Genomic DNA, 57671 nt, shown 5'->3' on the forward strand with positions numbered 1-57671 from the left:
ACAGCGGGCTGGCAGTCAGCGAAGCCGACGGGCCGGGTTGGCACAGCGGGCTGGCAGTCAGCGAAGCCGACGGGCCGGGTTGGCACAGCGGGCTGGCAGTCAGCGAAGCCGACGGGCCGGGTTGGCACAGCGGGCTGACGGTCAGCGAAGCCGACGGGCCGGGTTGGCACAGCGGGCTGACGGTCAGCGAAGCCGACGGGCCGAGTAAGTACAGCGACGGAGCGGTCGGCGAAGTCGACGTGGCCGACTATCGAGGAACCGACCCTCGAATGGTTTTCTACGACCACCGTGGCCACGGCGAGTCCGGCGTTGCCCACCCCTCGACCTACACCATCGAACAGCTCGGCCACGACCTCGACGCCGTACTGCGCACGGTCGTGCCGACCGGACCGATCATCCTGGTCGGACATTCGATGGGCGCGATGGTGACCCTGGCCTACTCCCGGCTGTTCCCGGCGGCGATCGGCACCCGAGTGGTCGGCATCGGCCTGATCGCGGGCGCGGCCAACGGGCTCACCGAGGTGGGACTCGGTCGGTTGCTGAATCGGCGCGCGGTGAACTCGCTACAGACTGCGGTGCTGCGCGCACCGCGGCTCATGCATGCCTCCAAGCGGCTGTCCCGCCGGATCTTTGAACCGATCGCCCGCGAGGCAAATATGGGCACCAAGACGACGAACCGTCGCATGGTCGCGATCGCCGCGGCGATGATGAACGACACCCCGCTGCTCACCATGTCGAGCTTCCTCGCCTCGCTGATCACCTTCGACGAGAGCGCGGCGCTGCCGGTCCTCGGCGACATTCCGGCGTTGGTGCTGGCCGGTTCGGCCGACATTGTCGTGCCGTTCACGCATTCGGTGGTGCTGGCCTCGCAACTGGCGGGCTCACAGCTGGTCCGGCTCGAGGGAGCGGGACACAGCGTGCACCTGGAACGCGCCGAAGAGGTGGCCTCCTACATAGTCGACCTGGTCGATCGGGTCTTCATCGCCATGCGCGGTCAGGGTCCCGGATACGCCACGGCCAGCTGAGCTCGCGTTCGTCGAAGCGCACGGATGACTTGCCACGCCCATTGGCAATGTTTGGGCAAACATCCGAAAAGTTGGTCCGACGAGCCAGATCGCAATTCCTCACGTACTGTGTTGTAGATCACGTTGTGTGGTGAGTCACACGACTTGGTGCGGGGCGCTCCCAGGCAGACCATGGAGGCATCCGCTACCCACCGAGTTCGTCTGCCCGCCAAGGAACACAGGAGGTATCGATGACACGCAGCGAAATAGCTGAACTCCGCTACGCGGTCGGGCAGCTCCGGCAATCCATCGGCGCACTGCGCACGCACTACGGCGACGCCAATTCGGTGCGCCGCCTGGAAAACGACCTCGAGCGGCTCGTGATCGATGCCGATGAACTCGAGCAGTCACCGCCGCAGCAGCTCACGCGTCGCCCGCAGGAGACCATCTACGTCCCGGACAGCAAGTCCGACGAGGCGGCGTGGATGGGCGCGCAGGACGAGGGCCTCGGCTTCCACTCCCGCCCGCGTACGAAGTAGCTCCCCCGGTTCCGCGCGCCGTCCGTACCGGTCGGCGCGGAAGCCGACATACGCGCTTTGGTCACCGCACACGCGCAATCGCACGTGTGCGGTGAACAACCCATATGTGTGGCGGCCCCGCAGCTCGGGATGTACTGCGCCCCTGGCATATTCGCTCGCGCTCTCTCCCCGCGATACTGCTGCCGCGGTCCGTCCGGATTGCTCAGCGGCCGCTAGAACAGCGCGTGCGCGGCCTCGATCTGATCCTCCGACTCAGGAGGCGCGGTGCCGACCGGACCTGCGGGACGGGCGGACGCCGTGAAAGCGGGCGCCGCGGGGAGTCTCGGGGATCGGGGCGGCGCCCGCCGATTCGAAGAGAGCCGCGATGCCGTGGTCGGGGCCGAGTGCGATCGCCTCCAGACCGTAATTGCCGTTGGTGCGGGCCAGCTCGTGCAGCATCGTGGTCATGATCCGCAGGCCGGTCGCGCCGACCGGATGACCGAGCGCGATCGCCGAACCGTTGACGTTGAGCCGCTCACGCGGATCCAGCTCCCATTCCCGTGCCAGCGCAAGCACTTCCACGGCAAAGCCCTCATTGACCTCGATCAGATCGAGGTCGTCGAGGGTGAATCCGGTGCGGCCGAGCAGTTTGGCGACGGCCGGGGCGGCGCCGAGAGTCGCGGTGTCCGAATCACATCCGGCCGCGGCCCAGCCGACCAGATAGGCCATCGGCACCAGGCCGAGTTCGTCGAGCCGGTCCTCGGCCACGACCAGGCAGGCCGACGCACCGTGCCGATATGAACTCATATTGCCCGCGGTGACCACACCGTCGGAAATCAGCGGGCGCAGCATTGCCAAGGTACGGGTGGAGACGTCCTCGCGCACACCTTCGTCGCGCATGATCCGATGGCGCACCGCGGTATCGAATTCGTTCCAGTCCGTGTCATCGTCGACGACCCCGACCGGGATCACCTCGGCGGAGAAGGTGCCCTGCCGCCACGCGCGGGCGGCCTTGCGATGGCTTGCGACGGCGAACTCGTCGGCCGCCTGCCGGCTGATGCCGTAATAGCGGGCCAGCTCTTCGACATTCGCCAACTCTTCGGCATTGGCCAGATCGCCGGTCCGGTACGGATCGGTCGACAGGCAATCGCTGGCGGCCGAACATTCGACCCCACCGGCGACCACCACATCGGCCGCACCGGTCTGCACCATCATCGCCGCGGTGATCACCGCCTGCAGACCACTGCCGCAGCGGCGGTCGGTCAGGAATCCGGGCACCGCGAACGGCAGTCCGGCGACCCGTGCGGCCAGCCGGCTCAGCTCGGGGGCGCTGGCCCGGTTGTCGACACTGGCCATCGCGACATCCTCGATGCGCAGCGGATCGATGCCCGCGCGGGCGATCACCGCCGAAAGGACGGTCGAGGCCAGCCATTCCGGCGGCATACCGGACAGTGCACCACCCTCGATCCCGCTCGGGGTCCGGACCGGCGCCACGATCGCGGCTCTCCTCATCTGGGTCACTCCTTCCCCCGGGCGGGCTGTCCGCAAGCAGCGGTCGCATCAGCGCACGTCAGCGGTTGAATCTCCAGAAAGGTGACCACACGTTTGTTGCCGCCGCGTGACGTTCGTGCGGCCGAGAAATCGACCTGCGGTTTCCTTGCCGGTGGGCTCGCTCGAATCCTGTTCTGTTTTACGAGAGTTCGGCGGTTTCGCGGTCGGCTCGCCGCGGCCCGCGGGAGGCAGACCTCGATCGAATGTGGCGGAAATCACGGACCTGAGGGTGGGTCATGTTTGGCGGGACCTCGCTCACTCGATAGCCGGGTTGTCGTATGGTGCTCAGCATCACATTCGATTGCGGAGGTCACGGGGACCGTCCGCACAGCAGATCAGCGAGGCATCCACCTGTGAGTGCCGCACCGACCGCCACCCCGGAAACGGGCACCGGCGTCTTCAGCAAGACCAGGGCCGCCATCTCCGCGCGCACACTGCGCACCGACCGATGGTGGATCCCACCGCTAACGACGGCCGCAGGACTGGCCGCCTTCGTCATCTACGCGACGATCAGATCGTATGTGCGAACGGCATATTGGGTAGATGACTACCACTACCTGACGCCGTTCTACTCACCGTGTGTGAGCACCGACTGCGTCGAGGGCGCGCGTCACTTCGGCGCCTGGTTCGGCCATATCCCGGCGATCCTGCCGCTGGGCTTCCTGGTCCTGCCGTTCCTGCTCGGATTCCGGCTGACCTGCTACTACTACCGCAAGGCCTATTACCGCGCGGTGTGGTTCTCGCCGCCCGCCTGCGCGGTCGCCGAACCGCACGCCAAATACACCGGCGAGACCAAACTGCCGCTGATCATCCAGAACGCGCACCGCTATTTCTTCTATGTGGCCGTACTGGTTTCACTGGTCAACACCTGGGACGCGATCTACGCATTCCACGGCAAGACCGGCGGCTTCGGCTTCGGCCTCGGCAATATCGTGCTGCTCGGCAACGTGATCCTGCTCTGGGCCTACACCCTGTCGTGCCATTCCTGCAGGCACATCATGGGCGGCAAGCTCAAGCACTTCTCCGCGCACCCGGTGCGGTACTGGTTCTGGACCCAGGTCTCCAAGCTCAACACCCGCCATATGGCACTGGCCTGGACCACCCTCGGCACGCTGGTGCTGACCGACTTCTACGTGATGTTGGTTGCCAGCGACACGATTTCGGATCTGCGGTTCATCAACTAACCGCCCTCACAAACCAGGAGTTTCGCGGCCATGCCAGAAGTGGAACGGCACAAATACGACGTCGTCGTCATCGGTGCCGGTGGCGCCGGACTGCGCGCGGTGATCGAAGCACGCGAACACGGTCTGTCCGTCGCGGTGGTGTGCAAGTCATTGTTCGGCAAGGCGCACACCGTGATGGCCGAGGGCGGTTGCGCCGCCTCGATGGGCAATGCCAATGAAAAGGACAACTGGCAAACCCATTTCAAGGACACCATGCGCGGTGGCAAGTTCCTCAACAACTGGCGCATGGCCGAATTGCATGCCCAGGAGGCGCCCGACCGGGTATGGGAGCTGGAAACCTATGGGGCGCTGTTCGATCGGACCGCCGATGGTCGGATCAGCCAGCGCAACTTCGGTGGCCACACCTACCCGCGACTGGCGCATGTCGGCGACCGCACCGGACTCGAGATCATCCGGACCATGCAACAGAAGATCGTTTCGCTGCAGCAGGAGGATTTCGCGGAGACCGGCGACTACGAGTCGCGCATCAAGGTTTTCGCCGAATGCACCATTACCGAATTGCTGAAGGACGGCGACCGGATCTCGGGCGCGTTCGGCTATTGGCGCGAGTCCGGGCGCTTCGTCCTGTTCGAAACGCCCGCGGTGGTGCTGGCGACCGGTGGCATCGGCAAGTCCTACAAGGTCACCTCCAACTCGTGGGAGTACACCGGCGACGGACACGCGCTGGCGCTGCGGGCCGGGGCGACGCTGATCAATATGGAATTCCTGCAGTTCCATCCGACCGGCATGGTCTGGCCGCCCAGTGTGAAGGGCATTCTCGTCACCGAGGGTGTGCGCGGTGACGGTGGCGTGCTGAAGAACAGCGAAGGCAAGCGGTTCATGTTCGAGTACATCCCGCCGGTCTTCAAGGGGCAGTACGCCGAAACCGAGGAAGAAGCCGATCAGTGGTTGCGCGATAACGACTCCGCGCGCCGCACCCCGGATCTGCTGCCCCGCGATGAAGTGGCCCGCGCCATCAACTCGGAGGTGAAGGCGGGGCGCGGCACCGAACACGGTGGGGTGTACCTGGATATCGCCTCGCGGCTGCCCGCCGAGGAGATCCGGCGGCGACTGCCCTCGATGCACCATCAGTTCAAAGAGCTCGCGGATGTGGACATCACCAAGGAGCCGATGGAGGTCGGCCCCACCTGCCATTACGTCATGGGCGGCATCGAGGTCGATCCGGATACCGGCGCGGCCACCGTGCCCGGATTGTTCGCCGCGGGTGAGTGTTCCGGCGGTATGCACGGTTCGAACCGGCTCGGCGGCAATTCACTGTCGGACCTGCTGGTATTCGGTCGGCGGGCCGGACTCGGCGCCGCGACCTACGTCGAGGAACTGGCCGAGCGGCCAACGGTATCCGACACCGATATCAGTGCCGCCGCGAAAGCTGCGGTGGCGCCGTTCGATCCGCCTGTCGAAGGGACGGGGGAGAACCCGTACAGCCTGCACACCGATCTGCAGCAGGCGATGAACGATCTGGTCGGCATCATCCGCAAGGAACGCGAACTGCAGGAGGCCATCACGCGCCTGGCAGACCTGCGTAAACGCTTCGACAATGTCACGGTGGAGGGGCATCGGCAGTTCAACCCGGGCTGGCATCTCGCCCTCGACCTGCGCAATATGCTGCTGATCAGCGAATGTGTTTCGCAGGCAGCGCTTTTGCGCACCGAGAGCCGGGGCGGACACACCCGCGACGACTTCCCGACCATGGATGCCGCCTGGCGCAACAAGCTGCTGGTGTGCTCGATCGATCCCGCCGACGCGGACGGACCGGTGCCGGGCGTTCGGGTCGTTTCCGAGGACCAGATCCCGATGCGGGCCGACCTGCTCTCGCTCTTCGATCTCGGTGAGCTCGAAAAGTATTACAACCCAGCCGAACTCGCCTCCCATCCGGCAAGTTCGGTATCAGCCACGGAAGGCGAGGCGTAGGGAAAATGGGTTATGACGCCGAATTCCGCGTGTGGCGCGGCGATATCGACGGCGGTGAACTGCACGATTTCACCGTCGAGGTGAATGAGGGTGAGGTGGTGCTCGACATCATCCACCGCCTGCAGGCCACCCAGGCGCCCGATCTCGCGGTGCGGTGGAATTGCAAAGCGGGCAAATGTGGTTCGTGTTCGGCCGAGGTGAACGGTCGGCCGCGGCTGCTATGTATGACCCGGATGTCGACATTCCAGCCGGATGAACTGATCACCGTCACGCCGATGCGCACCTTCCCGGTGATCCGGGATCTGGTGACCGACGTGTCGTTCAACTACCAGAAGGCGAGGGAGATACCGTCTTTCACGCCTCCCGACGATCTCAAGCCCGGCGACTACCGGATGCAGCAGGTCGATGTGGAACGCTCCCAGGAGTTCCGCAAGTGCATCGAATGCTTCCTGTGCCAGAACACCTGTCACGTGGTCCGCGACCACGAGGAGAACAAGGAAGCCTTCGCCGGTCCGCGGTTCCTGATGCGGATCGCCGAGTTGGAGATGCATCCGCTCGATGTGGCCGACCGCCGCAATCTGGCGCAGGACGAGCAGGGACTCGGACTCTGCAATATCACCAAATGCTGCACCGAGGTCTGCCCGGAACACATCAAGATCACCGATAACGCCCTGATCCCGATGAAGGAACGGGTGGCGGACCAGAAGTACGATCCGCTGGTCTGGTTGGGCAACAAGCTCTTCCGGCGCTGACCCACCCTCGCGACCACCGGCCGGGATTCGATGCCCGGCCGGTCGGCGCACCCTTTATAACAACGCGACTACTCCGACGGCGACCATCCATACCAGCACGCCGACGAACAGCGACGATAGAAATGAGCCGGTGAGGACAAAGACACCCACCGCCGACACCGCGAAAAGCAGTGCCACGATCAGCCATTCCACCCAATCGCCCGGACGCAACTTCTTGTACCGGGGATGGGAACTCTTGAGCCCACGGTCCACAAGTTGTTGTCTACCCGTAATCGCCAGCGGCAAACACAGTTTCGTTGTCGAATCTGCACTGTTTCGTGATCTCCCCGATCACATCTGATCACCGGGCATCGCACGGCCGTCACGTGACTGGACCCGGCGGGCACTCCGCCGGGTCGGTCGCACTACTCGGGCCGGTCGAACTCACCATCGTGCACACCCGCGGTGAAGGCGGCCCATTCACCGGGCGTGAAGACCAGGACCGGGCCATCGGGATTCTTACCGTCGCGCAATGCGACGTGCCCCTCCGCTAGCAACGCCACCTCCACGCTGTCCTTTCCGGTGCCATCACCGGCCTTACGCCAGATAGCATCGGACAGATCAACATTCGCACCCTTGTTGATGCTCACGCCTCGCAACTCCCTCAGAACTCGCCACCCGCCACACCGGCGGTGCGGACATCCCATGCGCCCGGGGTGAAGACCAGGGCGGATCCACTCAGATTCTTGCTGTCGCGCACGCCGACCCGACCGCCTTCCAGGACGGCGACGCAGTCCTTACCCGCGCCACTGCGGGTGAGCTCGAACCACTGCGCGCCAACCAGATCCATACTCATGCCGCATACTCCTTCGCCACCTGCCGAAGCAGATGTCTGCTGGGTTGAATATCCAGCGCACTGCGCTGGAGGCACTCGTGCGCACGATCGTACCGCCGGACATCGGCTTGTCTTTCGAGATAGAGATCCCCGGTCAAGCCCTCGGCGTACACCACCGGCGGCTCGACCGGCTGGCCCTTGCTATCGGTTCCGAATGCCAGAACCGTGAACGGTCCGGTGGAAACTCCCAGTGGCACACCGGCCGCGAACGGCAGGATACGCAGGCAGATATTGGGTTGGGTACTGATATCGGCAAGATGACGTAGCTGCGCCGCCATCACTTTGGCGCCACCGACCACCCGGCGCAGGACCGATTCGTGCAACACCACATCCACCGTCGCCGGTACGGCCTTGCGGGTGATCAAAGCCTGGCGCTGCAACCGCAATTGGACACGCCGCTCGATTTCGGCATCCGAATCATCGGGATAGCCAAGGCGATTGAGGGCTCGGGCATAGTCGGCGATCTGGAACAGGCCGAGTACGAGTTCGGATTGGTAGCAGGCGAGTCGCCGGGCCGATGCCTCCAATCCGACGTAGACGTCGAAGTTCTCCGGGATGAGGTCGCCGTAGGCGTGCCACCAGCTCTTGACCGCGGCCTGCTGGGCCAGGCCCTTCAGGCCGTCGGACAGTTCGTCCGGGATGCCGTAGATGTGACACAGCTCTTGGATATCGATGGTGCGAATGCGGTCTGCCTGGCCTTTTTCCAAGCGCTGCAGGGTGCTTGCGCCCCACTCCATCAGCCTGGACGCTTCGGCGATGGTGAGGCCCGCCTGGGTGCGCCAGTCCCGAAGATATCGGCCGAGTTGACGTCTGGGTAGGGTAGAGGCGGTGCTGTCGGGGGATAGTCGGTCCGAAGGTTCGGTCCCGCGCGCGGCATCCCGGGAACTGTCTGACGCTCTTACCGAACTCGCTGACACAGCACGCTCCGTTCTGTATTCAATTGCGACGTTCGCGGGTCCCTACGTCAGCACGCAGGCTTCCGCCTCCGGACCCACGGCGCACACCGCGGGCTCGGATACAGACCCAAAGGTTTGCTCCGGGGCGACCCCACAAGCTCGGTTCCCCGTCACTTCGCTTGGGTAGCGGGTTGTTTCGTCCACTATGGAGAATCCTCCCTTCCCGGTTGGGTTTTGTGCTGGGAATTCGCGCCAAATCTTCGGATATCCCCCAAGGACGTCGTTCGTGACATGTCACGGTGGTGTGCTGGAAATGTGCCCGGAGTGAACAGGCGTCGTTCCCCTCGCTTGGTGAAAGCTCCGGGCACGCACAGTATTCGATGGCGACGCTCGCGGCGCCCTCCGTGGTCACGCAAGCTACCGCCGCCGGGCGCGTCGCGAGCGTCGCAGGATTCGATGGCGACACTCGCGGCGCCCTCCGTGGTCACGCAAGCTACCGCCTACGGGCGCGTCGCGAGCGTCGCAGGAATCGCACGTAGGAACGAGGAGTCATGGCTGTAAGTGTCATAGCGTCGTCGTTGATGACCAGCGATTTGACCCCGCATCGAGCCCGCAGCGTCGGGCAGGAGAGCTGGGTGGTTTCCTATTTGCCCGGGCGCACCCTGACCTGCCCCCAGGCGGTTGCCGCCCTGCAGGTTGCTGAGGTGGTGCCGGCACTGCTCGGCGCGGTCGGCAATCTCGCCGAAGGGATCGGACTCACCCCACTCGAGGCCCTGGGGATGGCGATTCAGCAGGCCCCGTGGGACGACGGGCCGGTCTCCCGATACAGCCGATATGTCCGCTCGGTCCGCCGCCGGGCGGAGGTGGTCTGATGCAACTCACCAACCTGAATATGCAGGTCGCATCGCTACTGGCCTGTGGCAGCGACCCCGGTGTGCTGACAACCGAACAAGCCCATGCCGCAATGCAATTGCATATCGACTGCACCGTCGACCGGTGCCGGGTCCGCCGCGCGGCACGCACGACACTGGTCGAGGCGGGCAAATGCGTGTTGGACGAGCGCGCGCTGCAGTTATGAGCGCCGCCGAGCCGACAGCCATTGTCTCGACCACCCGCCAGCACGGCGTCCCGGATGTGCTGCTGGACTGCCTTCGGGTCCTGCGGTGGGTGACTGCCGAATCGGTGGCCCATCGCCGGCATGCCGCCGCCCGACCGCCGGATGAGCTGCCGAAACATATTGTCCGGCAAGGGCTCCGGTCAGTGCCAGGTGTGATCGGTGAGCGGGGTGCGCGGGCCGAACTTCGGCTTGTGCGCGTACCCGCTGATCTCCAGCAGGCGGACGGCCCGATAGCGGTGTGGCCGTAGCGGTTCCAGATATTCGACCATCGCGGCATCGTCGATGGGCTCTCCGAGCAGGGTCCAGCCGACGATGGCCGCGAGGTGGTAGTCGCCGACCGATAGGGCATCGGCATCGCCGAAGGCGCGCTGGCCGATCTCCGCTGCGGTCCATACGCCGATACCGGACACCGTCCGCAGGCGCCGTGCGGCCACCGCGGGTTCCTCGGCGACCGCCCGCTCCAGCGCATCCGCCAGCCGGGCCGCGCGCACGATCGTCTGCGCGCGCTGCGGCCCGACATTGGCGCGATGCCAGGTCCAGGACGGGATCCGACGCCAGGTATCGGCATCCGGCGGCAGCAGCAATCCGGCGGGTGCCGGCCCCGGTGCGGGCGAGCCGAACTGCCGCACCAGCTTTCGCCAGGACGCGCGGGCGGAGACGGTATGCACCTTCTGTTCGAGTACCGCGGGCACCAATGCCTCGAAGACCAGGCCGGTGCGCAGCATGCGCAGTCCGGGGAAGCGGCGGTGCGCGTCGACGATCTTCGGATGTTCCGGGACGAAATCGGACAGATCCTCGTCCAGGCACAGCATATGGTCGAGACCGTCGAGGAATTCGGCGGCGCCGGGGCCCCAGGCGCGGGCGTCGACCGCATGACTACCGGCTTGGCTGAGGCGGTAGGTGACCGGGCCGGTCGGCATCCGGGAGGCATGCCAGTGCGCACCGTCGGTGGTGACCTGGTGACACGGGTCACCACGACCGCGGGAAAGCGGCGCGAGGGTTGGCGCGAGGTCGATCGGGCCCTCGGCGGTGACCGTCCTGGTCAGACCGGACCGGCTCTGGTCCGGTTCGGCCGTCTGATTGCGCACCGACCTATTGTGCCCGCCGGACCTGTGCGCGGACCTCTCGCCCACCGTTGCCGCGTGCGAATGTTGCGTGGCAAACCGGAGTTTCGGTCCGAGTGTGCGATTCTTGATAGAGATTCGACATAACCCCAGATACGCCGACATTTAGTAACGCGACAAATAACTGTGGCGATATTGTTGCGTTCGGCAAATAGCTGGCAGTCGCCAAAACGGAGGTTTCGAATGATCACCACTGTGCTCAACTGGTTGCTCAATGCCTGGGGTGCGGTTTCCGCGGGCAGCTCTGGCTACCAGATTCCGCCCGGCACCCTGCCGTTCGGCAGCTGACACTCACTCGCCGAGCAGGAATTGCGCAAGGTGTAGCCCGCGGCGGCCGCTCAGCTGCGCCGCCTGGGTGCGACATGAGAAACCGTCCGCGATCAAGATCGAATCGTCGTGCGCGTTTCGCAGCGCGGGGAGCAGGCCATTCTCGGCCACCGCGACCGAAATGTCGTAATGCCCGGACTGCATTCCGAAGTTTCCCGCGAGGCCGCAACATCCGGTGACCTCGGTCACATTTGTTCCCATGCTGGCTAACAGTTGGCGATCGGCATCGAAGCCGAGCACGGCATGGTGATGGCAATGCGGTTGGACCACCACGGATTGTCCGGTCCGCGGTGGCGGTCGCCAATTCGGCTGTTCGGCGAGGAACTCCGCGAGGGTGCGCACGGCCGCGGCGGTCGCGGTCGCACGGGGATCCTCCGGTAGCAGTTCCGGCAGGTCCGCGCGCAGCACGGCCGTGCACGACGGTTCGAGGCCGACGACAATGCCGCCGCCGCGCACATGCTCATCCAGGGCATCCAGGGTCGCCCGCAATCGGGCTCGGGCGCCGTCGAGTTGACCGGTGCTGATCCAGGTGAGTCCGCAGCACACGCGCCGCCGGGGGATGCGCACGCGATAGCCGAGCGACTCGATCAATGCCACTGCGGCCAAGCCTATTTCGGGGTCGAAGACGTCGGTGAACGTATCGACCCACAGCATGACCTGCCGCGCCGCAACACCCTGCCCGTGCGAGGCGTCCGCCGATGGCAGGCCCGCCGGCGCTCGGGCGATATCGGTCGACGCGATTGCCGGCGCTCGACCGGTCGCGGGCTCCGCTGCGCGCGGATGGTTCGACGAATCCGCCTGCTCGTTCAGCTCACGCCAGATCCGGCGGAAGCTGCGGTCCGCCAGCCTCGGAACCGCGCGGCGCGGATCCATTCCGGCGGCGCGTAAACCAATTCGGCGCAACCATCCGATATCCGCCGCTGCGTTCACCGCGCGCGGCATTCGGCTCATGGCAGCCAGCCAGCGCGGCAGCCAGCCCAGCGTGTAGTGATCGATCGGGCGCGGGCGGTGTCGGTACCGGCGGTAGAGCGCCTCGGACTTATAGGTCGCCACATCGACCCCGGCGGGGCAGTCGGAGCGACATGCCTTGCAGGACAGGCACAGCTCGAGCGATTCGGCGACCGCCTCGGACGACCAGGGGAGTGCGCCGCGCACTACCTCCTGGAGCACACGGGCCCGGCCGCGGGTGCTGTCCTTCTCGTCGGCGGTGGCCAGATAGGACGGGCACATGAAACCACCGGTCGCCCGGGTGTCGGCACGGCATTTGCCGACACCGACACAGCGATGTACGGCCGCGGCGAGATCACCGTTGTCCTGTGGAAACGCGAAACCACCGGCACGTTCGATCGGACGCACACCGACCAGCCGCAGATCCGCATCGATCGGACGCGGGGCGACCAGTACCCCCGGATTCAGTACCTCGTCCGGATCGAAAAGTGCCTTGTACCCAGCGAATACGTCGAGTGCATCCGGGGAGTACATGGCCGAGAGCAATTCCGAGCGGGCCCGGCCGTCGCCGTGCTCACCGGACAGTGATCCGCCGTAGCGGACCACCAGTTCGGTCGCGTCGTGCAGGAAGGTCCGAAAGCGTTGCGGCGCATCGGCAATGGGCAGATCGAGCCGGACGTGGATACAGCCGTCGCCGATATGGCCGTATAACAGACCGTCCACGCCATGGTCGCTGGTCAGCGCGGCGAAATCGCGCAGATACGCGCCGAGGTGCTCCGGCGGGACGGCCGCATCCTCCCAGCCCGGCCACGCCGGATGACCCGCCGGAGTGCGTCCGGCCAATCCGGCTCCTTCGGCTCGAATCCGCCAGAGTGCCGCGGCGACACCGGGATCGGTGACGATCTTGGCATCGAGCGCACCGACGCTCCGGCAGAGCTTTTCGGCCGCGGCATATGCCTCGGCGGCGGTGTCGGCGGCGGATTCGACGAACAGCCAGCCGCTGCCGCGCGGCAGTTCCGGTACGCCGCTGGTGGCGCCGCGGTGTACGCGCACGATATCGACCAGTCGCGCGTCGATGCCCTCGACCGCAATCGGATCACCTGCCATAACGGCCGCGATATCGTCCGCGGCGCTGGCGATATCGGGATAGCCGAGCACCGTGAGCACCGTGGCCCGTGGCAGCGGGACCAATGCCACCGTGGCCTCGAGCAATATCCCGCAGGTGCCCTCGCTGCCGACGAACGATTTGGCGACCGCGGAACCGCGTTCCGGCACTAGATGTTCGAGCCCATAGCCGGAGGCCTGCCGATCGAATCGGCCGAGTTCGGTGCGCAGCACGGCCAGACTCGCCCTGGTGAATTCGGTCAGCCCGGGGATTGCCGACGGATCGTCCGCGAGCGTCCGCGCCGCACCGGTGCCATCGAGAATCCGCAGTTCACGCACATTGTCCGAGGTGCGCCCCCACTCCACCGCATGCGGTCCGCACGCATTGTTGCCGATCATCCCGCCGAGCGTGCACCGATTCTGCGTCGACGGATCGGGCCCGAACCGCAGTCCGTACGCCCCCGCCCGACGCTGTAGTTCCGAAAGGACGACACCCGGCTGGACCCGCGCCACCCGCTGCTCCGGGTCCAAATCGAGGACGGCATTCATATGTCGGCTGAAGTCGAGCACGATCCCAGGGCCGACGGCATTGCCCGCCACCGAGGTTCCCGCGCCCCGCGCGGTAATCGACAGCCCGTGGTCTCTGGCGAACTCGAGAGTGCGCGCCACATCCGCGTCCGCGCGTGGGAACACGACGGCGGTGGGGAGGACGCGATAGTTCGACGCATCGGAGGAGTACTCCGCGCGCCTGCGTGCGGACGCGTCGACCGCACCGGCGATCGTGCGCCGCAACCCCTCGACCACCCGCTCCGCATCCACCCCGCCAGCCTATGCACCACCGCGCCACCACCGCGAGATTCGCGCGCTTTATCGGGGTTCGCACTGTCACTCGACTTTCGCGGTGCTCGACGAACGGATGTTCGGTGCACATCGCGCCCTTCGCGGCATTACGGGGCATCGACGCCATCGTGATGGTGCTCGATCGCGTGGCCGTCGAAGGCCTGTGTCACGGCGAGGCTGTCCTCGTAGACATGGTGTCGGATAATGAGACCGTTTTCGACAGTGAGGTGCAGGGCGAAACGGGACCGATAGGCGCGACCGGTGCTGCGGGCAGTTTGGCGAATTTCGCCTAGAACCACCGCATCTGGACCATCGATCAAGATGCGTTCGATCACGGTGCCGACATGTTCGGGGATATGGTGGCGGGCGATCTCGCGATAGTGCTCGGCGGCGTCGGCGCGTGTGGAGCGGTACTGAATCCACGGGGTCGCGGATCGACCGTGCTCGTTGTCCGGCCAGTTCAGTTTCCAGTCGCTGACCGGGGCGTACATCGCTGCGGTGGCGTCGGGATCGCCCACGCCGATTCGGCGTAGCAACTCCTCGACAACAGTACGGGTAGTGCTGGTCGCGAAATCACTCATGGCTGCCATCCTGACCACACTGACCTACCCTGTCGATTACCTCCGGGGTATCGCTGTTCGCCGCAGATTTGTCTTTGGTGGGACCGGCGAATGCTCGCACATCGGCATGAGGGTGCACGGCGCTCAGTAGTCCCAGCAAGCCAGACTTCAGCGGTTCCGAGACTTCAGCGGTTCAGCGGCTCCGGACGTTTCGGCGGCTCCGGACGTTTCGGCGGCTCCAGTGCTTCGGCGGCTCCAGTGCTTCAGCGGCTCCAGTGCTTCAGCGGCTCCAGTGCTTCAGCGGCTCCAGTGCTTCGGCGGCTCCAGTGCTTCAGCGGCTCCAGTGCTTCAGCGGCTCCAGTGCTTCGGCGGCTCCGGTGCTTCAGCGGCTCCGGTGCTTCTGCGGCTTCGGCGCGACAGTCGATTCGGCAATTGGCTCTGTGCGGATTCCGCGAAGGCGTGTGGCCGGTTCGCTATGCGCGGAATCGGGGCGGAATGGGCTTGCTCTCAACCAATGTTGAGGTCTTAGTGTCGGTGGCCAGGTGTTCAATGGCGGGGAGCGAGAGGGAGTACGTCGGTGAGTATCGAATCGGTGGCGTGGAGCCAGATGTATCGGCGGGCGAATGCGCCGCAGGAGCAGCGGCCGTTCCGGCTCGCGACGGCCCAACGCATCCTGCGGTTCGCGGGGCCGCATCGCCGCCGGATCGGTGCGTTCTTGCTGTTCAGCGTGATATCCGCACTGCTGGCGGTGGCCACGCCGGTGCTGGCCGGTCGGGTCGTCAATGACATCGTCGGCGGGGCCGCGCCGCGGGTGGTCGTCATCCTCGCGATGGTGATCGGCGGGCTCGCGGTGGTCGATGCCGCACTCGGGCTGCTGATTCGCTGGCTGTCCTCGCGCATCGGTGAGGGGCTGATCCTGGATCTGCGGACGGCCGTCTTCGATCATGTGCAGAAGATGCCGGTCGCGTTCTTCACCCGGACCCGCACCGGCGCGCTGGTCAGCCGGTTGAACAGCGATGTGATCGGGGCGCAGCGCGCGTTCAGCGACACCCTCTCCGGGGTGGTCACGAATCTGGTCACCCTTGCACTCACGCTCGCCGTCATGGTCCGCATCTCCTGGCAGATCACCCTGCTCGCGCTGGTGCTGCTGCCGGTATTCGTCGTTCCGACGCGGCGGATGGGCAATCGGCTCGCTGGCATGCAGCGCGAGGCGGCCGGACTCAATGCGGCCATGAGCACCCAGATGACCGAACGGTTCTCCGCACCCGGCGCGACCCTGGTGAAGCTGTTCGGGCGGCCGCAACAGGAGTCCGAGGAATTCGCGCTGCGGGCGCGCCGGGTGCGCGATATCGGGGTGCGCACGGCGATGCTGCAGACCGTCTTCGTCACCTCGCTGACCCTGGTTTCGGCGCTGGCACTGGCGCTGGTCTACGGACTCGGCGGTTGGTACGCGCTGCGCGGGCAGTTGGATGCCGGTGCGGTGGTATCGCTTTCGCTACTGCTGACCCGGCTCTACACGCCGCTGACCGCACTGGCCAGCGCGCGGATGGAGATCATGTCCGCGCTGGTGAGCTTCGAGCGGGTCTTCGAGGTGCTCGATCTGCGGCCGCTCATCGAGGACGCACCCGATGCCGTCGCGGTGCCCGCGGGTCCGGTCGCGGTCGAGTTGGACAATGTCAGCTTCGGATACCCATCCGCCGACAAGGTATCGCTGGCCTCGCTGGAGGATGTCGCGACGTTGGACACCCGCGGTGGGGTCGAGGTACTGCACAATGTGTCGCTGCGGGCCGAACCCGGCCAGCTCGTCGCGCTGGTCGGCTCCTCGGGCGCCGGAAAATCCACGGTGGCCCAACTCGTTTCCCGGCTCTACGACGTGGACAGCGGTGCGGTTCGACTGAACGGGACCGATGTGCGCGCACTGAGCACAACTTCGATCCGCGATACCGTCGGCCTGGTCACCCAGGACGGCCACCTGTTCCACGACACGATTCGCGCCAATCTGCTGCTGGCCCGCCCGGAGGCGACCGAGGTGCAACTGTGGGATGCGTTGCAGCGGGCCCGGTTGCGCGATCTGGTCGAGTCACTGCAGGACGGTCTGGATACCGTCGTCGGCGAGCGCGGCTACCGACTCTCCGGCGGTGAACGCCAGCGGTTGACCATCGCCCGGCTGCTGCTGAAGCAACCGCGCGTGGTGATCCTCGACGAGGCGACCGCATCGCTGGACTCGACCTCGGAAGCCGCTGTGCAAGAGGCGCTTTCGGAGGCGCTGGACGGCCGCACGGCACTGGTGATCGCCCATCGCCTGTCCACCATTCGCGCCGCCGACCAGATCCTGGTGCTCGAGGACGGCCGAATCGTGGAACGCGGCACACACACCCAGCTGCTGGCCGCCGACGGCCGCTATGCCGAGTTGTACCGCACGCAGTTCGCGGAGGAACCGGTCACCGTCGCGGCCTGACCGGCTCGGTCCGTCCGGTCGGTTGGCTCGAAATCAATTGCGGCGACCATGTCGGAGTCGCCGTAGTCGTCGGGCCAACCGTCTTCGCCTACCTCGCACAGAGACCCGTCGGCCCGCTCCAGCAGGGCCGGGCCGTCGGTCGGAGCCACCCGCAGCTTGGTTCGGGTGTCCCGGTCGGATCGGGCCTGATCGGCCCCGGAATCCAGAAGCTGGCCCGAGCCGCAAAAGTAGCTTCGCGCGCATGCTGATTCGTCTACAGTGTCGGCAAGATGCGCTGGACCAGGCCTAGCGCGCTAGACCTGGTCCAGCAGTTCCGACCTCGAATTCGGGTCTACGGCAAAACCAGTTCCGGGCTGTAGATACGAGCAATCCCCTGGCCGTTTTTGGTGACTTCGGTGAAACTGACATAGCGATGACCGGCCTTCGCCAGTGCCGCATCCACAGTCAACGGCGGGGAGGGATACTTTCCATCCAGGCAAGGGAATTCGCCACTGGTGGCGACCACTTCATCGCTCGCCCCGCTGGCATAGGCATCCTTATCCACCACGGTCACAGCCATGGTGCAATTTTCGCGGGTGATGGTGTCATTCTTGATCGTGAGGCCGCCAAATGCCCTGGGTACGCCATTCTCGACGTAGACACATGACTCCACCTCCGCGGAGCCATCATTCGACAGATAGGGGCCCATGCAGCTGTAAGGGCTATCCGGGGTGGCAGCAGCCTCCGGTGCCATCAAGAGCAGCGGCGCCGCACTGGCGAAAACGCAAGACAGGACACGTGACAACGAACCGATGGGCATGTAAGACCTTTCGATTTCAGATGATTCAGATCTGCGACGAATGAACTCATCCCGCCTTGTATACGTCATCCGTTCGGCCAGGTAGCCGCCGGGATCACTCCTGTTCGGTCGCTAGCGTGAGGTAGCGGTGCAGTGATGTCTATGGATGCCGGTCTTGCTCGTGATTTCGCCGAGGGTGTTCCCTGCTCGCGGAGCAGCCGGGCGTAGTCGATCTTGTCGTCGGGCCAGGTGGTGGGTCGGCCGATGTGGCGGCCTTTGGATTCGGCGACGGCGCGGGCGGTGCGCTCGGCGGTGCAGGTGCGCTCCATCTCCGCGAACAGCGCGAGCAGCAGGAACGCGATGCGGGCCATGCCATCGTCGGCGGTGTTGATCGGATGGGGTCGGCCAGCGTGCGCACGGCGATTCCGGGGCCTGATCGGAAGCCCGGCTCGATCACATCGAGCCGGGCCTTTCGGTTGCGATCAGAATTCGCCAGCAACACCGAAGACGGTGCGGCCGGAATGAGCGCCGCGCTGGATGGCGCGCAGCACCTTTTCGGCGTCGGTGATCGGGGCGAAGTTCTCGATCGTCGAAAGGTGCTGGGGCCGAAGCTCATTGGCGAGTCGGGACCACAGGGCGCGGCGCTTCTCGATCGGAACATAGGCGGAATCGATGCCGAGCAGCGATACGCCGCGCAGGATGAACGGCATGACGGTGGTGGGCAGATCCGAGCCACCGGTCAGTCCGCTCACCGCGACCGAGCCGCCGTAGCCGATGGCACTGAGGATGTAGGCGAGGGATTTGCCGCCGACGCTGTCCACCGCACCGGCCCAGGTGGCCTTCGACAACGCGCGGAGTTTGGCGTCGGGATCCTGCGGCAGTCGGCCGATCACCTCGTTGGCGCCGAGTTCGGCGAGCAGGTCGCCCGCATCGGTCTTGCCGGTGGAGGCGATCACCTCGAAGCCGAGACCGGACAGGATATCGATGGCCACGCTGCCCACGCCGCCCGTCGCGCCGGTGACCAGCACCGCGCCGGTCTCCGGGGTGAGTCCGTGATCGAGTAGGCCCTGCACGCTCAGTGCGGCGGTGAAACCGGCAGTGCCGAGCGCGGCCGCGTCGCGGGTGTCCAGACCGTCCAGCTTGACCACCCAGTCGGCGGGCACCCTGGCATATTCGGCGAAACCGCCGTTGTGCGAGACGCCGATATCGTAGCCGTGCGCAACCACCAGGTCGCCCGGGGCGAAATCGTCGACTTCGGAGGAGAAGACCTCACCGGTGATATCGATGCCGGGAATGATCGGATAGTTGCGGACCACGCCACCGCCCGCGGTGATCGCCAGTCCGTCCTTATAGTTCGCGCTCGAGTAATGCACCTTGATCGTGACTTCGCCCGGCCCGAGGAAGTCCTCGTCGACCTGCTGCCGGGTGAGCACGATCCCGCTGTCCGATTCGTGTGCCACCATCGCCAAGAACTCCATGCCGACGAGCATACGAGCGTGGGCGCTGCCCGGGACAGATCCCGCGGCCACATCGACCCCACCGCCGTGTCGATATGAAGGCGCTATGCCTCATTCGGGAACCAGTTCGAGTCGGACGCCGAGGAGGCGGACCGGGCGATCGAGTTCGAAGCGATCGATAATGCGTAGGGCGGTTTCGACGATCGTCGCGATATCGGTGGTCGGCTCGGGCAGCTTTTCCTGTTTGCTGCGGGTGTAGAAGGTATTGGTGCGGACGGTCACCGCGACGCGCAGCGGAATGCGACCGGCGGCGGCCATCTCCTCGGCCACCTCGGTGGCCAGGCGCGCGACCTGGGCCCGGATCTCCGCCGGATCGGTCAGGTCGTGTGGAAAGGTTTCGGATTTGCTGCGCCCCACCGGAATTCGCGGTTCGGTCGTCACGTCGGTATCGCCCTTGCCATGACCGAGGACCCACAGATACGGCCCGGTATTCGGGCCGAATTCGGCGGCGAGGCGATGCCGGTCGGCGGCCATCAGGTCGGCGACGGTTTCGATGCCGAGTTCGGCCATCCGGGCCGCGATCCGATTTCCGATGCCCCACAACGCATTTGTCGGACGATGCGCCATGACCTCGACCCAGTTCGCGGCGGTGAGCCGAAACATGCCCGCCGCCGCGCCGTCGGTATCGGCGGGTGCGGCCGAGGATTTGCCCGCGGATTTGGCGAAACCGGTCGCCAGCTTGGCCGTAAGCTTATTGTCGCCGATGCCGATGGCGCAGGTCAGATCCAATTCGGCAATGGCGCTTCGGATTTCGCGCGCCAACTGCTCGGGATCGTCGGTATCGGCGGCGAGGAAGGCCTCGTCCCAGCCCCATACCTCGACGCGGCCGGGGAAGGTCCGCAGCAGCGCCATGACCTCGTCGGAGGCCTCCTCGTAGGTGGCCATATCCAGCGGCAGGAAAATACCGTCGGGGCATTTGCGTTTGGCCGAGCGCAACGGCATTCCCGCGCGCACCCCGAATGCCCTGGCCGGATAGGACGCGCAGGTCACGACCTTGCGCGGTTCGTCGGGATCGCCATTGCCGCCAACGATGACCGGCCGGCCGCGCAGCTCGGGATGGCGGCGGAACTCCACCGCCGCCTGGAACTGGTCGAGATCGACGTGCAGCAGCCACCTGGGCATTCCGCCTCCCCGAAACTTTTGCCGGTCGTGGGTGGGTGGAGAAGTCGCGTCGCGGGCCGACAGTAGGTTGTTCGGTCGCGGTCTGGATGTCCCCGACGAGTTACCCATGTACGAACGAAATCAGCTCTTGCGTTGTTGTGATCGGACGTTACTCCGGTCGTACGATCGCAGCAGACGAGCAAGGGGAATACTGCGATGACCGATGCACAGGACAACCTGCCTGCGGTGCCCGCGGCCAGAGTCGGCGATATCGATCGCGAGGTGGCGGCCCGGCAGCTGCAGCTCGCCGTCGACGAGGGTCAGCTCGACCTGATCGAGCTGGATAAGCGACTGGTCGCGGTGTACTCGGCGCAGACGTCGACCGAACTCGTCGCCGCCACCGCCGACCTGCCGGTGGTCGCGGCGGCCCGCGAACCGATCGAATTGCGCACCGGAAGTGGCTCGCGGGTGAAGGACGGTGAGTGGATCGTCCCGGCCGAGATCACGGCCGAATGCAGTTCCGGCGCCATCAGATTCGACTTCACCCGGGCACTGTGCCCGCATCGCGAGGTCGCGGTGCACATATCCGTTCGGTCCGGCACCGTCCAGCTGATCGTGCCGCGCGGCTGGCGGATCGATCTCGATCGGGTACAGACCAAGAGCGGCAGCATCAAGAACAAGGTGTCCGAGGGCGGTCTGCCCGGGGCGCCGCTGCTGCGGGTCGACGGCGAGATCGGCTCCGGGTCGGTGGTCGCGAAGTATCCGCGCCCGCCGCGGCGATCCTTGCTGGCCTGGCTGCTGCGTCGACCCCGTCCTGCCGCCTGACCGCTGCACCGTGACCGGTCGGGCATTGCGCCACGGCCCCTACTGCTGTCGCGCGCGAACTCGCCGATGCCGCGTGGCAGGCACTGGGCACCACGAACGACTGAACCACTCGCCAACGGAGACCTCATGCCCACGATCACCCTCGACCTGGACCTGGCGCGACAGGTGCTCGCCACACAGCCGTTCGCACAGCTGGTCGGCACCGAGATCGCCGCATTCGGCGACGGCGCCGCGACCCTGATCACTCCCATCCGGTCCGAGTTGAGCCAGCAATTCGGCTTCGTCCACGGCGGCGTGGTGTCCTATGCGGCCGATAACGCACTCACCTTCGCGGCCGGTACGGTGCTCGGCGCCAATGTCCGCACCGGCGGTTTCACCATCACCTACCTGCGTCCGGCCGCGGGCAACCGGCTGCGTGCCGAGACCACGGTCACCGGATCGACGCGCCGCCAGGCCGTCGTCTCCTGCGAAATCTATGCCGAGGGCGCGGAAGCGGAACCGGTGCTGTGCGCGGTCGCCCAGGGCACCGCGCGCTCGGTCGAACGCGAACTGGGGGCGAACGGCAACGCGTAGCGGTAACGCGCTTCGAATCGCGCCACGTCAGTCTCGTCCAGGCCTCGGCCGCCGCCTGCGCACGCGCGACGAGGCCCGCAAGGCAGCCGAGCGCACCGCGCGGCCTGATGCCGCGGATCATATTGCGGCACAGCCGACTTCGGGTGCTGCACGAGCTCCTGTGCAGCACCCGCTTCGGAATCACGCAGTGGCCTTGGTGTCCAGCACCGACGCGGTATCCGATGACCAGCCCGTGAGCGCCCGCATGGTTCCGGTCAGCGATCTCGGATGCAGACCCTCATCCGAGCGCGCGGCCACATGTCCGTCCGGACGCACCAGCAGCGCACCGCCCTCGGGCAGACCGGTGCAGGCATTCCATTCGGCGGCCAAACCGTGCACGGCGATGTCGATTCCGGTCTGCCGCTGCGCATGCGCGGCGGCATCACGCCAGGCCGCGGCGCTGCCCGCGATCAGAAGCGCGTAGCCGGGCCCGCAGAGATCCAGGGTCGAGGTGGTCTGCTCGGCATCGATCCACACGTGCGGCAACCGCGTGCCAACCTGCCCCGTCAGCCGATCGACATGCGGCTCGACCCATTCGACGCCTCGAACGGCCCGGTGCGATACCGCATCCGATGAGTAGCGAAAGCGCGACATCACCGCCCCGATCTCCACCATGCGCGCGATCCGGTCCGCATTGTCCGGGGTTTCGATGCCGTAGCGAGCACGGAAGTCGGCGCCGAGGTTGGCCTGTTCGGCGCCGATAATCGCACGTGGCCACCGTTCGACCTGATAGGAGTCCAGCAGTGCGGGCGCGGCCGTACCGGAGCGCACCGCCGCCAGCTTCCACACCAGATTGTGTGCATCGGCGACACCGGTATTGCCGCCGTAACCACCCCACGGCGCGTGCCGGTGCGCCGCGTCGCCGGTGAGGAAAACCCGGCCGCGCCGGTACTCGTCGGCCACGAAACTGCCGGTGTCCCAAGCACTTCGCGCCAGCAGCTCGACCGCGATATCGGGCACGCCGATCGCGGCGCGGATCAGCTCGACACATCGCTGGTCCGAATAGTCCGCGGCACTCTCGCGCGTCGGATCGTATTCCAGGTGGAACGACCATTCGTCGGTGTTGTTCTTGGACAGGACAAGTGCGCGCACCGTGTCGTTGCTGATCTCACACTGGCTGAAGGTGCGACCACCGAGTACGCCCGTGAGATCGGTCCGCACAAAGGCATTGATGTAGTGGTGGGTCGGCGCCACCTCCCAGCCCTCGATACCCAATGCCCGACGAATCGGGCTGGCCGCACCGTCGGCGGCGATGAGGTAGTCGGCCCGGATCAGCGAAGTATTGCCCGCTGCGTCGCGCAGGGTTGCCGTGACGCCAGCATCATCGGCCTCGAATTCGACCAGCTCGACCCCGAATCGCAGGTCACCGCCGCGCTCGCGGGCCTGCTCGGCGAGCACCGGCTCGAGCAGCACCTGCGGCAGGAAGCAGAACCGCGATGGGCTGGGATCGGCAGCCGCCATTGCCCGCCTCAAATGGCTGATATCCAGCGGCTCGGCCGCGATCAGACTGGTGCCCATGCTGGCACCGCCGAAGCTGCCTGCCCGCAATGCGGTCGCTGCGGCCTGCTGGACCCGATCCTCGACGCCGACCTGGCGGAACAGCTCGGCGGTTCTGGTGTGCAGACCACGCGCCCTTGGCAGCACCGACGCCTTGGCCCGGCGCTCGACCAGAACATAAGGGACATTGTGGTACTCGAGGAACAGCGCGGCCGACAGTCCGACCAGGCCGCCGCCGACAACGAGTACGGGAGTGTGCTCTGTAGTAGTCATGTCCCGATCGTGTGCGCACGGGCTTGCACTGCCCTTGCGTCGCGGTCACGGTGACCATGCATGCGAAACGGGCCGTGCACAGGTGCACGACCCGTTTCGGCCGAATATCAGGCGCTCGCCGCGAAGACGGGAGCGTTCAGGACCGGTTCGGCAACCGGTTCGATGGCGTAGGCCAGGATGTCGGCCACATCGGCGACGGGGCGAACATCCAAGGCGGCCAACACTTCCGCGGGCACCTCATCCAGATCCGGCTCATTGCGGGCCGGGATGAACACCGTCTTCAGACCCGCGCGCTGGGCGGCCATCAGCTTCTGCTTTACACCGCCGATCGGCAGCACCCGGCCGTTCAGCGTGACCTCACCGGTCATGCCGACATCCGCACGCACCTGCCGACCCAGCGCCAGCGAAACCAGGGCGGTGACCATGGTGACGCCCGCCGAAGGACCGTCCTTCGGCACCGCACCCGCCGGGAAGTGGATGTGGATATTGCGATCCAGCACCGACGGCTCGATGCCGATCTCCGCCAGGTGCGAGCGCACGTAGGTGAGGGCGATCTGCGCCGACTCCTTCATGACATCGCCCAGCTGACCGGTCAGGGTGAGCGCGCGCTCGCCCTCGGCGGCATTGGCCTCGATGTAGAGCACATCGCCGCCCAGACCGGTGACCGCCAAACCCGTTGCCACACCGGGGACGGCGGTGCGTTCCACCGAATCCGGGGTGAAGCGCGGACGGCCCAGGTAATCCTTCAGATTGCCCAGATCGATGGTCAACGACTCCGATTCCACCGACGAGTCGTAGCCCAGCCCGGCGTCGTAGCCCAGCGACACCTCGGTGTCGTCGGCGGCCGAACCGCTGCCGTCCTCGGACAGCCGAGTCGCGGCCTTGCGCAACGCCTTCGCGATCAACCGCTCCATCTGCCGCACACCGGCTTCCCGGGTGTAGTTGGCCGCGGCCTCACGCAACGCCTCGTCGGTGATCGAAACCTCCTGCGCGGTCAGCGCATTGCGTTCCAGCTGCCGGGGCACCAGGAAGTCGCGGGCGATGGCCACCTTGTCGTCTTCGGTGTAGCCGTCGACGGTGATCAGCTCCATCCGGTCCAGCAACGGGCCGGGGATGGTCTCCATGACATTCGCGGTCGCGATGAACAGCACATCGGACAGGTCCAGGTCCAGATCCAGGTAGTGGTCGCGGAAGGTGTGGTTCTGCGCCGGATCCAGCACCTCGAGCAGCGCCGCGGCCGGATCACCGCGGAAGTCCGAGCCGACCTTATCGATCTCGTCGAGCAGGACAACGGGATTCATCGAACCCGCCTCCTTCACGGCGCGCACGATCCGGCCGGGCAGTGCGCCGACATAGGTGCGCCGGTGACCGCGGATCTCCGCCTCATCACGCACACCGCCGAGCGCGACGCGAACGAATTTGCGGCCCATGGCCCGTGCGACGGATTCACCCAGCGAGGTCTTGCCGACACCGGGCGGACCGACCAGCGCCAGCACCGCGCCGGAGCCGCGTCCGCCGACGACCTCGAGTCCGCGCGCGGCACGCCGGGAGCGCACGGCCAGGTACTCGACCATGCGGTCCTTGACCTCGTCCAACCCGTGGTGATCGGCGTCGAGTACCGCGCGGGCGGCCGAAACATCGGTGCTGTCGGTGGTTTTCACCGTCCACGGCAATTCGAGCACGGTGTCGAGCCAGGTGCGGATCCAGCCGGATTCCGGGCTCTGATCGCTGGCCCGCTCCAGCCTGCCGACCTCGCGCAGCGCCTCGGCGCGCACGTTATCGGGCAGATCGGCCTGCTCGACCCGGGTGCGGTAATCGTCGGCGCCGTCGGGCTCGTCCTCGCCGAGTTCCTTGCGGATGGCGTTGAGCTGCTGGCGCAGCAGGAATTCGCGCTGACTCTTCTCCATGCCCTCGCGGACATCCTCGCTGATCTTCTCGGTGACCTCGGCCTCGGCGATATGCGCCTTGGTCCACTCGATCAGCTTGGTCAAACGCTGTGCGGTATCCGGAGTTTCGAGCAGCTCACGCTTCTCGTCGGCGGTCAGGTACGGGGCGTAGCCCGCGGTATCGGCGATCGCCGACGGATCGGTCAGCTGATTGACCGCGTCGATGATCTGCCAGGCCTCGCGGCGCTGCAGCACCGAAACGACCAGCTTCTTGTATTCGGCGGCAAGCTCTTTGGTGCGCCCGTCGGCGGCGGGTGTCTCGACCGGTTCGGCCTCCACCCACAGCGCGGCACCCGGCCCGGTGACCCCGTGGCCGATCTTGGCGCGCCGTTCGGCCTTCAGCACCGCGGCGGGGGCGCCACCGCGCATCCGGCCGACCTGTTCGATGGTGGCGACCACGCCATAGGAGGCGTAGCCCTCGGTCAAGCGGGGTGCGAGCAGCACCGCGTCGGTATTCGCGGCGCGCGCGGCGTCGATCGCGGCCTGCGCCGATTCGTCCAGTTCGATGGGCACGACCATGCCCGGCAGCACGATCGGATCGGTCAGGAACAGCACCGGCAGGTTCTGTGGTGTAGTCACGTGTTCGACCCTTCCAAAAGTTGAGCGATGCCCAGTCAACCCCGCAGTGATCGCGTTTGTTCCGGCCTTCCCCGCCGTTCGCTCTCGGCGAATAACCCCCACGTCAGCCGCCTTCCGACCCTGGGGCTCACCGAGTGAGGCGGGTCACCCAGGTGCGTCCAGTGGCGCGGGCGTCACACGCGTCAACCTTCCGGCGACTCATCTGATGGTTTCATCAGAAAGCTGGGCAGGGCATGAACTCGGGCGTGCACGATGCGGACAACCTGTCGTGGAAGCTGACCGCGATCATCGATCATCGCCTTGGCGTGCGGGCGGCGCTCGGATTCGTAGCTGTCCAGAATCGCCTGCCGTACGCCCGCCCGCCCCGGCGGAATCCGATGCGCAGGAGGATGCGGACCGCCCACTCGAACAGGCCCAATGCCACCACCAGCGACGGGCCAGCATTGACACCCCGTCCGAGCCGATGAGAATGTTGGCAACTAGATGTCTCAGAACCGGGATATCTAGCGACCGGTAGGCAGTCGCTAAGGCTTAGGGGGATCCCACGATGACAACACTCGCCTCCGGAGTGTTCATCGATTGGGAACAGCTGACCGGCCTGTCCAAGTTCAGCGTCGATCTGATCACCTTCCCGATCTTCAGTGCGCTCGCCGGATGGCTCACCAACTGGACCGGTGTGCTGATGCTGTTCTGGCCCATCATATTCCGCGGTATCCGGATTCCGGGCCTGCAGGTGTTGTATCCGTATTTTCCGCGCCGGGTCCAGGTGCTGCCGACATTCTCCGGCGACGGCCGCCGGTTCGGATTCCAGGGCTTCATTCCGGCGCGTGCCGAGAAGATGGCCAGTATTTGTGTCGACAAGGCGCTCATGCGCATCGGCAGTCCGCGCGATTTCATACACGAACTGGATCTGCAGGGTATTGCCGACTACCTCGCGATACTCGCGAGCAAGCAGGTGCAGCCCCTGGTCGACGAGTTGATGTATCGGGAGAATCCGGATCTGTGGCGCGGCGTGCCCAAGACCATGAAACAGATCATCTATCAACGGGTCGATCGGGAATTGCCCGCATTGACCAAGCGGGCCTTCGAATCGCTCGGCGACAATGTCGACCAGCTCATCGATATCAAATCCTTTGTCATCCGCTATCTGCGGGAAAACCCGTACATCCTGAAGGATCTGACCACCACCATCGCCGCACCGGAGTTGCGATTCATGGTGCGGATCGGCCTGCTCGGCGCGCCGTTCGGCCTGCTGCTCGCACTGTATATGCATGTGCACCACACCATTCCGGTGCTCGGGTGGGTGCCGGGCTGGGTGATCGTGCTGCTGGCCTGCGCGGCGATCGGCGTGATCGTCAATGTCATCGCCGTCAAAATGGTCTTCGAACCGGGCGATCCGCAGCCGCGCTACAAATACCTGTGGAAGCAGGCGCTGCTGGCCAAGCGGCAGCCGCAGGCCGCCACCGATCTCGCGCACATCCTCGCCTACCAGGTGCTCACGCTGCCGAACCTGTCCAAGGAACTGCTCGACGGCCCCAATGGCGATAAGACCCGGCAGCTGATCGAGCGGCTGGTCTCCGATGAGATCCATCGCCAGCTCGGCCCGACCACCTCGATCGTGCGCGTCGCCTTCGGCCGCCGCCAGTTCGACAATCTCAAGGTCGGTGCGGCCGGTGCCGCGGTCGGTCTGGCCCCGAGTCTGGTCGAGGACGAGGCGTTCACCCTCGAACAGGCCAAGAAGATCGATGAGTTCGCGGCGCGCAAGCTCCAGGACCTCACCCCGGGGGAGTTCATGGAGATGTTCTACGCCTCGGTCGAACAGGATGCCTGGCTGTTGTACCTGCACGGCGCGCTGCTCGGCCTGGTGGTCGGCGCCGCCCACCTGACGATTTTCGGCTGGTAACCGGCCCCACTCGGGCAGCAGAGCGGTCCGGCGCAAATACAAGCACGCATGCTTGCATTTTTTCGGAGCCGCTGCGATGCTGAACCGCGACGGCGTACGAAGTAGTGCGCCTCGCCGGGCCCGGCGCGAGCGATGGGCCCGGCGGAGGCAGCCTGCGCAGGGATTCGAGCACGCCGCGAACGAGACAGGAAACCGATGGCTGACCTCGACGCGCTGCTGCGCGATTTCTCCGACGAATGCACCGAACTGGAACGAATCGTCGCCGCACTGGCACCGGCGGACTGGTCGCAGCCCACGCCAGCCCCCGGTTGGAGCATCGCCCATCAGATCGGGCATCTGGCCTGGACCGATGAGGTAGCCACGATGGCCGCCGCCGATGCCGACGGCTTCGCGAAATTGCTCGAGGATGCCGCCCCCAAGGTGTTGACCTTCGTCGACGCGGCCGCCGAGGAGGCGGCCAGCACACCCGCCGCCGAACTGCTCGACCGCTGGCGCCGGGGCCGCGACGATCTGATCGATGCCCTGCGCGCGGTCCCGTCCGGCACCAAGCTGCCGTGGTTCGGACCGCCGATGAGCCCGGCGTCGATGGTCAGCGCCCGCATTATGGAGACCTTCGCGCACGGCCAGGACGTCGCCGACGCACTCGGGGTGACCAGAACACCGACCGCCCGGCTGCGCACGGTCGCCCATATCGGCGTGCGGACCAGGAATTTCGCCTACACGGTGCACGGCAAGAACGCACCGGCCGAGGAATTCCGGGTCGAACTCACCGCACCCGACAGCGACATCTGGTCGTGGGGACCCGAGGACGCCACGCAACGCGTGACCGGTCCGGCCCTGGATTTCTGTCTGCTGGTGACGCAGCGCCGCCACCGCGATGACCTCGCACTCGAAACCGAAGGTGCGGACGCTGCCGAATGGCTCACCATCGCACAGGCTTTCGCGGGACCGACGGGAACGGGACGGGCAGCGGGCCAGTTCGACTGACCCGCCGAATCCGAAACACCCGGTCCACCGATGGAAGCGGAGCGGGCGAGCGCCACACTTGGGTGCGCCGTTCGTGTCGGCCGGACGCCGTTGGCCGGGTGTCTCGATGTGGCAGTCGAGAATGACGCTCGCCAGCTATGTCTATTTACCCCGTTGTCAGCTGGCGGAAACATGAACGACGCCGATCGGCTCGAGTTCGCCATCGTGCCGGCCACCTGGGGATTGTGATGCTGATCTCCCCCACGCGGCGTCACCTGCCGCCACCGCGGTAACCTGGACACCTGTACGGCTTTCAACGATGCGGGCCGTGCCGACGAGGGGACCAGGGGCGGAGGGAAAGGAACGCATCGTGCCAGCGGTGGGAGCGACGGGCCCGGAGGAACGCGGTGGGGGCCGGCAAGACAGTACCCCGCAAGGTATACGCGCGCACGGAGGGCGCCGCGGATCCAACCCAGCACACAAGCCTGCCCAGATCGCGCGGCACGCTGCCATCGTCCTCGCGGGCACCGCCAGCCTCAGCCTCACGGTGGCCTCCGGGGCCTATATCGTCCATCAGATGGCCGAAACCCGGCACACCACCGGCGAAATCGCGGCAGCACCGGCGCGCACCATCCCGGCTATCGGCACCGACTCCGGACCCGAGTTCCCGGATGCACTGCTGAGCGGCGGAAGTCGCGATCTGCCCGCACTGTTCGCCCGCTTTCCCGCCGAGTCCGTGGCCGACACCGCGAAAACCACAGCGGCCAATGCCGATTCGCCGACCGCGGTGCCCGCCGGAATCGGCGGCAAACTGCGGGTCGGCACCGCATATGTCGGCGCGCAGGTCGCCACCGGCCGCGCGAATTCCGTCGCCGTCACGGTGGATACCGATGCACTGACCACACTGGCGGATCTCGTACTCGCCGAACCGGTCCGGGAGCGGTTCGGCATCCACGCCGATCCCGGCGGTATCACCCTGCTGCGCGCCGAGGTCGATACACACAATGGCGAAGTGACACTGGCCTTCTCGGATCCGACCCTCGGCGAACACGGACTCCGGCTGCAGCGCTATCCCGCGCCCGCCACGAAACACGCGCCAAGCGTCGACGACTCGACCGCACCCGCCACCGACGCGCCGACCACGGCCGACGCGGCACCGAATCCCGCCACGATGACGGCGAACCGCACCATCGTGGTGTAGTCCGCCTACTCTGCGTCCCATGTACGACTTCTGTGTCATCGGGGGCGGGATCGTCGGAGTCGCCACGGCGCATCGGATTCTGCAACGCCATGCCGGCGCGAGCCTCGTGCTCGTCGACAAGGCCAGCGCCCTGGCCACGCACCAGACCGGGCACAACAGCGGTGTCATCCATTCCGGCATCTACTACCCGCCGGACAGTCTCAAGGCACGGCTGTGCAGGCAGGGCGCCGCCTGGACCAAGGATTTCGCTGCGGCGCACGGCATACCGTTCGAGGTCTGCGGAAAGCTGCTGGTAGCCACCGATGCCGCCGAGCACGGGCGAATGCTCGCGCTGCACGAACGCTCGGTCGCCAATGACGTCGATGTCGAACTGATCGACGCCGCCGAACTCACCCGCAGAGAACCACATGTGACCGGCGTCGGCGCCATGTTCGTGCCCGCCACCGGCATTATCGATTTCACCCGCGTCACCACGGCACTCGCCGATGAGGTCCGGGCCACGGGCGGCGAGATCGTGCTCGGCGCGAAGATCACCGAACTCACCGAGACCACCGACGCGGTCACCGCATCCGGCCCCGCGGGCTCCTGGACCGCGCGCACCCTGGTGGTCTGCGCGGGTCTGCAGGCCGACCGGATGGCCGCGCTGGCGGGCCTGCAAACCGATTTTCGCATCGTGCCGTTCCGCGGCGAGTACTACCAGCTACCGTCCAGCCGAACCGGATTGGTGCGCACGCTGATCTATCCGATCCCCGATCCCGCACTGCCATTCCTCGGCGTACACCTGAGTCCGACGATCGACGGCGCGCTGACCGTCGGCCCCAATGCGGTGCTCGGCCTGGCCAGGGAGGGCTATCGCAAGGGCAGTTTCGACGCCCGCGACGCCCGTGCGGTACTGGGTTTTCCCGGCTTCCACCGGGTCGCTCGCGCGCATGTGCGGACCGGGCTGCGGGAGTTGCGCAACTCGCTGTTCAAGCACGGCTACCTGGCCGAATGCCGACGGTACTGCCCCGAGTTGACGGTCGCGGACCTGCGGCCGCGCGAGGCGGGGATCCGCGCGCAGGCGGTACTGCGCGATGGCACCCTGGTGCACGACTTCATGATCGAGCGCACGCCGCGCTCGGTCCATGTGCTCAATGCCCCGTCCCCGGCGGCCACCTCCGCGATGCCGATCGCCGAATACATCGTCGACCAACTCTGACCCGATTCGGTAGCTGAGTCGCCCATCCCAGCAAACCAAGCGACCAACCGGTCGCCGATGTGGAAAGCAGCCCAACCAAATTGCGGGCAACCACTCCAATAAAGAGGAAAGCTGTAGTACTTTTAGCGACAGCCAACAGGGAGGGCCTATGGGCCACATCAGGTACGCGAGCGACGTCGGAGCCCCGGTCGAGGTGGCCTTCACTTATACGGACAACCATCAGTTCGTGCCGGATTGGATGTTCGGTGTCGCCGCGTTCGAGCCGAAAGGCGAGCTCGACCAGGGGCTCGGCGCAGTCTTCACGACCCGCGCCAGGTTCGGGTTGTGGCGGCCGACCGTGACATGCGAGATCACCGAATACCGGCGCAATGTGGTGATCGGCTACACGTTACACGGACGGTTGTCGGGAACTTTGCGACTGCGCTTCGACCCACTCGGCTATGGACGCTCGGTGCTGACTTCGGAGGCGGAGTACGCTCCACCGAGTGGACTCTTCGGCCGCCTGTGCCTGCGCCTGGTGGATTCCGCCGTGCGCTCGGCGCTGCGGCGCACCGAGTCTCAGTTGCGAAGGGAGATAGAGGAATTCCACGGTACCGATCTTGTCGGTCGGATTGCGTAGGGTGCCAGCCATGATCATCGTGAGCACCGACGGATCCTGCCTCCGCAATCCCGGCGGCGCCATCGGCTGGGCTTGGGTCAATCATCAGGGCGGCTCGCGCAGCGGGGGAGCCGCCACCGGAACCAATCAGGTCGCGGAGTTGCGCGCGCTGCTGGAAGCGATAGTCGCCCATCCCAGCGAGGAGCCGCTGCTCATCGAGAGTGATTCGCTATACGCGATCAAGTGCGCGTCGGAATGGATCGCCAGCTGGCGCATCAATGGCTGGCGCACCGCCACCGGCGGCGCAGTGAAGAACGTCGAACTCATCAAGCAGATCGACCGGGCCATCGCCTCCCGGCCGGGACCGGTCCGGTTCCGTTGGGTGCGTGGACATGTCGGCAATTACTTCAACGAGATGGCCGATACCCTCGCGGGCGAGGCGGCCAGACAGGCCGCGGCCTCCGCGGCCGCCGGTGAGGTGCCGACCGCGGAACTCCCCGAGCTGCCGCCGGTAGTCGAGCACAAGACCGAAAAGACCACCGCCCTCGGCAATTCGGCCGGGGCAGCCAAGACCTCCCGGCCGCGGTCCGCGGGGAAGCCGGTCGCGCCAGCACCTCAGGCATTGACCCTGTTCTGAGACCGCCGGCGCGACCGGGCGCAAGACCGCCGGAAAAGACCTCCGGGCGGGTGGTGCCATTCCCACCCGCCCGGAGGCGTTTCATCACGGCTATCGGTAGGAGTGCTTCGCGAACTCAGCGTGGCCAACTCCGATCCAGGGCCGCTATTGGTCCGCCCAACTCCGGGGCCTAGCGCCAGCTCGGCAGCAACTCAGTTGCCCATTTGCTTGAGGATCGGCAGGTCGAACTTGTCGACGAGCCACTTGTCGCCGACCTTCTGCAGACCGGCGACCACCACGAGTTCGACCTTGCTCGGCGGCTTGTTCGCGGCGGCGATATTCACATTGGTGGTGGTCTGACCGATCACCACCAGCACCTTCGCGCTTTCGGTATCGCCGGACTGGAAGCCGCACTGCATGTCGTAGGTGGACGAGGAGGCCTTGGCGTCGACGACCACACCCTTGAGATCCTGACCGAGCTTGGCGAACTGGTCCTTCCACTCACCGGCCGACGCGGCGTCCACCTTCTTCAGGTAGTCGTCGATGGTCTGCGGATCGTAGGTGGAGATCAGCTTGCCGTACTCGCACGCGGCCGTGGTGGCCGCCGCGTGCGCGTCCAACTGGTCGCCGCGATTGCTCGCCTGCCGGTAGAAGACGATAACGGCGGTCACCGCCGCGACCAGCAGCACGCCGGCGACGAATGCGGCGACGATGGGCACCATCGTGCCCCGTTCCTTGCCGCCATGCTGTGGAGCCGGCTGCGCCGCGCCCTTGGCCAGCGTGTCCGTCTGCTTCGGCTCGGACTTCGGGGCAGCCGCATCGCCGGACTTCCCGATCTCGACGGTCTTGTCCTCGGCGGGCACGTCGGCCTTGGCGTCCTCTTTCGGGGCGTCCGAGTTCTGGTTCTCGGCGCCGACATCATCAGTGGACATCGATACAATCCTGCACTTTCCCGGCGCACCCGAGCGCACCGATATTGCGTTGTCGGCCCGCGTCGAACGAACCGTTCGCACTCTGCGGGGCAGTATTCCCGGCCTCGGATTTCACTGCCGGGCCGGGGTAACGCACCGGCGAATACGTACCGCTCGTTGTGTCAACTGACTCACCGCAGCGGCGGCGGGGTCATGTCATTCGGATTCGCGCCCGGCGGCATCTGCGCACCGTTATCCGGCACATTCGGCCGCGGCGCATTTGCCGAACCGCGAACCTGCAGTCCGGGCGGCGGATTCTCGCAGTAGTTCCACTTGGGCAGCGAGCCGTCCTGGACCACCTCATTGCGAATCGGCGTGTGCTTGTACTGGCAGATCGGCCGAATCCAGATATCCGCGACAGCGTAGAACTCGTTGTCGTGCGCGGGCACACCGGCGGCGGACAACCCGATGTTCAGGGAGGGGAACAGCGCCTGCAGCGCCGGAATCCGCAGCTGCGCGGCCTTGGTCATCGCGGCGAAGTTGGCCGCGAGACTGGTGATCGGGTCGCTCGTCTTGTCCAGCACCGCACCGAGACTGGTCAGCTGTCCCGGTGCCTTCTCCAGCACCGCCTGCAATTCGGCGTTGGCATTGTTGAACTGGTCGAACAGCTGGCCCGAATTGCGGGTCAGCGTTGCGAGATCGGGCTGCGCGTTCGAGGTGGTGTTCGCGATGGTGCGCAGGTTGGAGATCAGATTCGTGGTCTGCGGCAGCAGATTGTCGAAACCGGCCATGGCCAGGCTGATGCCGTTCACCATGCCGCGCAACTGATCCGGGCCACCGCTGAGCGCGATGTCCAGATTGGTCAGAATGACACTGAACTTATCCGGATCGACCTGGGAGATCAGCGCACTGGAGTTGTCGAGCACCGCCCAGATCGGGGTCGGGGTCTTGATCTTGGCCGCATCGAATTTGATGACCGAACCGTCGCGCAGATACGGTGCCTGCTCGACATTCGGCCGGAAGTCGATGTACTGCTCACCGGCGCCGGACAGCGCGCCCACCGAGATACTGGTGTCGGAGGGAATCTTGTACTTCGAATCGATTTCGGTCTTCGCGGCGATCGACTGTCCGCGGTCGACCAACTCGATCGAGGTCACCTTGCCGATGCGATAGCCACGCAAGGTCACATCGTTGCCCGGCTGCAGACCACCGGAGCGGTCCAGGTTGACTGTCACGGCATAGGTCGACTTGAGCGGATTCACCCGCATGACGCTCACCAGCAGATAGCTGGCCCCGACGATGAACACCAGCACCAGGCCGATGGTGGACAACAGCATCTTGCGCTGCATCAATTTGCCGAGCCAACTCATCGGTGACCCCCCTGCAGTCGTCCCTGAATCGCCTGCAGGACGGTGATCAGGCTGCCCGCGAAGTCGCTGAGATCGCGGCCATCGAAGAACTTGCCCTGCCCCGGATCCGACAACAAGCTGAGGTTGTGGAGATTGGTGATGGTGGCGTAGACCGCGAGGCTGTTACCGCGGAAGGACGCGTCGACCCCACCGCGGATATCGTGCAGCGCATCCAAGGCAGGACCGAAGTTCTGCTCGGTCTGCGACAGTGCGTTCATCAGCTTGTGCACATTGTCGAGTAGGTCGCCCAGTTTATCGCTGGAGGTGTTGGCATAGTCACCGAGCGCCGCACTGGTCACCGAAATCTTCTGCAGCAGATCGCCGATGGCGCGGTTGTTCTCCGCGATGGCGCCGATCATCTGCGGCAGTGTATCGGCGACCTGACCCAATTCCGCATGCCTGCCCTCGATGGTGTTGGCCAGCGAGCTGAACTGGGCGAGCACGCTGTCCACGCGCGCGCTGTTATCGTTCAAACTGCCTACCACGCCGGTCATTTCGGTGATCAGATGCGCCATCTGATCACCGCGACCGCCGACAATGGAATCCAACTCCGAGGTCAGCTTGGTCAGCGCGGCCACGCCGCCGCCGTTGAACAGCAACGAAACCGAGATCAACAGCTCCTCGACGGTGGCGCCCGCCGAGGTCTTGTCCAGGCCGAGGACGTCGCCTTCGTGCAGCATCGGCGTACCCGGCTCCGCCTTGGCCTTGGACACCGCGACGAACACATCGCCGAGCGGGGTGGCCTGGCGCAGTTCCGCCGTACTGCCGACCGGCAATTCGATGTCCTTGCTGATCTTCAGATCGACAATGGCCTCGAAGTTCTTGGTCTTGATATTGGAGACCACACCGACATCGGAGCCACCGATCTTCACCTTCGCCTGATCGGGCAGGTTCAGCGCGTTCTCGAATTTCGCTTGTATGGTGTAGGTTTCACCGGCCATGCCCGGTTTGGGCAGCGGCAGATTCTCCACTGTGAGACCACATCCGGAGGTGACGGCCACCCCGGATGCCGCGGCCAGTGCGATCAGCGCGCGGCGGGCTTTGCATGTGAACCGTGCGTTCATTTGGTCATCCCCAGCAGTGCCGCCGTAATCCCCAGGTCAGGGCCAAGGTCCTCGATCTTGCCGGTCCGGCAGCCATCCGAGCGCATCTGAATCCGTTCACAGAACACGCTCAGCAGTTCGCCGTTGAGGAAGGTCGGCAGGTTGCCGTGCAGCCGGACGTAGCCCAGCTCCCGGTTCATCGACCGGTCCAGGTTCTGCATCAGCAGCGGCGTCAAGTCGGCGACCTCGGTGATACCGCGGGCGTTGGCGCGCAACTGATCTGTCACCGCGGTCAGACCGGCGAGTGAACTCCCCAGCTGATCCTGGTACTGCACGAATACCGAACTCGTATTGGACAGGAAGTCGTTGAGCTGTTGCAGCGTGGCCTGCAGCCCGGGGGCCTGATCGGCCAGCAGCCCGGTCATCTGCGTCACCCGATTGCTGAAATCGCGTACGGACTGGTCGTTTTCGGCAAGCATCGTGGTCAGCTCGTTCAGCTTGACGATGATATTGGCGACCGCGTCCTTATTGTCGACACCGACCTTCAACGCACCGGAGAGCGCATTGAGGGTGTCGCGCATCTTCTCGCCATTGCCGTTCAACATCGGGTAGAGCACCCGGCCGGAGAGCGGGCCGATACCCTCGGTGCCCGATTTCGGCTCGAGCGCCGCGGCGAACTGATCGATGGTCTCGAGCATGGTGTCCAGCTCGACCGGCGTCTTGGTCTTCGCCTTCGGCAGATGCGTGCCGGCGGACATGGTCTCGCCCTGGGTGTAGACCGGGGTGAGTTCGACGTGCCGGTCGGTCACGATGGACGGCGAAACGATCGCGGCCATCGCATCTTTCGGGATCTTGACGTCCTTATCGATCGTCATGTGCACCTCGACCAGGGTGCCCTTGGGAATGATCTTGTCGACCTTGCCGACCTGCAATCCGAGCACAGTGACCGGGTTGCCCTCGAATACGCCCGCGATGTTCTCGAAGTCCGCGGTGATCGTCATCGTGTTGCCCAGTGCGCTGTTCACCGAACTCGGCACCAGCGAGCAACTGCCGACGGCCAAGGCCGCGGCACTGATCATCACCGGTTTGGCCAAATGCCGAAGTTTGGGCCGCCGCAGGTTGATTCGCGTCAGTTTCATCCCTGGCACCCCTCGATCATGTGGGCGAAGCACAACCAGTTGTCGGGGAAGACCCACGGCGTGCCGACCTCACCGTATGGACCGTTGCCCAATGCATTGTTGAAGTAGCGCACCGACACCGGCATGATCTGCAACAGCCGGTCGAGGTTGTCCTTATTCTTCTGCAGACCCTCGGCCATGGTGTTCAACTGCGCGATGGTCGGACCGAGCTGGTTGTTATTGGCCGCGCCGATCGCCTGCAACTGACGGCTCAGCGTCGATACATTGTCGAGCAGCTGCCGCAGCAGGTTCTGGCGTTCCATCACCCGGTTGGCGATGGCCTCGCCCTGAGTGATCACCAACAGCACGCTGTTGCGGTTGTCGCCGAGAATCCTGGTAACCCGGTCGAGATCCTTGAGCAGGCTGTCGACCTCCGCCTTGCGTGAATCCAGCACCTTCGCCAGCGCGCCGACGCTGTCCAGCGCCTGCGCCGTCAGCGCGGGTGAATCGCCCATCTGCTTGTTGATCAGGTCGAGCGAGGTGGCCAGCTGCTTGGTGTCGAGCGCCTCGAACTTCGGGGTGCCGTACTCGACCACATCGGCCAGGTTGTACGGAACCGAGGTGTTGGCCAACGGAATTCGGCTGTCCTTCAGTCCCGATCCGTCACCCGGTTCGAGATCGACGTAGCGCGCGCCGAGCAGCGTCGCCATCTTGATCGAGGCCTTGGCATCGGGCCCGAGCTCGACGTCGCTGTTCACGCTGAGGGTGAGCAGGATATGCCCGTTCTCGAGCTTCGCACCGGCCACATGCCCGCTCGGGACACCGGCCACATTGACCTTGTCACCGACCTTGACCCCGGCGGTCTGCACGAACTCGGCCTTGACCGTCTGCTCACCGACGCCGATCAGCTTGTACACGCTCGAGCCGATCAGCAGGGCAATGATGACGACGGCGCCGATGACACCCAACCAGAAGTACCGGTTGCTGTTGAACCTCTCCTTGATCTTGGTCATCATGGGCGGCACACCGCCGACTGTCCGTTGCCGCCGATCTGGGTGAGCAGGCCGCGGGGGAGCAGGACGCCGTACAGCGAGACATCCAGTTTGCAGAAGTACGCGTTGGCGTAGGCGCCGTCCTGGGTGAACCTGCCGAGGTCGGCCAGCACCGAGGGCAGGTCGATCGCGGCCTGATCCAGCTTCGCGCCGTTGGCGATCAACAGCGTCAGCGCCGCGCTCGTCGAATCCTGTGCGGTCGCCAGCTTCGGCTGGATCTTGGCCAACATGTCGACCAGGCCACTGGTCGCATCCGCGATCTGCACCGTGGACGATTGCAGCGACTGGCCCTGGTCGTACAGGCCGCCGATCAGTGCCCGGGTCTGGGTAACCAGGGTCTCCAATTCATCACCTCGCTTGGCCAACCCGGACATGACGCCGCTGAGGTTGGTGATCACATCGCTGAGAATCGCGTCCCTGCGCTGGAAATCCGTGGCCAGGGTCGCGGCCTGGGTGATGAACGCGCTCAACGAAACACCGTCACCCTGCAATGCCTGGATGAAGGTTTCCGAGAGCCGGTTCACCTGTTCGGGCTGCAACACCTGGAACAGCGGCTGGAATCCGTTGAGCAGTCCGGACACGTCGAACGACGGTTCGGTGCGCTCCAGCGGAATGGTGGCCTTGTTCTTCAACGCCGCCGGGCTCGCCGCCTTGCCGGGAGACAGCGCGATATAGCGCTGGCCGATCAGATTCTGGTAGCGCACCAGTGCCTTGGTGTCGTCGTACACCGTCTGGTTGCGCTGCACGATGAATGTCACATTGGCGACGGACTTCTTGGTCTTGGAATCGCGGGTGAGCTCGATCTTCTCGACCTTGCCGACCCGCACGCCAGCCATCCGGACGTCATCGCCCTCGCGCAGGCCGAGCACATCGCTGAAGGTCGCGGTGTAGGTGTTGGTATCACCCTCCACGACCCGCGCCAGCGTATTCCAGACGACGACGGTGACCAGGATCGAGACGATCGCGAAGAGGCCGAAGCCGATCAGTGGTTTACGAATGCTCATTTGGCAGTACCGCTTTCGCCGACCTGCAGGGTGCCGCCGCGCATTGCCGAGCTCAGCAGTAGATATTCGGCCGCTGTCGGCCGACGACCGAGCAGCGCCACGATCGCGGCATCCCCCTGGTAGGAAATCGGACCGGCGGTCACCGGCGCACTTGCCGGTTGGGCGGGCGTGGCCGGAGCCGCGGGCTGACCGGCGGAGGGCTGCGCCCCCGGTGCTGGCTGCACCAGATTCGGGAACAGACCCTCCAGCGGGGTACCGGCGAACGGGCTGACCGGCGTCGGCTCGGCCGTCGGCGCGAGCGGATCACCCGGCGAGGTCAGACCCGGGATCTCCGGGAAGCCAGCGGGCAGTGGCAGTTTCGCCAGGCCCTGCGCCGTTTCCAGCGAACGCGGCATCATCGACTGTGGCAGATATCCGGGATCGGAGACCGCGGGCGCAGTGGCGCAGCTCGGACCGGGCAGGTCGCCGTAGCGCGGGCAGTCCGCCTGTTCGTATGGGCGGTACGGGGTGAGCGTGACGCCCGCGTTCCAGACCATCTGCCGCTGCGGACCCCAGTGGAAGGTGGTACTCAGCTTGCGCAGCGAGTTGTTCAGCGAGGCGATGGTTTCCGGGATCGAGTTCGCATCCGCGGCGAGCGCGCCGAACATATCGCTGGTGCCCGCGGTGACCTGCTTGCCGATATCACCGTTGCGGGCGAACAGGCCGTTGACCGTATCCACCGTGCCCGCCGTGCCACTGATCAGGGCGACCAGGGCGGCGCGGTGATCCGCGATGGTCTGCGCGGTCTTCACCGAACTGCCCAGCACATCGAGCAGTTCGGGCGCGGACTGGTTGAGCGCGCGGAACGAGGCCGAGAAATCATCGAGCAGCACACCGAGATTCGGAATGGATTCGTCCACCGAGGTCAGCCACTTGTCCAACCGCTCGATGGTGGAGCCCGGCATCCGGCCGCTGCCGTCCAATGCCTGCGAGAGCGTGCCGAGCACCCGGCCGAACTGCACCGGGTCGAGCTTGGCGAGGATGCTCCGGACGGTGGTGAGGGTGTCCTGCAGCGCGATGGTGCCCTGGCTCTGGTCCTCCGGGATAACCGATCCTTCGTGCAGGTACTGGTCCGCGGGACCGTTGAAGACCAGTTCCACCGAGGTGACGGCGAACAGGTTGCTCGGCACCACCCGCGCGGTCACATTCGATGGAATGTCGCCCGCGAACTCCGGCTTCAGGTCGATCTGCACCTTCTGCAGCTCGCCCTTGTTGGCGACCTCGACCTCCTTGACCGCGCCGACCAGCACGCCGCGGAACTTCACATCCGCCTCGCTCGGCAGCCCGTCGCCGGTGGTTCGCAGATCAGCGACCACATGCACCTTGGGCACGAAATAGCCGCGGTACCTGGCCATCAGGAAGCCGAGGATCAGCGCGAAGACAATGAGTCCGCAGACGCCCGCGATCAGCAGCTGTCGCATGGTGGGCCCGCGCCCACTGGGATCGATGATCATTTCGTCCTACCCCGAGATCCGGATGCCGGGATTGACGCCCCAGATCGCCAATGTCATGAACAGGTCAGCGAATACCACGACAATGATGCACATTTTGATGGCCCGACCGGCCGCGACACCCACACCCTCCGGACCGCCCGAGGCGAAGAATCCGTAGTAGCACTGGATGAAGGTGGTGATCGCGACGAACACCATCGCCTTGAGCAGTGAGTAGAGGACGTCTCCTGGAATCAGGAACTGATAGAAGTAGTGCGCGTAGGTACCGCTGGAGGTGTTGCCGATGAGCTGCACCGTGAGCGAGCACGAGATGTAGGCCATGGCCAGGCCGAGGCAGTAGAGCGGGACGATGGCAATCATCGCCGCGAACATCCGGGTGCTGACCAGATAGGGCAGCGGCCGGATCGCGATCGACTCGAGCGCGTCGATCTCCTCGGAGATCCGCATGGCACCGAGCTGGGCGGTGAATCGACATCCGGCCTGTGCCGCGAAGGCCAGCGCCGCGAGCAGCGGCCCCAATTCCCTGGTGGTCGCGAATGCCGAGATGGCGCCGGTGATCGGGCTGAGGCCGAGCAGATTCAGTGAGGTATAGCCCTGGATGCCGACCGTCATCCCGCCGAACGCGCTGAGGATGAGAATGACGCCGATGGTGCCGCCACCGACGACCAGGCTGCCGTTGCCCCAGGTGACATCCGAAAGCAGCCGCCAGACTTCCTTCGGATAGTGCCGCAGCGCCAACGGGATCGAACCCACCGACCGCAGGAAGAAGAACACCTGGTGGCCCAGGCGCGCGACCATATCGACCGGGGCCTGCGCGGACTTCTTTATTTGCAGAAGTGGCCGCAGCAGCGGCGGTATATAGGTTGAAGACACCGGCTCAGACCACCTGTGGGGGGAGAAGAACGTTGTAGATCTGGGTGATGATCAAGTTCACGCCGAACAACATGATCGCGGAACTGACGACCGCCGAGTTCACCGAGTTGGCAACACCACCGGGACCGCCACGGGTATTCAGTCCGGTATCGCAGGCGATGATCGCGGCGAGCAACCCGAAGATCAACGATTTCACCAGTGCGACAAGAAGATCGATGGTGACGGCGAACGAGGAGAAGGTGCCGACATAGGAACCCGGGGTGCCGTTCTGCGCGAAAATATTGAAAATGTAACCGGTCAAGAATCCGACAAAAACGACAAAGCCGCAGAGCAGCACACTGACCAGCATGGCCGCGCCGAGCCGAGGCGCGACCAAGCGGCGCAGCGGATCCACACCCATCACCCGCATCGCGTCGATCTCCTCGCGGATGGTGCGGGAACCGAGATCGGCGGTGATCGCCGAACCGACCGCGCCCGCGATCATCAGCGAGGTGACCAGCGGAGCGCCCTGCTGGATGATGCCGAGGCCGTTCGCGGCACCGATGAACGAGGTAGCACCGACCTGGCTGGCGACCGCGCCGACCTGGATGGAGACGATTACGCCGATGGGAATCGCGACCAGTAGCGTCGGCGCCGCGGCGACACTCGACATGAAGGCGCACTGACGGATGAACTCACGATAAGGAAAGCGGCGGCGGAATATCGCGATGAACAACTCCGCGACTGCCGCGAACCCCATCGTGATCTGTCTACCGAAGGTCTCCAATGAGCGCTTCGGATGGTCTTCCCAGTAGGCCTTCGTCCAATCGACCGCATCACTCATCCGTGACCGTGCTGGTGGACTCGTGGTCGACTGCACTGGCTAACCCCTCTCGACGCCGGTAACCAAACCCCGACGACTTGTTTGCTTGACGCACCTTACTACGGAGTAGTGCAGAACACACCATCCTCGTGTGATTGCAGTCATAGATCGGAGTCAGTGTTGGAGAAAGGCTATGAGCAGCGGCTCGAAGCTTGGGACCGGTCCCAAAGTTAACCGTGATACTTCTGGAACAAGTTACAGTTCGACCAGGCCCTATTTGCCCCGCATATGACATGTTCGACTATTTGCGCGGATGATATTCATGTAAAATAAGTGCTGATTGGAATAGCTCGCGCAATCACCGTTCGAACGGAACTGAAACACTATTGCGCGCTTTCTGATGCACACTGTTATAGAGATTCGCTATTGCGCAGAATGAGACGCTGCATCCGAAATGTCGAAAAGTGAGGCCTCGCCGACGCGATCGACACCGAAGAGCAGATCCATTCGAGCGACCCGCGAGCGATCGCCACGGACCCTCTCGAGCGACTCGCGATCGGATCGCGACGGATACGACACGCGCCCGGAACCGAATACTGACACGATGGGTGCGACAGATTGATATCGTGCGGACTTCCGACGTCTGGAGGGACATGTTCAGCAAACTCGCCAAGGTGGCCAACGCCGCCTTCGCCGTAGCTCTCGGTGCGGCGCTGGTCGCAACGGGGTCAGGGGCCGCGGATGCCGCGCCGGGACCCACCGTTGTCGGCGGTGGGTCGGGAATCATCATCGATAATCAGTTCGAATGCACTGTCACGACGGTCGGTTACGACGGCGGGGGCCGGTTGGTCGGATTGACCGCCGGACACTGCGGCGACCCGGGCGCTCAAGTATGGGCCGAGGCCGACCGTGGCGCTGGCGTGATCGGCAAGTTCGTCTACTCGAACCACGATCTCGACTACGCCATCATCCAGTTCGATCCGGCCAAGATCGTCCCGGTCAACCGGATCGGCAACGTCACCATCACCGGGATCGGTGGTCCGGCCCAGTTCCCGATGATCGTCTGCAAGGAAGGCCGTACCACCGGCAACACCTGTGGCCTCGCCTATGGCGATCTCTTCGGCACGAATATGGAGACCTGGGCGCAGATGTGCGTGGTGGAGGGTGATTCCGGCGCGCCGGTCGTCGTCGGCACCACCCTGGTCGGCATGGTGAACGCCTACCTTGCCATCGCCTGCTTCGGCCCCGAGGTCGGCACCAATATGAGCTCGATCATGGGTGATATCAATGCCCGCGGCAGCATCGGGGCTGGCTTCAATCCGATCTAGCCGACTGCCGGATCAGTGAAACGCCGAGTGAGCGGGTCGTTCGACCCGCTCACTCTGTTTTGTGGAGTGGGGCCAGCGCCGGACCTGCCACCCCGCACTGCGGCATGCAGTCGACATTGTCCAGCGTCGGTGTGTGCCGCGGCGTCCGCAGCAATACGGCGGCGAGCAGTGACCCGGTCACCAGCAGGCCGACACAGATCCACATCGCGACACCGAAGCCCCGGTCGAATTCGACCGGATCGCTGAGAGATCCGGAGATTCCGGCGAGTCCGGGCAGTGCGGCGACGGCGAGCAGCTGGGCCGTCCTGGCGACAGCGTTGTTCACCCCGGACGCGATACCCGCCTCGCTCGACGGCACCGCGCCGAGTACGGCGCCGGTGAGCGGGGCGACCAGCACCGACAGACCGAGCCCGAAGACGAGCACACCGGGCAGGACATCGGTCAGATAGATGGTGTCGGGCCCGATGCGCAGCAGGAGCACCAGCCCGGCCGCGGCGAGCAGCGGACCGACCGTCATCGGAATGCGCGCACCGTGCACCTGCGCCCAGCGGCCCGCGGGCGCGGAGAGCACCAGCATGATCAGTGTCACCGGAACCGTCGCCATCCCCGACATCAGCGGCGAATACCCCGCCACCAGCTGCAATTGCAGGATGAGTAGGAAGAAGACCCCGCCGAGTGCGGCGTAGACCGCGAGGGTGACGAAGTTGGCCGCCGTGAAGATCCGGGAGACGAACAGTGACGGCGGTACCAGTGGGTGATCGCTGCGCATTTCGATCACCACGAAGACGGCGAGCAGCAGCAGACCGACGACCACCAGCAGCGGCATCTTGTCGATCAGACCGAAGGTCAACGCGCCCAAGGCCAGTGCCACCAGCACCGCACCCGGAATATCCAGTCGCACAGCGGCATTCGGGTCGTGACTCTCCGGCACGTGCTTCAGTGTGACGAGCACGACGACCAGCGCGAGCGGCACGTTGATGAAGAAGATGGACTGCCACCCCGCCAGTTCGATCAACCAGCCGCCGAGGAACGGCCCGAGCGCGCCGGCGACACCGCCGAAGCCGGACCACAGACCGATCGCCGCACCCTGATCGCGCTGATCGATGGACGAGGAGATCAGGGCCAGGCTGCCCGGTGTGAGCAGGGCACCCGCCACGCCCTGCAGAATTCGCGCGCCCACCAGCATCTCGATATTCACCGCGACACCGCAGAGCACCGAGGCAAGCGCGAAACCGATGACACCCCAGACGAAGACCTTGCGGCGACCGAGATGGTCGCCGAGCGAACCACCGAGCAGGATGAACGAGGCCAGGGTCAGCGTGTAGCCATTGAGGGTCCACTGCAATCCGGCGACGTCGGTATGCAGAGCTGCACCGATGCGGGGCAGTGCGATATTGACCACGGTGGCGTCCAGCGACGCCACCGAGGAACCGAGGATGGTGGCCAACAGAATCCAGCGGCCGGTGGCTGAACTCAGCCGGGGTAGTTCTTGCGTACTCACCGGCCCAACGTAACCTTCGCGGGCCGGTTTTCGGTCAGGTCAGAGATTCTGGACGCAGACCACGAAGTGCCGCGTCGGGTACTCGAACCCACTGCTGCTGCCGCAGACGCCCGCATCGTCTGCACCCTGCTGGATATTGGTGACCTTGACACCCTGGCTGGCGCGTTCGGTGCAGTCGATGCGCTTGGGGTCCTCACCGCTGATATCCATGCAGCCGCCGACAACCCAGTCGATATCCAGGCAGATCGCGCCCTGCTGCGTGCCGTTGAGGGTTTCGAAGTAGGCGGAGTCGCGGTCGGCCACGCACTGCGAACTGGTCGCCGCCTTGCCGATCACCTTGTAGTTCGACGCCCGGCTGCCACAGGACGCCTTGGCGATGGTGGCGTTATCGGTCGTACCGCCGAGAGTTACGCAATCACCGACATTGGCCTGGAAGTCGGTGCTACCGCCCTTGGTCGCCGAGGTGGTCGCGGTCGGCTTGCCCGAGGACGGGCGGGCGGTGGTCGTCGGCCGACCCGAAGTGGGCCTGGCGGGTGAGGTTTTCGGAGTATTGGTGGACGAGACCGCATCAATGGTCCCGTTCCCTATCGCTGGCTGGGCGGTGCCGCTGATTTTATTGCCGCAGCCCGCGAGCGAGAGCGCGGCGACCACCGCAACCGCGGCGACGGCCGCCATCGCGAGGCGACCCGAGATCAGTTGACGAGACACGTACAGTCCTCCCGGCTGTAACGCTCCGAACTCATACCCCCGTGGGAATCCGAAGTTGATCTAGCAATGCATGAGATATCACGCCATGCATACACCACCGACCGCGCGTGCGTCGAGTCGACAGCTTCGACACCGCAGCGACACAGTGCGCGCCGAAATACCTGCTCGATCGCCCCGGTGGGACGGCGTACCAGCGGAATCAGCGGTCCAGCAACCGATCTGAGTATGGTTGGGGTTCCGGTGTGAGAGGAGACCGTCCGTGAAGCTGATCAGCGCAATCGCCTACACCACTGCCGCGATCGGCACCTCGCTCGTACTGCCCGCGGTGGCATCAGCAACCGATGTGCATTGCGCGTCCGACACCGGCACGGATGTGACCGTAATCGACGGAAGCACCGCATGCCGGGCCGCGGCGGAAGCCTCCGGCCGGGCGCGGTCGGCCGGATATGACGGGGTCGGCTACGCGCACGCCGCCTCCGGCGCGGCGGCACTCGGTGTCGGCGCGGCGGGCGGGGTCGGCGCCAGCGACGGGGTCGGCGGTATCCCGATCGCCTTCGGCTACGGCCCGGACGCGGTCGCACTGACCACGATCACCGCTCCGGCAACCGATTCCGAGACCGGCAGAGCACAGGCGGCCATACCGCTGTTCGCGATATCGATCGCCTTCGAGGGCTCGCGCGCACAGGTCACAACCGCCGACAGTTCGGTGGTGTGCCTCGGCACGGCGGCCTTCGCCTGGAATTCGGCGACCGGTAGGACGTGCCTGACCACGCCTTTCGGGCGCTGGCAAACCCCGAGATCCGAGCTAGGCTGATATTCCGGTCCCGCTGACCAGCAGGAGGTGCGACCGTGGTTTCTGCCATCCCGGCACCTGATCGGCCGCCGGCCGTGCCACGGGAAATGCTCGTCGACCCGAGGTTCGTCCGGCTCGCCGACCATTTCTTCGGCATGTTCACCCAGCCGACGCGCGGCGGCGGCGCACTCGCCATCTATCTCGACGGTCGGCCCGTCGTCGACATCTGGGCGGGCTGGGCGGGCAAGGATCGCCGCTGGAACGGCGACAATGTGGCACTCACCTTCTCCACCGGCAAGGGCGTCGCGACAACCGTGGTGCACCGGCTGGCCGAGCGGGGGCTGATCGACTACGACACCCCGGTCGCGACGTATTGGCCGGAGTTCAGCGCGCACGGCAAGGAAGACATCACCGTGCGCGATGTGCTCTCGCACCGCGCCGGACTGCATCGGGTCCGCGGCCTGGTCCCCGGCCGCGAGGGCATCCTCGACTACGACGCCGTCGTCGCGGCACTGGCCGAGAGCCCGGCCGATCCGCGGCGGATCCGTACCTCCGGCTATCACGCCATCACCTTCGGCTGGCTGGTGGCCGAGATCGTGCAGCGCGCTACCGGCGATCGGTTCACCGATCTGGTGCGGCGCGAGATCGCAGAGCCACTCGGCTATGACGAATTCTGGTTCCAGGTACCGGCATCCGAGCGCTACCGGATCGCCAAGATCTTTCCGCATCTGAGCCCGCCCGGAATCCGTTGGAATACCGCGTCATCGGTGCTGTCCTGGGTGCGGCCGGTGCGCGGGCTCGCCGAGGCGGGTATGCCGGAGAATTTTGACGAATTGGTCCGCGATCCGCGCGTGCACGATGCAGTGATGCCGGGCTGGAACGGCGTCTTCTCGGCGCGCGCACTGGCCAGGATGTATGGGGCGCTTGCCAATGGTGGCCGGGTCGAGGCGCTTGCCCCGGGACGCGGCGGACCCGGCATCGGCGCGGTGCAATTTCTGAAACCGGAGACGATCGAGCTCGTCAACCAGACCCAGCGGGCCGACAGCCGCGACTATGTGCTGGGGCTGCCGCTGAAATTCACCCTCGGCTATCACCGACCGGTGGTGATGTCCAAGCAGCAGCCGCGAAATGCCTTCGGCCACTACGGTCTCGGCGGTTCGGGTGCCTATGCCGATCCGGATCTCGGCATGTCGATCGCCTTCGTCACCAATCGCCTCGGCAATGCGGTGACCGCGCTCGGGGATGCCCGCCTCGCGCGCCTGGCCGCCATTACCAGCAACATCGCGCGCAGAGCGAAATCGGAGCGGGCGGTCGAACCCGGCGAGCGGTGAATTCGTAGCTATAGATATGGAGCAGACGGGCGCACCACCCGAAACGGTGCTGGACGGTGCGTATTCGACGCCGCGCGCACCCCGGATGGTGCTCGCGCACGCGCTGGCCGCTGGCATCGACTTCGAGCGGTACTTCCGGTGGCGGCGGGGCCACGAGGGGGATCCGTTCTATGTCCGGTTTCCCGGATTCGGCGCGGTGCTGTTCACCGGCACCGCGATCGGCGCCCGGGAAATCTTTCGCGCGCCGATCGAACTGCTGGAACCGCCGCGGCCGAATCCGATCGAACCACTCGTCGGCGCCGCCTCGCTGATTCTGGCCGCCGGTGAACGGCACCGACGCGACCGGGCATTGCTCGTGCCCGCCTTCCACAGCGCGCGTATCCGCGCCTACGGTGAGCTCATCCGCGACTCTGTCATGGCCGAAATATCCGGCAGCACAGGCGAATCCCGCCCCGCCTGGCGCCCGGGCAGCCGCATCGACTCGCGCGCGGCGGCCAGGGCGATCACATTGCGGGTCATTCTGGAGGCGGTATTCGGAGTGAACAGCCACCAGCGGCGCGCCGAATACACCGCCGCGGTCGCGGAATTCCTCACCGCCTTCTCCGGACCGCTGATGCTGGTGCCCGCCCTGCGCCACGGGGTGTTCGGCCATGCGCCGTGGGACCGGTTCCGCGCGGCGCGCGAGCGACTCGACGAGCTGATCCTGACCGATATCGCATGCCGACGTGCGGTGGCCGACGGCCGCGCGGTGCGCACGGACCTTCTCGATATGTTGCTCACGACCAGCTATGACGACGGCACCGCGATCTCCGATGCCGAGCTGTGCGAACAATTGCGCACCCTGCTGGTCGCCGGGCACGAGACCACCGCGACGACCCTGGTGTGGGCGCTGTTCCATGTGCATCGCGAACCCGCGGCGCTGGATCGCCTGCGCGCCGAGCTGCGGGCGGCGGGTCCCGATGCCACCCCGCTCGAACTGGCCGGTCTGCCGTATCTGGACGCGGTCTGTCAGGAGACGCTGCGGCTGCATCCCGCGGTGCCGATCGTCCTGCGCAGGCTGACTGCGCCGTTCGCACTGCGTGGAGTCGCGCTCGCGGCGGGCGAGACGATGGGCGTGGCGGTACCGCTGCTGCACTCCGATCCCGCGGTGTGGTCGGATCCGGAGCAGTTCCGGCCGGAGCGATTCCTCGACCGCAAGTACCGGCCGTTCGAATTCGCGCCGTTCGGCGGCGGCCATCGACGGTGTGTCGGGGCGTCGCTGGCCGATTACGAACTGCGGATCGTGCTCGCCACCGTATTGGGCCGGGTGCGGCTGCGGCTCACGCCGCGGTATGCGCGGGGCCGCGCGCCGCTATCGGTGCCACACAACATCGCGACGGGTCCGCATCGGTCGATTCCGTTCGAAGTCGTGGCGTGAGCGACGGGCCGGGGAGGGGGCGGCGTGCGTAACCACGTAGGGCGCTGGGAACGCCATTATCGGATACCGCAGCGAGAAACTGCGTGATTTAGGTCACGAAGAGGTTTGGCAATTTCCGCGAGAATGGCAGCTGCCCCCCCTTCGAATGCATCGAGACTTACCGCCGTGACCGGCACTTATCGCGAAAGATGGTGACCCACAACGGCATATGTGTCGTACGCCACATTTGATGTGCATACCGTATTAATCCGAAACGCCACTGGCTTCGGACCGCCCCGGGACGGTAGGAAGGACGTCAGGGTCGGGTTGCGTCATAAATACCCGTGGGGTGCCCTATGTTCCCCGCGCCGTTTTTCCGTGGGCATATGCGAGGCGGATTCCACGTCGATCTTCGTGGAACCACCATGCGAGCGCCACACCTATGAGAGATCTCGCTGCGCCACCGGCGTCGACGAGAGATGGATTGGACGAGAAACCTATGCATGCCGCTTTGAACACCGGGACGTCGACTGCTCCTCGTCGCGGAGCGCTAGCCCGCCGACTCCGGCAGGGCGTCCTATTGTCGGCGGCAATCGCCACGATCGGTGTCACCGCCGTCGCGCCCGCACAGGCCGATCCGCTCGGCTTCGGCTCGGGCTCGACCGCGCCCGCCACCGATCCCGGCGTCCAGGCGAATTTCGCGCCGCCGAGCATCAGCCCCGGCGACGGTGAGACCGTCGGCGTCGCGCAGCCGGTCATCATCAACTTCAAGGATCCGGTGTCCGATCACGCCACCGCCGAGCAGGCCATCAAGATCACCTCCTCGAATCCGGCGCCCGGACACTTCTACTGGTTCAGCGACAAGCAGGTGCGCTGGCGGCCGTACGAGTTCTGGCCCGCCAATACCGATGTGACCGTCGAGGCGGGCGGCACCCGTACCGCCTACCGGATCGGCGACGCCTTCATCACCACCGCCGACGACACCACCCACACCATGACGATCACTCGCAATGGCGAGGAGATCATGACCATGCCGACCTCGATGGGCAAGACCAAGCACGAGACCCCGAACGGCACCTACTTCGTCGGCGAACAGCTGCGCAAGATGACCATGGATTCGTCCACCTACGGTGTGCCGACCACCGATCCCGAGGGCTACAAGGTCGAGGTCGAGTACGCCACCCGGATCTCCAATAGCGGCATCTTCGTACACGCGGCGCCGTGGTCGGTTGCGCAGCAAGGCGTTTCGAATGCCAGCCACGGCTGCCTGAACGTCAGCACCGAGAACGCCAAGTGGTTCTTCGAGAACGCGAAGAAGGGCGATCCGGTCATCGTCCAGAACACCAATGGCGGCACGCTGAATGCGCGTGACGGCTACGGCGACTGGAACGACTGAGCGCCGACCGGACAGCTTCCGAGCCCAACTCAGCCCAGGCACAAACGGCCTGGGCTGAGTTCTTTTTGTTCAGCAGATGGTGTTCCGGATTTTCCGGACGGCAGACCGGTTGCCGGATAACCTCCCGAGTGGCGCAACGCTACGACTGATTTCGGGAGAACATGGGTAACTCGCCGGGGACGCCCAGATTCCAGCCGCCGACGGCCCGCGACGAAACACTCACGCCACCGCACGACCGGCACCAGGTTCGGGGAACGCACGAGAAGTTCAGCGGGTCAGCACCCGGCATTAACCGACTGTTTGCTGCGCGACGTAGAGTCGCGGCGGTGCGAACCAGGCCGGAACGAGTGCTGCCACAACCGCGGGGGCGTGGACTGCGTAACCGGCCGTGGCAGGACTATGCGCTGTTCCTGGTGTTGCTCGGGCCGAATCTGGCGCTGCTGACGCTGTTCGTCTACCGCCCGCTGGCCGACAATATCCGGCTCTCGTTCACCGACTTCAATATCTCCGATACGTTCGTGAACTACATCGGGTTCGCGAACTACCAAGAGTGGTGGGGCAGGGACGATTCGTGGCAGATCGTCACCAACACCGTGGTGTTCACCCTGGCCGCGGTGCTGGGCAGCATGGTGCTCGGCCTGGCACTCGCCCTATTGCTCGACCGTAAGCTGTTCGGCCGCAATGTGGTTCGCTCGACCATCTTCGCGCCGTTCGTCATCTCCGGCGCGGCCATCGGTGTGGCGTTCCAGTTCATCTTCGATCCCAGCTTCGGACTGGTCCAGGATGTGCTGCACCGCATCGGCGTCGACAAGGTGCCCGACTTCTACCAGGATCCGCACTGGGCGCTGTTCATGGTGACGGTCACCTATATCTGGAAGAACCTCGGCTACACCTTCGTCATCTACCTGGCCGCACTGCAGGGCACCCGCGCCGACCTGATGGAAGCGGCCGAAATGGACGGCGCGAGCCGCTGGACCACCTTCACCAAAGTGCTGTTGCCGCAATTGCGCCCGACAACATTCTTCCTGTCCATCACGGTGCTGCTGAACTCGCTACAGGTCTTCGACATCATCAATGTGATGACGCGCGGCGGACCACTCGGCACCGGCACCACGACCATGGTCTACCAGGTCTACGAGGAGTCCTTCCGCAACTTCCGGGCCGGATACGGCGCGACGGTGGCCACCATCATGTTCCTCGTGCTGCTGGTCATCACGCTGGTGCAGGTGCGCATCATGGATCGGGGCGAGCAGTGAAACATGCTGGTATCGAGACACTTTCTTATCGGCGCAAGCAGCGGGCGGTCACCCTGCTCGGCTACGCCGCGATGGTGTGTGTGCTGATCATCGTCGGCGTTCCGCTGTTCTGGATCTTCATCACCTCGTTCAAGGCGCGTCCGGATATCTACACCCAGCCCGCGGTGTACTGGCCACACAGCTGGCATCCGGAAAACTACGAGGAGGCCACCACCGCGTTGCCGTTCTGGACATTCCTGCGCAATTCGCTGATCGTCACCGGGATCGTCGCGCTGGTGAAATTCGTGCTCGGGGTGTTCAGCGCGTACGGCCTGGTGTTCCTGCGCTTTCCGGGCAAGACCATGGTGTTCCTGGTGATCATCGCGGCGCTGATGGTGCCCAACCAGATCACGGTGATCTCCAATTACGCGCTGATCGCCCAGTTGGGCTGGCGAAATACCTTCCAGGGCATCATCGTTCCGCTCTGCGGAGTGGCCTTCGGCACCTTCCTGATGCGCAACCATTTCCTGTCGCTGCCCTCGGAGGTGATCGAAGCGGCGCGGATGGACGGTGCCAACTGGTGGCGGCTGCTCACCAGGGTGGTGCTGCCGATGTCCGGACCGACCATGGTGGCCTTCGCGGTGGTCACGCTGGTCAACGAGTGGAACGAATACCTCTGGCCGTTCCTGATGGCGGACGACACCAGGGTGGCCACCCTGCCGGTCGGCCTCACCCTGTTGCAGAACACCGAGAATCCGAGCGTCACCAACTGGGGACCGGTGATGGCGGGCACGCTGCTGACCATGCTGCCGATTCTCGTCGTATTCCTGCTGCTGCAGCGCCACATGATCAAGGGCCTCACCTCGGGTGCGGTCAAGGGGTAAGCCCACCCGCTGCCCGTCCACCACTTCTCGAGGAATCGCTACGCGATACTGAACCAACTAGGAGAAACAGTGTCCACTTCACAGTTCCCCGCACTGTCGCGGCGCGGATTCATCGGACTGGCCGGTGCGCTCGCCGCGGGTACCGCACTGACCGCGTGCGCGGGCAGCGGCGGTGGCGGCAAACAGTCCGGCGACGACAACACCATCACCTTCTGGTCGAATCACCCTGGCACCTCGAAGGACCTCGAGACCGAGCTGATCAACCGGTTCCAGGCGAAATATCCGGACCTGAAGGTCGATCTGGTCGACGCGGGCAAGAACTACGAGGAGGTGTCGCAGAAGTTCAATGCGGCGCTGTCCGGCGGTAAGCTGCCCGATGTCGTTGTGCTCTCGGATGTCTGGTGGTTCAACTACGCGCTCAACGGCACCATCGGGCCGCTGGACGGGCACTTCGCCGATGCCGGGGTGAAGTTGGACGACTATGTCGATTCGCTGGCCGCGGACTATGTGTTCAACGGTAAGCACTACGCGCTGCCGTATTCGCGCTCGACACCGCTGTTCTACTACAACAAGGATGTTTGGGCGAAGGCCGGTCTGCCCGACCGCGGCCCGCAGAGCTGGCAGGAATTCGACGAGTGGGGCCCGAAGATCCAATCGGTGGTCGGCGAGGGCAAGCTCGCGCACGGCTGGGGTGATGCCAAGAACTACCTGGCCTGGACCTTCCAGGGACCGAACTGGACCTTCGGCGGCGCCTACTCCGATCAGTGGTCGCTGAAGTTCACCGATCCCAAAACCATTGCGGCGGGTCAGTTCCTGCGCGATATGATCCACACCAAGAAATACGCGGGCATCAAACCGCAGATCGCCGTCGACTTCGGCACCGGTGTCATCGCCTCCACCATCGCCTCCACCGGCGATCTGAAGGGCATCCAGAAGAACGCCGAGGGCAAACTCACGTTCGGCACCGCATTCCTGCCGCACCCGAACGGGCCGGGCGTCACCACCGGCGGTGCCGGCCTGGCGATTCCATCGCGCATCTCCGATCAGCGGAAGGTGAATGCGCTGAAGTTCATCGAGTTCATCACCAATGCGGCCAATACCGCGTACTTCTCGCAGGGCACCGGATATATGCCGGTGCGCAAGTCGGCGGTGTCCGATCCGAGCGAGGTCGACTTCCTCACCAAGAACCCGAACTCGAAGGTGGCCATCGAGCAGCTCGCGGTGACCAAATCGCAGGATTACGCGCGGGTATTCGTGCCCGGCGGTGACCAGATCATCGGCACCGGACTGGAGCAGATCGGTCTGCAGAACGCCGATCCGGCAACGGCTTTCGCCAATGTGGCCAGCCAGCTGCAGGCCATTATCGATCGGCAGATCACGCCGAAGCTGCCCAAGTAAGCACCGACCAACCGCGGCGCGCATCCGGCCCGGGCGCGCCAGGAATCCGACACAGGGAGCGACAGCATGGCAACAGTGCACTTCGACGGGGTGACGCATCTGTATCCCGGTGCGCCGACGCCTGCTGTCGACAACCTGGAGCTCGATATCGCCGACGGGGAATTCATCGTCCTCGTCGGGCCATCGGGCTGCGGTAAGTCGACCAGCCTGCGGATGTTGGCAGGACTGGAATCGGTTGAGGCGGGCCGCATCCTGATCGGCGGCAAGGATGTCACCGGGCTGCCGCCGCGGGCCCGCGATGTGGCGATGGTGTTCCAGAGCTATGCGCTCTACCCGAATATGACCGTCGCGCAGAATATGGGCTTCGCGCTGCGCAATGCCGGAATGAACAAGGCGGACACCGCGGTTCGCGTCCAGGAGGCGGCGAAAATGCTCGAACTCGAGCATCTGCTCGACCGCAAACCGGCGAAACTCTCCGGCGGACAGCGCCAACGCGTCGCGATGGGGCGCGCCATCGTGCGCCGCCCCCAGGTCTTCTGCATGGACGAACCGCTGTCCAACCTGGACGCCAAACTGCGGGTGAGCACCCGCTCCCAGATCGCCGCACTGCAGAAGCGGCTCGGCACCACCACCGTCTACGTCACCCACGACCAGGTCGAGGCCATGACCATGGGTGATCGCGTCGCGGTGCTGCGTGACGGCAAACTCCAGCAGATCGCCAAACCCCGTGAGCTCTACGACAACCCGGTGAACACCTTCGTCGCCGGCTTCATCGGCTCACCCGGTATGAACCTGCTCGACGCCCCGGTCCGGGACGGTGCCGCCGTCCTCGGCGAGCTGCGAATTCCGCTGCCCCGCAGTGCAACCGGCGAACGGGTGATGGTCGGCATCCGTCCAGAATCCTGGGCAGCGACCACCGATGCGGACAACAGTCTCGCCGTGACCGCCGAACTCCTCGAAGAGCTCGGCGCGGAATCGTTCATCTACAGCCACGGCGTGACAGATGAATGGAACAGCCGCTCCGGCAAGGTGGTAGCCAGGGTGGACCGCCGCTTCCAAGTGGCCCTCGGTGATCGCCTGCGCCTGCGCCCCAAATTCGACGAGATCTTCTTCTTCGACGCCGAATCCGAGGAACGTCTGCGCTGAAACCCGGCCTACCGGGCCGCCGTTATCGGCGACCCGGCAGTCGGATGCTCACCAGATCTTGACGCGCTGCACGGGCTCCAGATACAGCTCGTCGCCCGGCTGCACATCGAAAGCCTCGTGGAAGCTGTCGATATTGCGAACCACCGCATTGCAGCGGAACTCCGGCGGGGAGTGGGGGTCGGTGGCCAGGCGGCGGATGGCCTCCTCATCGCGGGCCTTGGTGCGCCAGACCTGGGCCCAACCGTAGAAGACGCGCTGCATACCGGTGAGACCGTCGATCACCGGCGGCTCCGCGCCTTCGAGAGCGATCTGGTACGCGGCCAAGGCGATGGAGAGACCACCGAGGTCGCCGATATTCTCGCCGATGGTGAATTCACCGTTGACGGTGTGGTCTTCGGACAGCGTCTTGGGCGACAGCACACTGTACTGATCGATCAAAGCCTTTGTGCGCTTGCCGAATTCGGCGCGGTCGGCATCGGTCCACCAGTCGACCATATTGCCGTCGCCATCGTACTTGGCGCCCTGATCGTCGAACCCGTGCCCGATTTCGTGGCCGATCACCGCACCGATGCCGCCGTAGTTGGCGGCGGCGTCGGCGTGCATATCGAAGAACGGCGGCCGCAGAATGGCTGCGGGGAAGACGATTTCGTTCATGCCCGGGTTGTAGTAGGCGTTCACCGTCTGCGGGGTCATGAACCATTCGCCGCGGTCGACCGGTCCGCCGAGCTTGTTCAGATCGCGGTCGTGTTCGGCGGCGTATCCGCGACGATAGTTGCCGACCAGATCGGTCGGCACGATCACGATGGCGGAATAGTCGCGCCATTTATCCGGGTAGCCGATCTTGGGGGTGAACTTCTCCAGTTTGGCCAACGCCGCGGCCCTGGTCTCGGGGCCCATCCAGTCCAGATCGGCGATGTTGCGACGGTAGGCCTCCTGCAGATTCGCGACCAGCTCGACCATCCGCGCCTTGGCCTCCGGCGGGAAGTGTTCGGCCACATACAGCTTCCCGACCGCCTCGCCGAGCAGATCCTGCACCAGCGAAACACCGCGCTTCCAGCGTTCCCGGTTCTCCTGCGCCCCGGTGAGGGTGCGGCCGTAGAAGTCGAAGTTCTCCTCGACAATGGGATCGGTGAGATAGGCCGCGCGCGAACGCAACAGCCGCCACATTGCCCAGGCCTGCCAGTCGGCCAGCGATTCGGCGGCCCAGGTCTGTGCGAAGGTGCGCACGTAATCCGGCTGGCGCACAACCACTTCGGCGAACAGCCCGGGACCGGACTCGGATACCCCCTCGGCGAGCGCGGAAGTCCAGGCATGCCAATCGAATTCCGGATTCTCGGTGACCAGCGTGTCGTAGGTGGTTAGGTTGTAGCTCAGTTCGGCATCGCGACGGCGCACCACATCCCAGTGCCCGGCCGCGAGTTTGCGCTCCAGTTCGAACACCCGCTGCCCGACCGTCGCCAGATCGTCGGGCAGTAGCGCGGCGATCTGTGGTTCGGCGGCGGCCAGGGCGAACATCCGCCCGATATGCGCGATGTACTCGGCTCGGATCTCGGCGAATTCGTCCTGCCGGTAATAGGACTCGTCGGGCAGCCCGATCCCGGACTGGGTGGCGTGCGCGAGATACCGATTGGAGTTCTTATCGTCGGTATCGACATACACACCGAGCGCGCCGCCGACGCCGGTGCGCTGCAACCTGCCGAGCAGCGCGGCGAAGGCACCGCGGTCGGCGATCTCGCGGATCTCGGTGAGTTCACCCGCGATGGGCGCGAGTCCGAGCGAGGCCACCGTCTCGGTGTCCATGAAGCTCGAATACAGATCACCGATCTTGCGCGCATCACTGCCATGCTCGGCCGGTGAGCCAGCGGTGTTCTGGATGATCGCCTGGACATCCAGTTCCGCCTGGTCGTACAGCGCCCGGAACGCACCGTCGACCGCGCGGTCCGCGGGTATCTCATAGGTATCCAGCCAAGTGCCGTTGACATGCGCGAACAGGTCGTCTTGCACCCGAACGGCCT

Annotated in this window: 50 protein-coding genes and 1 pseudogene (1 of these 51 only partly in view); 25 read left to right on the forward strand and 26 right to left on the reverse strand. The window is 65.3% G+C overall.

Annotation, left to right across the window (positions count from 1 at the left end; translation table 11 throughout):
- Positions 1 to 8: 8 nt before the first annotated feature.
- Positions 9 to 1025, forward strand: coding sequence for an alpha/beta fold hydrolase (locus ACWEO2_RS38200; protein WP_452409866.1), 1017 nt, complete (start codon positions 9 to 11; stop codon positions 1023 to 1025).
- 230 nt (positions 1026 to 1255) lie between these two features.
- Positions 1256 to 1543, forward strand: coding sequence for a hypothetical protein (locus ACWEO2_RS38205; protein WP_433681615.1), 288 nt, complete (start codon positions 1256 to 1258; stop codon positions 1541 to 1543).
- 252 nt (positions 1544 to 1795) lie between these two features.
- On the opposite strand, the gene ACWEO2_RS38210 is transcribed toward ACWEO2_RS38205, so the two are convergent.
- Entirely contained in the window at positions 1796 to 3034 is a 1239-nt protein-coding gene (locus ACWEO2_RS38210) for an acetyl-CoA C-acyltransferase (RefSeq protein WP_452409824.1), read from the reverse strand.
- 392 nt (positions 3035 to 3426) lie between these two features.
- Here ACWEO2_RS38210 and ACWEO2_RS38215 point away from each other — a divergent pair, with 392 nt between their 5' ends.
- Genes ACWEO2_RS38215 through ACWEO2_RS38225 form a run of 3 tightly spaced genes read left to right on the forward strand, consistent with a single transcriptional unit; the run spans position 3427 to position 6980 of the window.
- Complete coding sequence (locus ACWEO2_RS38215) at positions 3427 to 4257, forward strand: hypothetical protein (protein ID WP_355177241.1); 831 nt, start codon at positions 3427 to 3429, stop codon at positions 4255 to 4257.
- Positions 4258 to 4287: 30 nt separating this feature from the next.
- A complete protein-coding gene (locus tag ACWEO2_RS38220; RefSeq protein ID WP_452409825.1) occupies positions 4288 to 6228 on the forward strand; it encodes a fumarate reductase/succinate dehydrogenase flavoprotein subunit in 1941 nt (646 codons plus the stop codon).
- A gap of 5 nt (positions 6229 to 6233) precedes the next feature.
- Positions 6234 to 6980: a succinate dehydrogenase/fumarate reductase iron-sulfur subunit gene (locus ACWEO2_RS38225; RefSeq protein WP_355177243.1), complete on the forward strand. Its 747-nt coding sequence runs from the start codon at positions 6234 to 6236 to the stop codon at positions 6978 to 6980.
- A gap of 54 nt (positions 6981 to 7034) precedes the next feature.
- On the opposite strand, the gene ACWEO2_RS38230 is transcribed toward ACWEO2_RS38225, so the two are convergent.
- The 4 genes and pseudogenes from ACWEO2_RS38230 to ACWEO2_RS38245 all read right to left on the reverse strand — a co-directional run.
- Complete coding sequence (locus tag ACWEO2_RS38230; protein WP_354954103.1) at positions 7035 to 7232, reverse strand: hypothetical protein; 198 nt, start codon at positions 7230 to 7232, stop codon at positions 7035 to 7037.
- Positions 7233 to 7384: 152 nt separating this feature from the next.
- A complete protein-coding gene (locus tag ACWEO2_RS38235) occupies positions 7385 to 7609 on the reverse strand; it encodes a DUF397 domain-containing protein (RefSeq protein ID WP_355177244.1) in 225 nt (74 codons plus the stop codon).
- A 14-nt stretch (positions 7610 to 7623) separates the two neighbouring features.
- Entirely contained in the window at positions 7624 to 7815 is a 192-nt protein-coding gene (locus ACWEO2_RS38240) for a DUF397 domain-containing protein (protein WP_452409826.1), read from the reverse strand.
- Positions 7812 to 8684, reverse strand: a pseudogene (locus ACWEO2_RS38245) (helix-turn-helix domain-containing protein); the annotation flags it as partial. The gene ACWEO2_RS38240 and the pseudogene ACWEO2_RS38245, both read right to left, overlap by 4 nt.
- A 647-nt stretch (positions 8685 to 9331) precedes the next feature.
- Here ACWEO2_RS38245 and ACWEO2_RS38250 point away from each other — a divergent pair.
- Both ACWEO2_RS38250 and ACWEO2_RS38255 read left to right on the forward strand, forming a co-directional pair.
- On the forward strand, positions 9332 to 9622 hold the full coding sequence (locus ACWEO2_RS38250) for a hypothetical protein (protein ID WP_354954111.1): 291 nt from the start codon (positions 9332 to 9334) through the stop codon (positions 9620 to 9622).
- Positions 9622 to 9828: a hypothetical protein gene (locus tag ACWEO2_RS38255; RefSeq protein ID WP_452409827.1), complete on the forward strand. Its 207-nt coding sequence runs from the start codon at positions 9622 to 9624 to the stop codon at positions 9826 to 9828. The genes ACWEO2_RS38250 and ACWEO2_RS38255 overlap by 1 nt, the downstream gene beginning before the upstream one ends.
- 179 nt (positions 9829 to 10007) lie before the next feature.
- Here the strand turns inward: ACWEO2_RS38255 and ACWEO2_RS38260 are convergent, their stop codons facing one another.
- The 3 genes from ACWEO2_RS38260 to ACWEO2_RS38270 form a co-directional block, all read right to left on the reverse strand.
- On the reverse strand, positions 10008 to 10955 hold the full coding sequence (locus tag ACWEO2_RS38260) for a DNA-3-methyladenine glycosylase family protein (protein WP_452409828.1): 948 nt from the start codon (positions 10953 to 10955) through the stop codon (positions 10008 to 10010).
- Positions 10956 to 11282: 327 nt separating this feature from the next.
- The gene (locus ACWEO2_RS38265; RefSeq protein ID WP_452409829.1) at positions 11283 to 14189 is read right to left on the reverse strand and encodes an FAD-binding and (Fe-S)-binding domain-containing protein; all 2907 of its coding nucleotides are present in this window, start codon (positions 14187 to 14189) and stop codon (positions 11283 to 11285) included.
- 128 nt (positions 14190 to 14317) lie between these two features.
- The gene (locus ACWEO2_RS38270; protein WP_452409830.1) at positions 14318 to 14791 is read right to left on the reverse strand and encodes a nuclear transport factor 2 family protein; all 474 of its coding nucleotides are present in this window, start codon (positions 14789 to 14791) and stop codon (positions 14318 to 14320) included.
- A gap of 556 nt (positions 14792 to 15347) precedes the next feature.
- On the opposite strand from ACWEO2_RS38270, the gene ACWEO2_RS38275 reads away from it, so the two are divergent.
- Complete coding sequence (locus tag ACWEO2_RS38275; protein ID WP_452409831.1) at positions 15348 to 17228, forward strand: ABC transporter ATP-binding protein; 1881 nt, start codon at positions 15348 to 15350, stop codon at positions 17226 to 17228.
- A gap of 331 nt (positions 17229 to 17559) precedes the next feature.
- Here ACWEO2_RS38275 and ACWEO2_RS38280 read toward each other — a convergent pair whose 3' ends face one another.
- The 4 genes from ACWEO2_RS38280 to ACWEO2_RS38295 form a co-directional block, all read right to left on the reverse strand.
- Entirely contained in the window at positions 17560 to 18027 is a 468-nt protein-coding gene (locus ACWEO2_RS38280; RefSeq protein ID WP_452409832.1) for a hypothetical protein, read from the reverse strand.
- Between the two features lie 65 nt (positions 18028 to 18092).
- Complete coding sequence (locus tag ACWEO2_RS38285) at positions 18093 to 18377, reverse strand: hypothetical protein (RefSeq protein ID WP_452409833.1); 285 nt, start codon at positions 18375 to 18377, stop codon at positions 18093 to 18095.
- Positions 18378 to 18488: 111 nt separating this feature from the next.
- A complete protein-coding gene (locus ACWEO2_RS38290; protein WP_452409834.1) occupies positions 18489 to 19484 on the reverse strand; it encodes an oxidoreductase in 996 nt (331 codons plus the stop codon).
- 90 nt (positions 19485 to 19574) lie between these two features.
- Positions 19575 to 20645: a DNA polymerase IV gene (locus ACWEO2_RS38295; RefSeq protein ID WP_452409835.1), complete on the reverse strand. Its 1071-nt coding sequence runs from the start codon at positions 20643 to 20645 to the stop codon at positions 19575 to 19577.
- Positions 20646 to 20840: 195 nt separating this feature from the next.
- Between ACWEO2_RS38295 and ACWEO2_RS38300 the strand changes: the two genes are divergently transcribed.
- The gene (locus ACWEO2_RS38300) at positions 20841 to 21449 is read left to right on the forward strand and encodes a DUF1707 SHOCT-like domain-containing protein (protein ID WP_452409836.1); all 609 of its coding nucleotides are present in this window, start codon (positions 20841 to 20843) and stop codon (positions 21447 to 21449) included.
- Positions 21450 to 21575: 126 nt separating this feature from the next.
- Positions 21576 to 22022 (forward strand): PaaI family thioesterase, encoded by a 447-nt coding sequence (locus ACWEO2_RS38305; protein WP_452409837.1) that lies wholly within the window; start codon positions 21576 to 21578, stop codon positions 22020 to 22022.
- Between the two features lie 180 nt (positions 22023 to 22202).
- Here the strand turns inward: ACWEO2_RS38305 and ACWEO2_RS38310 are convergent, their stop codons facing one another.
- Together ACWEO2_RS38310 and lon are read right to left on the reverse strand one after the other, a co-directional pair.
- Entirely contained in the window at positions 22203 to 23831 is a 1629-nt protein-coding gene (locus ACWEO2_RS38310) for an FAD-dependent monooxygenase (RefSeq protein WP_452409838.1), read from the reverse strand.
- Between the two features lie 107 nt (positions 23832 to 23938).
- Positions 23939 to 26356, reverse strand: coding sequence for an endopeptidase La (lon, locus tag ACWEO2_RS38315; protein WP_452409839.1), 2418 nt, complete (start codon positions 26354 to 26356; stop codon positions 23939 to 23941).
- A gap of 547 nt (positions 26357 to 26903) precedes the next feature.
- Between lon and ACWEO2_RS38320 the strand changes: the two genes are divergently transcribed.
- The 6 genes from ACWEO2_RS38320 (at position 26904) to ACWEO2_RS38345 (ending at position 32859) form a co-directional block, all read left to right on the forward strand.
- Entirely contained in the window at positions 26904 to 28259 is a 1356-nt protein-coding gene (locus tag ACWEO2_RS38320; protein ID WP_452409840.1) for a hypothetical protein, read from the forward strand.
- 195 nt (positions 28260 to 28454) lie between these two features.
- Positions 28455 to 29246, forward strand: a complete 792-nt coding sequence (locus ACWEO2_RS38325) for a TIGR03084 family metal-binding protein (protein ID WP_452409841.1) — start codon at positions 28455 to 28457, stop codon at positions 29244 to 29246.
- 556 nt (positions 29247 to 29802) lie between these two features.
- The gene (locus tag ACWEO2_RS38330) at positions 29803 to 30426 is read left to right on the forward strand and encodes a hypothetical protein (protein WP_452409842.1); all 624 of its coding nucleotides are present in this window, start codon (positions 29803 to 29805) and stop codon (positions 30424 to 30426) included.
- 19 nt (positions 30427 to 30445) lie between these two features.
- Positions 30446 to 31624 (forward strand): L-2-hydroxyglutarate oxidase, encoded by a 1179-nt coding sequence (gene lhgO / locus ACWEO2_RS38335; protein ID WP_452409843.1) that lies wholly within the window; start codon positions 30446 to 30448, stop codon positions 31622 to 31624.
- A 148-nt stretch (positions 31625 to 31772) separates the two neighbouring features.
- Positions 31773 to 32243, forward strand: a complete 471-nt coding sequence (locus ACWEO2_RS38340; protein WP_452409844.1) for an SRPBCC family protein — start codon at positions 31773 to 31775, stop codon at positions 32241 to 32243.
- A gap of 10 nt (positions 32244 to 32253) precedes the next feature.
- Positions 32254 to 32859 (forward strand): ribonuclease H family protein, encoded by a 606-nt coding sequence (locus ACWEO2_RS38345; RefSeq protein WP_354954143.1) that lies wholly within the window; start codon positions 32254 to 32256, stop codon positions 32857 to 32859.
- Positions 32860 to 33050: 191 nt separating this feature from the next.
- Here ACWEO2_RS38345 and ACWEO2_RS38350 read toward each other — a convergent pair whose 3' ends face one another.
- The 9 genes from ACWEO2_RS38350 to ACWEO2_RS38390 form a co-directional block, all read right to left on the reverse strand.
- Positions 33051 to 33770 (reverse strand): hypothetical protein, encoded by a 720-nt coding sequence (locus tag ACWEO2_RS38350; RefSeq protein WP_452409845.1) that lies wholly within the window; start codon positions 33768 to 33770, stop codon positions 33051 to 33053.
- A 170-nt stretch (positions 33771 to 33940) separates the two neighbouring features.
- Positions 33941 to 35119 carry an MlaD family protein gene (locus ACWEO2_RS38355; protein ID WP_452409846.1) on the reverse strand — a complete coding sequence of 393 codons (1179 nt, stop codon included), beginning with the start codon at positions 35117 to 35119 and terminating at the stop codon, positions 33941 to 33943.
- A complete protein-coding gene (locus ACWEO2_RS38360) occupies positions 35116 to 36222 on the reverse strand; it encodes an MCE family protein (protein ID WP_452409847.1) in 1107 nt (368 codons plus the stop codon). Before ACWEO2_RS38360 ends, ACWEO2_RS38355 begins: the two co-directional genes overlap by 4 nt.
- The gene (locus tag ACWEO2_RS38365; protein WP_452409848.1) at positions 36219 to 37340 is read right to left on the reverse strand and encodes an MlaD family protein; all 1122 of its coding nucleotides are present in this window, start codon (positions 37338 to 37340) and stop codon (positions 36219 to 36221) included. The genes ACWEO2_RS38360 and ACWEO2_RS38365 overlap by 4 nt, the downstream gene beginning before the upstream one ends.
- Positions 37337 to 38335: an MCE family protein gene (locus ACWEO2_RS38370; protein ID WP_452409867.1), complete on the reverse strand. Its 999-nt coding sequence runs from the start codon at positions 38333 to 38335 to the stop codon at positions 37337 to 37339. The genes ACWEO2_RS38365 and ACWEO2_RS38370 overlap by 4 nt, the downstream gene beginning before the upstream one ends.
- Entirely contained in the window at positions 38332 to 39375 is a 1044-nt protein-coding gene (locus tag ACWEO2_RS38375; protein WP_452409849.1) for an MCE family protein, read from the reverse strand. Before ACWEO2_RS38375 ends, ACWEO2_RS38370 begins: the two co-directional genes overlap by 4 nt.
- Complete coding sequence (locus tag ACWEO2_RS38380; protein ID WP_452409850.1) at positions 39372 to 40868, reverse strand: MCE family protein; 1497 nt, start codon at positions 40866 to 40868, stop codon at positions 39372 to 39374. Before ACWEO2_RS38380 ends, ACWEO2_RS38375 begins: the two co-directional genes overlap by 4 nt.
- A gap of 6 nt (positions 40869 to 40874) precedes the next feature.
- A complete protein-coding gene (locus ACWEO2_RS38385) occupies positions 40875 to 41738 on the reverse strand; it encodes an ABC transporter permease (protein ID WP_452409851.1) in 864 nt (287 codons plus the stop codon).
- A gap of 4 nt (positions 41739 to 41742) precedes the next feature.
- Positions 41743 to 42561 carry an MlaE family ABC transporter permease gene (locus ACWEO2_RS38390; RefSeq protein ID WP_354954159.1) on the reverse strand — a complete coding sequence of 273 codons (819 nt, stop codon included), beginning with the start codon at positions 42559 to 42561 and terminating at the stop codon, positions 41743 to 41745.
- Between the two features lie 632 nt (positions 42562 to 43193).
- Here ACWEO2_RS38390 and ACWEO2_RS38395 point away from each other — a divergent pair.
- Positions 43194 to 43868: a S1 family peptidase gene (locus tag ACWEO2_RS38395; RefSeq protein ID WP_355177274.1), complete on the forward strand. Its 675-nt coding sequence runs from the start codon at positions 43194 to 43196 to the stop codon at positions 43866 to 43868.
- A 49-nt stretch (positions 43869 to 43917) separates the two neighbouring features.
- Here the strand turns inward: ACWEO2_RS38395 and ACWEO2_RS38400 are convergent, their stop codons facing one another.
- Together ACWEO2_RS38400 and lppU are read right to left on the reverse strand one after the other, a co-directional pair.
- Positions 43918 to 45369 carry an MFS transporter gene (locus tag ACWEO2_RS38400; RefSeq protein ID WP_452409852.1) on the reverse strand — a complete coding sequence of 484 codons (1452 nt, stop codon included), beginning with the start codon at positions 45367 to 45369 and terminating at the stop codon, positions 43918 to 43920.
- A 39-nt stretch (positions 45370 to 45408) separates the two neighbouring features.
- Entirely contained in the window at positions 45409 to 46077 is a 669-nt protein-coding gene (lppU, locus tag ACWEO2_RS38405) for an LppU family putative lipoprotein (protein WP_452409853.1), read from the reverse strand.
- 259 nt (positions 46078 to 46336) lie between these two features.
- Between lppU and ACWEO2_RS38410 the strand changes: the two genes are divergently transcribed.
- The 8 genes from ACWEO2_RS38410 to ACWEO2_RS38445 all read left to right on the forward strand — a co-directional run bounded on the left by ACWEO2_RS38410 (position 46337) and on the right by ACWEO2_RS38445 (position 55656).
- Positions 46337 to 46891, forward strand: coding sequence for a DUF6764 family protein (locus ACWEO2_RS38410; protein ID WP_452409854.1), 555 nt, complete (start codon positions 46337 to 46339; stop codon positions 46889 to 46891).
- Between the two features lie 86 nt (positions 46892 to 46977).
- Positions 46978 to 48201, forward strand: a complete 1224-nt coding sequence (locus ACWEO2_RS38415; RefSeq protein ID WP_452409868.1) for a serine hydrolase domain-containing protein — start codon at positions 46978 to 46980, stop codon at positions 48199 to 48201.
- Positions 48202 to 48217: 16 nt separating this feature from the next.
- Positions 48218 to 49618 carry a cytochrome P450 gene (locus ACWEO2_RS38420; protein ID WP_452409855.1) on the forward strand — a complete coding sequence of 467 codons (1401 nt, stop codon included), beginning with the start codon at positions 48218 to 48220 and terminating at the stop codon, positions 49616 to 49618.
- Between the two features lie 478 nt (positions 49619 to 50096).
- Positions 50097 to 50993, forward strand: a complete 897-nt coding sequence (locus tag ACWEO2_RS38425) for a L,D-transpeptidase (RefSeq protein WP_452409856.1) — start codon at positions 50097 to 50099, stop codon at positions 50991 to 50993.
- 326 nt (positions 50994 to 51319) lie between these two features.
- On the forward strand, positions 51320 to 52249 hold the full coding sequence (locus ACWEO2_RS38430) for a carbohydrate ABC transporter permease (protein WP_452409857.1): 930 nt from the start codon (positions 51320 to 51322) through the stop codon (positions 52247 to 52249).
- 71 nt (positions 52250 to 52320) lie between these two features.
- Positions 52321 to 53112 carry a carbohydrate ABC transporter permease gene (locus tag ACWEO2_RS38435; RefSeq protein WP_452409869.1) on the forward strand — a complete coding sequence of 264 codons (792 nt, stop codon included), beginning with the start codon at positions 52321 to 52323 and terminating at the stop codon, positions 53110 to 53112.
- Between the two features lie 69 nt (positions 53113 to 53181).
- Positions 53182 to 54510 carry an ABC transporter substrate-binding protein gene (locus tag ACWEO2_RS38440; RefSeq protein ID WP_452409858.1) on the forward strand — a complete coding sequence of 443 codons (1329 nt, stop codon included), beginning with the start codon at positions 53182 to 53184 and terminating at the stop codon, positions 54508 to 54510.
- A gap of 66 nt (positions 54511 to 54576) precedes the next feature.
- Positions 54577 to 55656 carry an ABC transporter ATP-binding protein gene (locus ACWEO2_RS38445; RefSeq protein WP_452409859.1) on the forward strand — a complete coding sequence of 360 codons (1080 nt, stop codon included), beginning with the start codon at positions 54577 to 54579 and terminating at the stop codon, positions 55654 to 55656.
- 48 nt (positions 55657 to 55704) lie between these two features.
- Here the strand turns inward: ACWEO2_RS38445 and ACWEO2_RS38450 are convergent, their stop codons facing one another.
- Positions 55705 to 57671: the 3' portion of a M13 family metallopeptidase gene (locus tag ACWEO2_RS38450; protein ID WP_452409870.1), read on the reverse strand. Its footprint extends 61 nt past the window's final position; only the last 1967 of its 2028 coding nucleotides appear in the window; its start codon lies beyond the right edge, outside the window; the stop codon is at positions 55705 to 55707.

It is taken from the genome of Nocardia sp. NPDC004278 (genome assembly GCF_053602975.1).

Coding starts and splice junctions, on each gene's coding strand:
- ACWEO2_RS38310 (WP_452409838.1), bottom strand. CDS start 23,831: ATGACTACTACAGAGCACACTCCCGTACTCGTTGTCGGCGGCGGCCTG.
- ACWEO2_RS38250 (WP_354954111.1), top strand. CDS start 9,332: ATGACCAGCGATTTGACCCCGCATCGAGCCCGCAGCGTCGGGCAGGAG.
- ACWEO2_RS38305 (WP_452409837.1), top strand. CDS start 21,576: ATGCCCACGATCACCCTCGACCTGGACCTGGCGCGACAGGTGCTCGCC.
- ACWEO2_RS38355 (WP_452409846.1), bottom strand. CDS start 35,119: ATGAGTTGGCTCGGCAAATTGATGCAGCGCAAGATGCTGTTGTCCACC.
- ACWEO2_RS38220 (WP_452409825.1), top strand. CDS start 4,288: ATGCCAGAAGTGGAACGGCACAAATACGACGTCGTCGTCATCGGTGCC.
- ACWEO2_RS38340 (WP_452409844.1), top strand. CDS start 31,773: ATGGGCCACATCAGGTACGCGAGCGACGTCGGAGCCCCGGTCGAGGTG.
- lhgO (WP_452409843.1), top strand. CDS start 30,446: ATGTACGACTTCTGTGTCATCGGGGGCGGGATCGTCGGAGTCGCCACG.
- ACWEO2_RS38210 (WP_452409824.1), bottom strand. CDS start 3,034: ATGAGGAGAGCCGCGATCGTGGCGCCGGTCCGGACCCCGAGCGGGATC.
- ACWEO2_RS38395 (WP_355177274.1), top strand. CDS start 43,194: ATGTTCAGCAAACTCGCCAAGGTGGCCAACGCCGCCTTCGCCGTAGCT.
- ACWEO2_RS38425 (WP_452409856.1), top strand. CDS start 50,097: ATGCATGCCGCTTTGAACACCGGGACGTCGACTGCTCCTCGTCGCGGA.
- ACWEO2_RS38390 (WP_354954159.1), bottom strand. CDS start 42,561: ATGAGTGATGCGGTCGATTGGACGAAGGCCTACTGGGAAGACCATCCG.
- ACWEO2_RS38375 (WP_452409849.1), bottom strand. CDS start 39,375: ATGAGCATTCGTAAACCACTGATCGGCTTCGGCCTCTTCGCGATCGTC.
- ACWEO2_RS38255 (WP_452409827.1), top strand. CDS start 9,622: ATGCAACTCACCAACCTGAATATGCAGGTCGCATCGCTACTGGCCTGT.
- ACWEO2_RS38285 (WP_452409833.1), bottom strand. CDS start 18,377: ATGGCCCGCATCGCGTTCCTGCTGCTCGCGCTGTTCGCGGAGATGGAG.
- ACWEO2_RS38330 (WP_452409842.1), top strand. CDS start 29,803: ATGGCCGAAACCCGGCACACCACCGGCGAAATCGCGGCAGCACCGGCG.
- ACWEO2_RS38360 (WP_452409847.1), bottom strand. CDS start 36,222: ATGAACGCACGGTTCACATGCAAAGCCCGCCGCGCGCTGATCGCACTG.
- ACWEO2_RS38345 (WP_354954143.1), top strand. CDS start 32,254: ATGATCATCGTGAGCACCGACGGATCCTGCCTCCGCAATCCCGGCGGC.
- ACWEO2_RS38415 (WP_452409868.1), top strand. CDS start 46,978: ATGCTCGTCGACCCGAGGTTCGTCCGGCTCGCCGACCATTTCTTCGGC.
- ACWEO2_RS38290 (WP_452409834.1), bottom strand. CDS start 19,484: ATGGAGTTCTTGGCGATGGTGGCACACGAATCGGACAGCGGGATCGTG.
- ACWEO2_RS38380 (WP_452409850.1), bottom strand. CDS start 40,868: ATGATCATCGATCCCAGTGGGCGCGGGCCCACCATGCGACAGCTGCTG.
- ACWEO2_RS38320 (WP_452409840.1), top strand. CDS start 26,904: ATGACAACACTCGCCTCCGGAGTGTTCATCGATTGGGAACAGCTGACC.
- ACWEO2_RS38205 (WP_433681615.1), top strand. CDS start 1,256: ATGACACGCAGCGAAATAGCTGAACTCCGCTACGCGGTCGGGCAGCTC.
- ACWEO2_RS38270 (WP_452409830.1), bottom strand. CDS start 14,791: ATGAGTGATTTCGCGACCAGCACTACCCGTACTGTTGTCGAGGAGTTG.
- ACWEO2_RS38420 (WP_452409855.1), top strand. CDS start 48,218: ATGGAGCAGACGGGCGCACCACCCGAAACGGTGCTGGACGGTGCGTAT.
- ACWEO2_RS38365 (WP_452409848.1), bottom strand. CDS start 37,340: ATGAAACTGACGCGAATCAACCTGCGGCGGCCCAAACTTCGGCATTTG.
- ACWEO2_RS38350 (WP_452409845.1), bottom strand. CDS start 33,770: ATGTCCACTGATGATGTCGGCGCCGAGAACCAGAACTCGGACGCCCCG.
- ACWEO2_RS38445 (WP_452409859.1), top strand. CDS start 54,577: ATGGCAACAGTGCACTTCGACGGGGTGACGCATCTGTATCCCGGTGCG.
- ACWEO2_RS38370 (WP_452409867.1), bottom strand. CDS start 38,335: ATGATGACCAAGATCAAGGAGAGGTTCAACAGCAACCGGTACTTCTGG.
- ACWEO2_RS38300 (WP_452409836.1), top strand. CDS start 20,841: ATGACCGATGCACAGGACAACCTGCCTGCGGTGCCCGCGGCCAGAGTC.
- ACWEO2_RS38225 (WP_355177243.1), top strand. CDS start 6,234: ATGGGTTATGACGCCGAATTCCGCGTGTGGCGCGGCGATATCGACGGC.
- ACWEO2_RS38240 (WP_452409826.1), bottom strand. CDS start 7,815: ATGAGTATGGATCTGGTTGGCGCGCAGTGGTTCGAGCTCACCCGCAGT.
- ACWEO2_RS38295 (WP_452409835.1), bottom strand. CDS start 20,645: ATGCCCAGGTGGCTGCTGCACGTCGATCTCGACCAGTTCCAGGCGGCG.
- ACWEO2_RS38325 (WP_452409841.1), top strand. CDS start 28,455: ATGGCTGACCTCGACGCGCTGCTGCGCGATTTCTCCGACGAATGCACC.
- ACWEO2_RS38435 (WP_452409869.1), top strand. CDS start 52,321: ATGGTGTGTGTGCTGATCATCGTCGGCGTTCCGCTGTTCTGGATCTTC.
- ACWEO2_RS38280 (WP_452409832.1), bottom strand. CDS start 18,027: ATGCCCATCGGTTCGTTGTCACGTGTCCTGTCTTGCGTTTTCGCCAGT.